This is a genomic window from Pseudomonas sp. PGPR40, assembly GCF_022014505.1.
GTDB lineage: Bacteria > Pseudomonadota > Gammaproteobacteria > Pseudomonadales > Pseudomonadaceae > Aquipseudomonas.
Map to the genome: position 1 here is coordinate 1 of NZ_JAKLSP010000039.1, position 51,209 is coordinate 51,209.

Genomic DNA, 51,209 nt, shown 5'->3' on the forward strand with positions numbered 1-51,209 from the left:
GAGCGGTGATGCGTAAATACCTGACCGGGTTATGGGCGTGCATGCGTTCTGGAGAGGAATTTGATACGGCCAAGCTTTTCAGCGAAAAACATCTCGCGAAAGCTTGACCGTGAACAGAGTATCTACAAGGTGATCTGCACCCCAAAAGTTGGACACCAATTCTGGTTTCGGGGTCAGATCAAGGGGACCGAGGCCGACTGCAGACTCTGACACAAGGACTTCACATGTTTGCTCTGCCATGGACCTATCTGGCACTTCTCTCCCTCGGCTACAGCATGGCGCTGCTCTACGGCCATCTCGGCTGGCTCGCCACCCTCTCTTTCGCATTGCTGCTGGTTGCCGGTTTCGCCGTTCGCCAACAACAGATTCCCATCGGCCGCTACCTCGGCCACGGCTTGTTCATCGTTCTGACGGTGGCGCTGGCAGTGCACTGGCTTCCCGGTTTCTACAACGGTCGCGCCATCAATCCCCAGCGTTTCACCGACGATGCTGTCTCATTTGCCATGTACCTGAATCAGGACAAACCGCTGATCGGCTTCTGGCTGTTGCTGGCCTGCCCGTGGATTGTCGGCCGGCGTTCCCTGCGACTGTCGGTTTATGCCACCGCCCTCGGCTTGACCGTGAGCACCGTGCTGGCCTTGGGTGGCGCGCTGTTGTTGGGCCTGATCAGTTGGGCACCGAAGTGGCCCGATCAGGCCTGGCTATGGGTGCTGAACAACCTATTGCTGGTGACACTGGTGGAGGAAGCGTTGTTTCGCGGCTATATCCAGGGCGGTCTGAGTCGGCACTTCAAACACTTGCCCCATGGCGAAAACCTCGCACTGTTGCTCGCCTCGTTACTGTTCGGCCTCGCTCACCTGGGGGCTGGCTGGCAATGGGTTTTGCTGGCAAGCCTGGCCGGTGTCGGCTATGGCCTGGCCTATCGTTTCGGTGGCTTGGGCGCGGCCATCGCCACCCATTTTGGCTTGAACCTGCTGCACTTCGGGTTGTTCACGTATCCGATGTTGGCCGGGTAACTCACCATCGGCTAAAAACCAGAGCCGAATCCGGTGTTCCTGCTCCGTGGCACGATTTTCGCTTTGGTAATTCAGTACTTCGATAGCCCACGTTATTTTGACACTGCCCGTGGCAACACCCCGTAAACACTTGGAAAAATCGCTTTCTTGACGCCCAATCCGTCGGCTCTAACTGTTATTTTTTGTCGGACACTGCAAGGGAACCAATCGGCTTGACTACTGTCTCCGCCACCGTTTAACCTCGCGCCCCACGAACGGAAGCCGTCTGTGCTACTTCGACAGACAGTCCTCTGAAAATGAATTCAAGCAGCGCGTTTATCGCGCTGTTGTGCTGTGCGGTAAATCATGCTGAAGCCTCGCTCCCCCCTCCAAATCAAAAAATCCGTCATTTTTGCTCTTGTACTCCGTGAAGCTCGTGCGCGTATCGGTGAGCGACGCATGGGCGCAATGTGGATTTTGCTAGAGCCTATATGCCACTTACTAATCCTGAGTGTGTTATTCAGCCTGATTCGGGGTCGGACGATAGCGGGCATCGACTTTCCAGTGTTTGTATTGGTGGGACTTGCCCCCTTCCTTCTATTTCGAAATACAGCCTTGCGCCTGATGAACAGCCCCAAGGAAAACCGCTCACTGTTTGGTTATAAACAGATTAAACCTCTCGATACATTTATCGCCCGGGTATTGGTCGAGTTCAGTATTTCGTCGAGCGTCTATGTCATTCTGGTGTTTGCCTTCGCTTGGTATGGCTTCGATATGTCGATCAAGGCACCCATCGAATGGGTGTTAACAATTCTATTAGGATTACTGTTTTCCTTTAGTCTAGGGGTCCTACTGGCGCTGATCGCTCACGCATTGCCTGACAGCAAGCTGTTTATTCAAATGATGTTCTTTCCCCTGTACTTCATTTCCGGCGTACTCATACCAGCGGCCTACCTGCCGCAAGCAATGCTACCGTTGCTTCTTCTCAACCCCTTCCTGCACCTTCTGGAACTGATACGTTCGGAGATATTCCCGTACTACGTTCCCGTCGACGGCATCTCAGTTAAATACGTAATCAGCGCCACCCTAGTTTTGCTGTTCGTCTCTCTCGGTACCTACCGGGTTCGTCGACTGCATTTGATCTCTACCAAGAACGGCTAACCACAGGCTTCCCGTGTTCGAGCTCAGAAATCTCACCAAGTCATATCTCACTCCCAAAGGCCGTCGGTATGTTTTCCGAGATCTGTCGTTGAAGATTCCGCCGGAAAAAAATATAGGCCTGATAGGTCGCAATGGAGCGGGTAAGTCGACATTAATGCGACTGTTGGGGGGGGCCGACGTACCCGACTCAGGCACCGTTGCTACCGACAAAAGTATCTCCTGGCCCGTAGGGCTGGCCGGTGGATTTCAGGGCAGCATGACCGGCCGCGAAAACATCAAGTTTGTCAGCCGGGTGTATGGTGCTGTAGGCGACGCAATGCGCCAAAAAGTTGCCTTCGTAGAAGAGTTTGCGGAAATAGGCAATTGGATCGACGAGCCGGTTAAGACCTACTCCTCAGGTATGCGTTCACGTGTGGCCTTCGGGTTGAGCATGGCATTCGACTTCGATTACTACTTAATCGACGAGGTCATGTCGGTTGGTGACGCACACTTCAAACGTAAATGCTCTGACGTTTTTGAGGAAAAACTGCAGAAATCCAAAGTGGTGCTTATCTCACACTCCATGGGTGACATCCAAAAGCTCTGCGACATCGTGCTGCTGGTGCACAATGGCGGAGTGCAGATCTATGACGATGTCGCGGAAGGCATCAAGGCCTACAACAATTAATCGCCCTTAGCTGGCGAAACTGTTTCATCTCAAGGATACGTGCGCATATGAGTAGTACGGGTAAATACAAGGGCTGGCGTCTTATTTTGCTGTTGATAGTAATTCCAATGGCGTTGGCCGTCGTCTACTACAGTTTCTTTGCTGTTGACCGTTTTGTAAGTTCCGCCCAAGTAGTAGTGCGCCAAGAGGGGAGTAATCCGGGTGCACAATTGCCCGGCTTGGGTATTCTGCTGAGTGGAAGTAATTCTGCTTCCCGGCAAGAAACCCTCTACCTACGCGAATACATTGTTTCGATGGAAATGATGCAGGCACTTGAAGAACGCCTGCATTGGGTCGAGCAATACACTCAGCAACGCAACGACCCGTTCTTCTGGTTGGTAGCAGACACACCGCGCGAAGACCTTCTTAGCTACTATCAGCGCATGGTTTCGGCTCATTACGACGAAACCACCGGTTTGCTAAAAGTTGAAGTGCAAGCTTTCAACCCTGAACTGGCCGAAAAAATGGTTAAAACAATCCTTGAGGTAAGTGAACACTTCGTGAACGAAGTCTCTCACAGCATCGCTCGCGAACAGATGCGCTTTGCACAAGGAGAACTGGAAGGCGCAAGAAATAACTACTCCAATCGCAAGGAGGAATTGCTGCGCTTCCAGAATCGAAATAAGGTGCTCGACGGCAAAAGCTCAGCCCAGGGTCGCGCTAGCATCATTGACAGCTTGGAAGGCGAACATTCTAAAGAGCGCGCAGTTCTCACCCAAATGCTCTACAAACTTCGCCCAGATTCGCCTCAAGTCAAACAGCAGCAGCAACGCGTGAACGCTATTAGCGAACAACTAAACGCAGAGAAACGCCTTCTTGTTTCAGCTCCCGACGGAGCTCAACTCAACGTTGTAGCCTCGCGCTTCCAGCAGCTGACACTCGACGCTGGTATTGCCCAAGAAACTTACAAAACCGCGGTCGCTGCGCTGGACAACGCACGCATCGAAGCTAGCAAAAAAATCCGCACGCTGGTTACCGTTATCAGTCCAAACACACCGCAAATTGCCCTTTATCCAGAGCGCCTGTACAACCTAGCGACCATTTTCTTGGCCCTGCTTCTGATGTATGGCATTTCTCGCTTCCTAATTGCATCGATCGAGGATCATCGTGATTAAATCCATTTCTGGCCTGCCCCTTCGCCCCCTGAACTTGAGCATGCGAAACAGCGCAGTTACGGGTTTGATGCTGGCGACTCTGATCCTGTCCGGCTGCAGCAACACGCTGTCGGGTGCAGGTCCGTACAAGGACGATATTGAAAGCAAGAACACCACTTATGATCTGGTGGACATCAACGCCAACACCATCGCCCCCTTCATGCGCCCGGCCACCAAGCCCCCGACTGCAACGATCACCAGCCCGGCTGCGTCGGCCGTACGCCTGATGAGCGGTGACGTGATCAACGTACTGATCACCGACAACGCACCGGAAGGCGCTGCACTGTTCGCCCCCCTGTCTGCGGGAGGCACTCAGCTGAAAGTGCGTATCGACTCTCAGGGAATGATCTCCCTGCCCTACGTTGGCCATCAGTTCGTCGCGGGCATGACCCTGATCCAGGTCGAAGACATGATTCGGCAAAAACTGAAAGGTGTCACCTCGGACGTTCAGGCGCATGTCGATCTGGTCGGTGATCTCTCAGGTTCCGTGCTGGTCGCGGGCGCGGTGAAAGCACCGGGGCGCTTCTCTACCCTGCAAGGCCCGCTGACGCTGCTCGATGCCATCAACCAGGGCGGTGGCCCGGTTATGGAGCCCCATCTGACCAATGTAACCGTGCGCAATGGTAGCGAGGTCACCACCCTCAACTATGAAGAGGTACTAGCCGGCAATAACTTCGTTCTGAAGCCGAATTCGGAAGTGATTCTGGAACGAGCCCGTCAGCGCTTCGTAGCAATGGGCGCCGTGGGTGAGCCTGGTCTGCATGACCTACCTTCGCAAAACTCAAGCCTGCTGGATGCCTTGGGCTCAGTAGGTGGGTTGAAGGAAGCCAACGCCAACCCACGCGGCGTATTCGTATTTCGCATGAGTGATGCCACCTCGTCACAACCGGCCAAGCCACTCGTCATGCGCATTGATATGCGTGACCCTGCCGCGATTTTTTATGCCCGGCAAGTTGTATTGAAGCCAGACGATACAATTTATGTGACCAATGCTGCAGTCTATGAATGGCAAAAAATCATTTCACCTATCGTGCAAACTTTGGTTCTCGGTAGAACTATAGATAGTCTTCAACGCTAAAATATTTAAACACAGGCAAAACGATGACTATCATAGTTAATCACGTAACATCAAATAACGTTCGCAGCGGGATTTTCGAGGACATTTTCTCTTATTTCTCTCGATATACCGAACAATATGCCAAGCACATCCCTAGTGAAAAGCCGATTCTAGGCGCCCATGTCAGACATTATCATCGGCCACACTTGGAAGAGCATTTAATCAACCCGTGCGTAGTCACCGTACATCACGACCTGAGTGATCCGGATGGCTGGTTATCTCTGCAAGCCTTTATTGATCGTTACAAAGAGGCGGACTTAATAATTTGCCTGAACACCCTACAACAAAAAAAACTTGCAGAGCATGAGATCCACAACACCTGTGTAATACCACATGGTTACAACCACCATTTAATCGATCACGCAAAAAATCTCGACCAAAATAAACGAAATAAGTTTACCGTAGCCATAGTATCAAAACGCTACGCTAGAAAAGTTAAGGGCGAAGCTTATCTTTATGAGCTAGCAAAACGACTTAACTCAGATAATATTGAATTCTTATTGATTGGTGAGGGCAGATCAGAGGAAGGTAGAGTACTTCGCAAACTGGGATTCGATGCAGAAGTCTATGAACGACTACCCTACCCAACGCTCATAGATGCCTATCGAGGTGTCAACGCGCTACTAATGACGAGTAACTTTGAAGGAGGGCCGGCTAACATCCCTGAAGCTGCCGCAATGGGAGTGCCGGTTTTAGCAAACCCTATTGGAATGGTCCCCGACCTTATCGAGCATGAGAAGCACGGAATCTATCTAAAGATGGATCCTAACGCAGATGCGATGATGCTTAACGATTTGGCGACCCCAAACAGCCCAAGATATAAAAAACTCGTTGAATCATGCCAATATCCAAGTTCAAACCTTATCACTTGGCAAGACTCAATCAATCTCAACATGAAACAACATTTGGATGTACTTAAGAGAAGCCAAGCCTCAATCAGTAAAATATTAGAGTCATTCGCATGAGCAAATTTTTTATTGCCGACCCCTTACATATCAATGTAAAAAATTTCGGAAGTCTTTACGAGTACCTTAACGAATCAAAAAGCACTGTAATTCTCAACGAAGAGCGCCAAGAATGGCTGAGCCTCTTTGGCGACTACTCATCCAAGAAAGACTCGTTACTTGAAGAGTACACCTATCTACAAACTCTATCTTCTAACGAGTTATATGAGCTATCTATACTTGAAGTTAATATTTTCAAGGCAGCAAGAGCAGAGACACTATCGCTACTGATAACCAAAACCGATTTCAACGACAATGCTCTACCTTCAAACACAAGAGACCTGTTTGATCTAATCTTGGAAAAGGACCGAGAAGCCCTACTATGGAATATGGCTTCCGCCATTCAATGGATTAACTATTGGTCGCCTATAATCAAACAACACAACCCTAAATTTATTTTAGTTTTTTCGGGAAGCCTGATCTACGCAAGAACACTTCTTGAACTACTAAAGAATAGGGCACCGCGCGCCTTCGTACTTGAAAGCTTCTTTACTGGAAGCGATAACTATATAGAGGAAAAATACGAACCAATTGCAAATAACTCCGATCTTAAATTTATGGCTTACTATCGCTCACTGGGCGCCGGAGAGTCACCTACCGAAAGAGATCGCAGTCGAAATAAAGCAATTAATAAAATCCTAGCAGCAAAGAACAAGAACGTTACACAACCACCGGAAAACTCAAAAAAACTTTTTACTAACAATAACCCGACACTGCTCATAGTTGGTCAAGTTTTAAATGACTTCTCGGTCCTTGAATACAAAGGCATTGGACTTAACACACTAGCCTTTTATAAAGAAGCAATAGAAAAAATAATACAAGAAACAGATTTCAACATCGTATTTAAAGCTCATCCATGGGAAAGAAAAAAGAAAAACATTCAAATCCCTTTCACTTTAAATGCGCTGAAGAATCATTTTTCGGTCAATAAACACTCTTATGGATGCGAAAATCGTCTTTTGCTTCTCGAAGACTACAATATAAAATCAGTATTTGAACAGACTGACTATGTTATGGGCCTGAACTCTCAAGCACTCCTCGAGGCTGCCTTTGAGGGATTCCAACCTATTCAGTTCGCGGATGCATTTTATGGAAGCAAAGGCTTTACTTCCGACTACACGCCAGAATCTTTACATGAATTTGTTTGCGACTTGAACAATGATGTAATCCCAAAAAAATTGGGACTTGAACAGTATCGTCTTTTTGAAGAATTCATAACAAAGGCATTGCAGTTTTCATTAGTATCCGCCTTCCCGTCTGGGAAAGTCATATTAAAAACCATTTTTCAAATTACTCCACATATAGCACTCACCAATAATCCGGTAGAAAAAGCAGTAACAGTGCCTGCCAAGCAAGTGAGCCAAACTCAAACTACTAAGCCGATTCAGCCATCAAAAAACCAATCAAACGCAATCGACCCAACACCAGAAAAACCAACTAAATCAAAAACCAAGAAAAAGTTGGCAAAATTCCTAAAGACCCCGAAGAAGTTTTTTTTAGACTCCAAAAATACAAAAATTCGTTGGCTGCATCACTTCTTTTGGGCCAACTCATAAAAGCTCAGCCAAGTCGGGCAAATAGGTGCCTCCTTGCGAGGCCTCTATTACTTAGTAGCAGCTTTTGAATTTTACGAAATACAAACAGGAAAGAACTTCGCAATAAAGCCCCTACGTCGACACAGGCCCTAAACACAGCCAGGGCCTGTGCACAAAGACAACACAAGAAAAATTACTTCACACTATCCTTAAACCAATTCAATTCCTTTATATTTCCATTAAAGTGTTGATAGACCTCCATCGGAAAGAAATCCGACAGATCCCCAATTGCCCCTCCCTTACTAACCCTATTGCTTTTATAAGCAGTCAATTGAATTTCATTTTCAAAAGTGGACACCTTGGAACTCTTACAATCAAAGCCCGCAAGGATCAAATTATATAAAAGATAGCCAGCATTCCAAAGTGAACTTGTATTTCCTGACCCTACATTATTCGAATATGCAGGACAAAAAACAATACAAACACCACCTGTCTTAAGCAAGCTTAGAGCTCGATCCAAGTAGGAGCCTACGTTCCGCTGTCTATGCAACTCAGAAAGAATTACAACATCACATGAGAGCTCTAACGCATCTGCAAGGGCAACGCCATTAAATTCCGCAAGCGAAGGTTTGTGATCCGTCGCCACGATCTGAGATTCGCCAAACGCCATTAAGTCAAAGACTTCTTTCCTGCCGGCCTTATGTTTTTTTCTTTCAAAAGGAGCACTCTCAACTGAAACATATCCGCGGTGAATATTGTTTACCAAGTTGAGTATTTTATCAGTGCTCTTTTTATTTTCAGCCAACATCATCAAGCTTTCTGACAGAGATGTCAGCGTGGAATTTAGCTGCGCAGTGCCTAACTCACTGGATTTACTACCTACAGGACTTGCCTGAACAGCTGAAGGAGTAACACCGACCTGATCTTGACGAGGATCAGCCTCGCTAAACCCCCCCCAACGCTGGCCAATGTTTCTTTGTACAGAAATATCCCGCTGAAATTCAATTTGTATATCTTTTGCTACTTGATCAAAGCTACTAACCGACCTCTCCGCATCAAATCTCGGATGGATAGCTATGATATTGGCACCCACTACATGCTTCAACCCTCGCCGCCTTAACCTTTGAACTATATCCTGATCTTCATTACCATATTTTTTGAATCGCTGATCATAACCGCCGATCTCCAATAGCACTTTTCGCTCTACTGACAACCAAGAACCATGAGGCATATCACTATTTACGCCTCTCGGACCGTCAAGTCGATTATCGAAAAGCCTATAATGAATACCTGTGACGTATACATCATCCCCATGCTTGCTCAATAGCTTATCCATCTCACCAAGCGGATCAGACAGATGAATTATATCTCCATCACAAAAGCAGACGCGCCGACCTTTCGCCGCCATGACCCCTGCGTTTCTTGCAAACCCGGGATTTCTATATTCAGAATTCAATTTATCCGTATTAATCAAGCGAATACATTCGTTCTCTTTTGAAGCGCGCTCAAAATAACTTTGGGTGTCATCAGTCGAACCATCATTGACAATAATTATTTCAAAATCGTTCTGCTTACGCGACTTAACAAGATTCAATATCGAATACACAGAACTTCTTGTTATATCACTCCGATTAAATGTAGGGATAACTATTGAGTATTTAATATTGGTCTGCGAAACATCTATAGCCGTCATAATCACTCTCACCCAAAGTTAATTTTTTGATTGTAATAGGATAATGCCAAAATCACTTAATATTCAAAAACCAGCAGCAAAGGGAAGCGAGATCGACAGCACCTCGTCGTCATCACTGGATATCCCTAGTTATCCAAACCAAAACCCTAATCAAAAATCTCCACAACCCCCACAACCTCATCCCCCTCATCCGCCGTCACCGGCAATGCCCGAATCTTGTGATCCAGCATATAAGCCTCGGCCTCCGACAACTGAGCAGACGCCTTGACCGTATGCGGATTCGGCGTCAAGAAAGTCGCCACGTGTTCATTCACAACCCCCGGGTTGTCCAGCAACGCGCGGCGCAGGTCGCCGTCGGTGACGATGCCGATCAGTTTGTCTTGTTCCATCACCAGGGCGAGGCCGAGGCGGCTGGAGGTCATGACCAGCAGGCAGTCGTGGAATGAGGTGTCGCGGGTGACTTTGGGGATGTTGGTGTGCATGACGTCGCTGACGCGGGTCAGCAGTTTGCGGCCGAGGCTGCCGCCGGGGTGGTAGCGGGCGAAGTCCATCGGTTTGAAGTCCAGCGCGGCGATCAGTGCCACGGCCAGTGCGTCGCCCATGGCCATGGTGGCGAGGGTCGAGGTGGTCGGTGCCAGGTTGTTCGGGCAGACTTCGCGGTCAACGGAGATGTCGAGCCAGATGTCGGCGTGTTTGGCCAGGGTCGATTGGCCGTTGCCGGTCATGGCGATGATTTTGTTGCCGAAGGATTTGAGGCTCGGGATCAGCTTGATGACTTCTTCGGTTTCGCCGCTGTAGGAAATCAGGATCAGTACGTCGATCGGCTTGAGCATGCCGAGGTCGCCGTGGAAGGCTTCGGCCGGATGCAGGAACAGGCTCGGGGTGCCGGTGGAGGCGAAGGTGGCGACCATTTTCTGGCCGATCAGCCCGGATTTGCCCATGCCGCAGACCGCCGCGCGGCCCTTGCAACCGAGGATGAGTTCTACGGCGCGCTGGAACTCGCCATCCAGACGTTCTGCGAGTTGGCTGATGGCTTGCGCCTGGGCGCAGAGTGCATCTTTGGCGATGGGAAGGTGATTCATGGGGAAACGATCGTTCCTTGATTTAAGTGGCGCGTATGTTAACGACTCAATAGGCTGACGAAAACTAACATTGCCATCATTCTGATGACCTCCCGGAAAAAAACGCCATTTTCCTTGGCGTCGGGCCGCGAACATGGCAATGGCCGGTCGGAATCCGTACTATCGCGCCCCTTCTGAGCGACTGTTATAAAGAGTCAGCAAGTACGCTGCGCCCTTCACGTGTGTGTGTCAGGCCAGAAACCGGATGGTTGTTTACAGTTGGAACGCATGAGCAGCGAATCGAATACCGAACTATCAGTCAGCGGCAGGCATGCGTTCTGGTTAAGCCATGCCGCCCTGGAAAAACGCTTGAGTTTTCTTTTGCCGGCCTATCGGGCGGACGGATTCAGCATTACCACGACTGATTTGGCGTCCAACGCTTCGTTCGTCAATTACGTGCGCCATCACCGTCTGACCGAACTCGGCACCGGTGAAACACTGGACGTGGTCGAAAAATCGATTCGTAAAATCGGGTTCATCACCAGCCTGGAGTCGCGTTTCTATCGTGAGCGGGATGTGCTGGCCGACAGTGTTCACTTCAAGCATCCCACGTGCCTGGGCGTTATCGAAACGCCTTGGGAAAGCCTGATTTTTACCGACTACGTTCAAGGACGGGCACCGCGAATGGCGGCGATTGCCGTGAATGTGGCCCGGGGAATAGCCGAAATCGAAACCTTGTCCAGCCGACACGTGCAATGGACTTCGCGGTGGCAGGCTCGCAGGTTCTGGACGATGGATTTTTTTCGCCCCTGGTATCTGCTGCGGTCACGCTTCAATTACCAGCGCTTTTTACCTGCCTTGGAAAACCTGGCCAAACTGGATGAGCGATTCAGCGGTCTGACTGACCAGATGCACGCCTTGAGCCCGATGCTGCGCCGAGCGGCCACAACGGCCAGGAACAGCCAGCGCTGTTTTTGCCATATGGACTATTTGCGCAAGAATCTCTTCCTCTCCCCCGAGGGGCTGCAGTTGATCGACTGGAGCGAGGTCAAGGTGGGGCGTATCGGTTTCGATGGCGGCGCGTATCTGAGCGCGATCTTTCGGCGCAATGATTTACCGGGCTTTATCAAGGTGCGAGATGAGTTTTTGCAGGCCTATGCCGAAGCGCTGGATGAACGATTCGATCGGCAGAGCGCAATGCTCAACCTCAATTATATTTTTCTGCTGAATTCGCTGTGGCACTGCTTGCGGCCGGAGACGATTGCCGAGTACCGGGAAAAAGAGAAGATGACGTCCTTGCGTGAGAAGTATGACTACCTGTTGGCGCTTCCTCTTCCTGCATAGGTGTCTACACATCTATCGAGTTACAGAGATTCACTGCCGGTGCTTGGTGCTTGGTGTTGGAGTACATATCCATTTCTGCGGTAACGGCTGCTTAGGGTTCCGCCCTGACGGCGGGTCACTTTCGAAAAGCGCGAAAGTAACCAAAGCGCTTTTGCCCCGCCATTCGGTGCCTCGCTTAGGCTCGGCATGCCCTCACTCCGGCATTGCTCCGGGGGCCCGCTGCCATCGGCCATCCATGGCCGGGGGCAGCTACCGCGGCATCCCTGCCGCGGTGCCCCCTACGCAACGCCTGCGTTCGGCCTCTGGGAAAGGGGCGACAGATCAAGATCAAAAGCCAAAGCAACGGCAACGGCAACGGCAACCGGCAACCGGCAACGGCAACGGCAACCGGCAACCGGCAACGGCAACGGCAACGGCAACGGCAACGGCAACGGCAACGGCAACGGCAACGGCAAGATCGACAGCTTCGCGGGCAAGCCTCGCTCCTACAGGGGGCGGCGCACTGCTTTCGCTTCTCACCACTCAACAGGCCGAGCGTTAGCTCGCCTGCAGCTCTTGATCTTGAGGCACCGCCCCATCGAGAGGCCGAGCGCAGGTTCTGCGTAGTGGGCAACCCGGCATGGATGCCGGGTTAGCCGCGCACGGCCATGGATGGCCGATCGCGGCGGGCCCACGGAGCAGGACCGGAGCGAGGGCATGCCGAGCCTGGGCGAGGCACCGAACGAAAGGGGCAGAAGCGCTTTGGTTACTTTCGCGCTTTTCGAAAGTGACTCGCTGTAAAAGCGAAACCGCCAGCGGCCGTTACCGCAGCAACGGATATACACACCATCAAACCCGGCACGCCCCCCCTATTTGTAGGAAACTTTCCTTCTTTTATCGTTATAAATTGTCAGCTTTGTATTATCATCCGCGCCACCTATGGAAGAGCGTTGCCTGAGGCGCTTCTGGATTTTCACGCGTCTCGCCATCGAGTGCGTCACCTACGGATACCCGCCGTTTTTTTATGGACAATAGCCTCCTGAATCGCCCGTGCCTGTTGGCTCTGTCCAAAGGTGTTCAGCAAGTCACTACCCTGCCCGCCCTGTTGCCCGACTACCGATTGTTGTCGGGTTCGACTCGTGACATCGCGCAAGCCGATGTGTTGCTGGCATGGGGACGCAAACCAAGCGCACTGCTCGCCCAACGGGAAGCCCAAAAAGCCGGTCTGCCAGTGCTGTCGGTAGAGGATGGTTTTTTGCGTTCGGTGGGCCTTGGCGCGGATGAACCGCCGCTGTCGCTGGTCGTCGATGACCTGGGCATTTATCACGATGCCGACGCGCCATCGCGCCTGGAAGTGTTGATCCCGACAACCTTGAGTGAGTCTCAGATTCTTAGAGCCCGGGCCCTGCAGGCGAGCTGGCGGCAAGAGCGCGTGTCCAAGTACAACAACGCCCGTATCGAACATTGCGAGTTACCGCAACCTTGCGTCTTGGTCGCTGACCAGACCAAGGGCGATGCCTCACTTCAGGGTGCCGGTGATGCTGATTTCGAGCGCATGCTCCAGGCTGCACTCGATGAGCATCCTCACAGCACGGTGGTGGTGAAGGTCCATCCGGATGTGGTGGCGGGTCGCAAGCAGGGCCACTTTGATCTTGCCGCGCTGGGCAAACGGCCGCGAGTCCAGGTGATCAGCCGCAATGTGCATCCCGCCGAGTTACTGAGCGAAGTCCAGGCGGTGTACGTGATGACTTCGCAACTGGGCTTCGAAGCGCTGCTGTGGGAAAAGCCGGTGCACACGTTCGGCATGCCGTTTTTTGCCGGCTGGGGTTTGACCCGGGATGCACGGCCTGCGCCGTCGCGTCGTCAGCCGGTCAGCCTTGAACAATTGCTGCATGCGGCACTGGTTGAATACCCGCGTTATGTGGACCCGGAATCTGGTCAGGCCTGCCAGCCCGAAGTGGTACTGGCCTGGCTCGGCCTGCAACGGCGGATGCGCAGTCGCTTGCCGGAAAACCTGCAGATGTTTGGTTTTTCCAAGTGGAAGCGGCCGCTGGTGGCGGATTTTTTCAACGGTTCATCCATCCGTTTCGCCGGTCGCCACGCAGAGACAACCGTCCCGGTCGTTAGCTGGGGCTGCATGCACGATTCGGCATTGGCCATCAAGAACAGCCACTGTCATATCGGCCGGGTCGAAGACGGCTTCCTGCGCTCGGTCGGCCTTGGCGCAAAGAAAGTGCGCCCGCTGTCCTGGGTCTTCGACGATCTGGGCATCTACTACGACGCCACGCGTCCTTCGCGCCTTGAACACAACTTGCAAAACGACGCCTGCAGCCCTGCCCTGGTGGATCGGGCAGCTGCCTTGCGTGAAGCGATCTGCGCGGCCGGCGTCACCAAGTACAACCTTCCCGGCACACAGTGGAAGCGGCCCGCCGGCGTGAGCAAGGTCATTCTGGTGCCGGGCCAGGTTGAGTCCGATGCCTCGATTCAGTACGGCGCTCACCGCATCCGCCGCAACCTCGATTTGTTGCGAGCGGTGCGCGAGCGCCATCCGCAGGCCTGGCTGCTCTACAAACCGCATCCGGAAGTGATGGCCGGGACACGCCAGCGCGGCGAGGACGAAGAGCAGACGGCGCACTGGTGCAATGAGGTGGTGGGTGATGTGCCCTTCCACTCATTGCTGCTGGAAGTGGATGAGGTTCATGTACTGACTTCCCAATCCGGCTTCGAAGCCTTGCTGCGAGGGATTCCGGTCACCACGTATGGCCAGCCGTTTTACGCCGGCTGGGGTTTGACCACGGATGAAGACATGCACCCGGACGTCCAGGCGCGTCGCACCAGACGCTTGAGTCTCGACGAGCTGGTGGCCGGCACCCTGATCAACTACCCGACTTATGTAAGCCGCATCACGCAAAAATTCACCACCCCTGAACGAACCCTATTGGAACTGCAGAACTGGCATGAAGTACCAGCTCAAGGAAAGAAGCCAAGATGGCAAGAAGTGATTCAACGGTTGCTCCCTATCGCCTTGAGAACATCGTAAAAGAACAGTTGGCCCCCGCTGGTATTGCAAGACGCTCCGTGTCGAGCAAACCGCGCAACTCCTTTTTGTTCCTGCAAGGTGTCAGCTCACCCTTTTTTGCGCGCTTGGTTCAAGCCTTGCGTGCCGAAGGGCAGTGGGTCAAATCCGTCAGTTTCAATATGGGCGATACCCTGTACGGCGCGGGTTCGCGGGTGTTTTATTCGGCGCGATCCGAACAGCTCGAGGACTTCTACAGCCAGACCTTCAAGGCGAACGGCATCACCGACCTGGTGCTGTTCGGCGACTGTCGCCCGGTGCATTTGCCAGCCGTTACGCTGGCGAAACGCTTGGGCGTGCGGGTGCATGTTTTCGAAGAAGGGTACTTCCGGCCTTACTGGGTCACGCTGGAACGTGACGGGGTAAATAACCATTCGTTACTGCCGAGGGATCCGGAATGGTATCGGGAAGTCGGCAAGTACATTCCGCGCTACCACAACGGTGATTCGTTCAAGCTGTCTTTCACCTCCCGGGCCTTCCACGATGTGATGTATCACGTCGGTGGCGCCCTGAACAAAATCTGCTTCCCGCACTACAAGACCCACGCGCCGTTCAACGCAGCGGTCGAATATGCCGGCTATATTCGCCAGGGCATTCGTCTGGCGAGCGCCAAGGGACGAGATTCATCGGTCATCAGTGAAGTCGCACGCAACCGTCACCCGACGTTCCTGCTGCCCCTGCAACTGGACAGTGACGCACAGATCCGCGACCACTCTCAGTTCAACACCATGAAAGACGTGTTGAAACATGTGCTGGCCTCGTTTGCCCGTCATGCGCCCAGTGATGCGCGCCTGGTCGTCAAGAACCATCCGCTGACGCCGGGCATCGTCAACTACCATCGCATCACGCTGCGCATTGCCGGCAAATTCGGCATTGCCGATCGGGTGGACTTTCTGGAAAGCGGTCACATGCCGACGCTGCTGTCGCACGTCGCCGGAGTGATCACTGTGAACAGCACCGTGGGCGGTTCTTCGTTGATGCACAACGTGCCGACCATCGCCCTGAGCAATCCGATTTATGCACTCAAGGGCTTGACCCACCAAGGCAGCCTCGACGACTTCTGGCGCATGCCAGAACCGCCTGACCCTACGCTGTTCCAGCGCTTTCGCAGCACGGTGATTCATACCACCCAGGTCAATGGCGGCTTCTATACGCGCTGTGGCATCGACATGGCCGTAAACAATTCGCTGGAAGTGCTGATGGCAAAAACCTCCAGGATTGAACGGTACTTATGAGCCGGCACAAAAACCCACGCTGCATTCTTATTACCGGCGCCACGGGTGGCATCGGCGGTGCGCTGGCGCCTGCCTATGCCGCACCGGGCGTGACCCTGATCCTGCAAGGCCGACGCACCGAGCGCCTGGAAGAATTGGCCGAGCAATGCCGCGCTGCCGGCGCCCGGGTGATCCTGCATGCGCTCGACGTCCAGGATCTGGTTGCGGTGCGCGAATGGATCAGCCAGATCAGTGAAACCGAGCAACCGGACCTGATCATCGTCGGTGCCGGGGTCAATACCGCCACGGGCCCGAACGCGGAAGATGAAGTCTGGGAACTGTCCCAGGCCTTGATCGAAGTGAACGTCATGGCGGCCATTGCGACCGTGCAAGCGGCGTTGCCGGCCATGCGTACTCGAAAGCACGGCCAGATCGCGCTGTTCAGTTCCCTTGCCGGTTGGCGCGGGCTGCCTGTCACACCCAGCTACAGCGCCAGCAAAGCGGCGATGAAAGCTTATGGCGAAGCCATGCGCGATTTGGTCGCCGCCGATGGCGTGCGGATCAACGTGATCATGCCGGGTTATGTCGAGTCGAAAATGTGCGTCGAAATGCCTGGGCCGAAACCGCTGCTTTGGAACCCGGACAAAGCCGCACAGCGGATACGTCGCGGCCTGGCAGCCGATCAGGCACGCATCAGTTTCCCCTTCCCCTTGAACCTCGGATGCTGGGCCCTGGGGGTAATTCCTCCACGGATGTCGTCTGTAATTTTGCGATGGCTGGACTACAGTGCCTGAATTTCTGAACAGTACGTTCTGCTGGGTCATCCTTGGCGGATTTTTGCTTTCCTGCGCCATCGAAACGATGCTGACTCCCAGGCCCCCCTTGCGCCGGCCGTTGCGCAGCTGGCTGCTCCACGCAGGGGCCTGGTTGTTCTCGGTGGCCCTGCTTTATGGCATCACCGGACGCCCGTATTTCAGCGCCGTGAATGTACTGGCCCTGTGGCTATTGATCGTTTTGGTGAGCAATGCCAAGTACCACTCATTGCGTGAACCCTTCGTCTGCGCAGACTTTGAATACTTCAGTGATGCCATCCGCTTTCCACGCCTGTACCTGCCCTTCTTTGGCATCGGCAAGACGATTGCGCTGGCGCTGGCCTTTGTCGCCTATCTGGCCTGCGGACTCTATTTCGAAGCCGCTGCCACTGATGCGCTAGCGGTGGGTGCAACGGTGCTTGCCAGTGCGGTGATGCTGTTGATCGCCGGTGGCTGGAAACCGCTGCAACCGAGCTACGACGCCAACCTGGATTTGACCCGCTGGGGTTTGGCCGCCAGTTTGTGGACCTACTTTTGTGCAGCCCGGCGCAAGGTACACCTCGACGAACTCGACTCGCCTTTCGCGATCGATCCGCGCCTGGCGCACACTCCGCCTGCCGCTGCCCTGCCTGACATGATCTCGGTGCAGAGCGAATCGTTTTTCGATATCCGCAGGCTGTGGCCCGGCATCCGCGAACAGGTGCTGAGCCAATACGATGTGCTGCGCGCAGAAGCGCTGGCCCATGGTCGCTTGCAAGTCGCTGCCTGGGGCGCCAATACCGTGCGTACCGAGTTCGCCTTTCTCACGGGCATTGCCGGCGACAGGCTCGGCGTGCATCGTTTCAATCCCTACCGCCATCTGGCCCGCCAAGGGCTGCCAAGCATCGCCGCCGACATGAAACGCAAGGGTTACCGCACGGTGTGCATTCACCCCTACGCGGGCAGTTTCTACGGCCGGGATCGCGTGTTGCCGGCGCTGGGTTTCGATGAGTTCATCGACATCCGAAGCTTCGACGACGGGCAAAAGGCCGGCCCTTACATTGGCGATTGTGCCGTGGCGGACAAGATCATCGAATTGCTCGGTGACAGCGCCCGCGCTCAGCCTTTGTATATCCATGCCGTGACAATGGAGAACCATGGGCCTCTGCACCTGGAGAACGTTACTGCAACAGAGTTGCCGACCTGGTTCGATCGTCCGCTGCTCGACGGCATGCGTGACCTGGTGCCCTATCTGCGACATTTGAGCAATGCCGACCGGATGCTCGGCCGGTTACGCGAGTACCTGCTGGCCCGCCCGACGCCGACCGGGCTGTGTTTCTTTGGCGACCACGTGCCGATTCTCCCGGATGTTTATGCCGCGCTGGGTACGCCGGATGGCGATACCGACTATTTCATCTGGTCCAACAAGACGCTCACTCACAATGTCGCAAAGACGATGGGTGTTGAACGGCTGGCCAAGACCTTCGCCGAGCACATGAGTCAAGGCGAGACCTGCGTCAAAAGTGCGGCCTCGATGGCAATCCATGACTGAAACCGCCACCGCCCCCCTACGGATCGTTCTCGGTTCCAGCTTGCCGGAACATGATGACTCGATCGCGCGGATGATCACCTCGGGACGCGGCTCGCTGGCGTTGATCCTCGGCGATGAAGACTGCCGTTATCGCCTGCTCGGCCAATCGATCAACTGGGACCGGATTCTGATTGCGTACCGCGATTGCGCCGCGCTGGGCTATGCCGCCTTCAAGCACCATCGGCGTGGGCCTTTCTCGCCAGGTGTCAGGCCTTTTGTGCGTGAATTCGGATGGCTGAGGGGCGGATTGCGCTATCTGCTGTTTGTCATTTCTGAATGCCGGGAATGGTATTACGGGTTCTATCTCTATGGCTTGCGCGTGACCCGGCAAGCACGCCATCAGGGCATCGCGACTTCGTTGCTGAGCGAGATTTTCAATCAGGCCCGGCAATCCGGCCATGACCGGGTGGAGCTTGAGGTCCAGGTGAAAAATCAACGTGCCCAGCGACTCTACACGCAGCAGGGATTCACCAGGGTCCGAACCACACCGGTGAATTGGCTCGGCCGCCTGCTGCCCTTTCCAGCGGTGATGAACATGCGCCGCTCACTGACATCCCTCCCATGAGCTGCGACGAGATGAATCGATCGGTACCCGCTGTTGAATCACTGGTGGACGGTCCAGGCTGGATTGGAATCATGTCCCAGTGGGTGATGTGGCGGGTTTTTCATCTCCCTGAGTTTCTTGACCCCGAAGGTGTACCCGCCTGGCTATGGCGCCGAGGCCGGAATAAACCCAAAGGGCTCAAGGCGATTTCCGGGATTGGCTACAAGCGCTCCTCTGACCATGCCCGGGTGTTGTGCAAGCGCTGGGGCATTCCTTACATCGCACTGGAGGACGGCTTTCTGCGCTCCTCCTCTCTCGGGGTCGAGGGCGATACACCGATGTCGATGGTGGTCGATCCGATCGGCATCCACTACCTGGCGGATCGTCCGTCATTGCTGGAAAACATCCTCCAGCAACCCCAACGGCTGACGACCCGGGAAATCTCCACGGCTGCGCAGTTGATTGCGCTGATACGCAGCAGCGGCATCGGCAAGTACAACAATGCACCCGACCTCAGTGACGATGATTCACTGGGGCGCAAGGTGCCGCTGATCCTGGTGGTGGATCAAACCTGGGGCGACTTCTCGATTCCGGGTGGTGGTCTGTGTGAGGCAGATTTCATTCGCATGCTCGATACGGCGCTGGCAGAAAACCCCGGTGCCGATGTTCGTGTGCGGATTCATCCAGACTGCCTGAGCGGGCACAAGAAAAGCTGTCTGCTGGAAGCGGCAACCGCGCGCGGCGTGGCTCTGGAAAGTCGTCATGTATCCTGGGCATCGTTGGCTCGACGGGCCGCGCGGGTGTACATCGCCACCAGCCAGGCCGGGCTCGAAGCCTTGATTCAGGGCGTACCGGTGACGTGTTTCGGGTTGCCGTTCTACGCCGGCTGGGGACTGACCGACGACCGCATGCCGATCCCCCGGCGCCAGGCACGGCCAACGCTGGAGCAACTGGTGGCCGCCGCCTACATTCGCTACTGCCGCTATGTCGACCCGCTGACCGATCAGCGCTGCGACGTGCTGACCGTCGCCCGGCAACTGGCCCGACAAAAGGAACAGGACAGCCTGTTCGCCGGCGCGCTGACCGTGCTGGGTGTGCCTCGGCGCCGGCAACCGGCGATCCGCACCTTGCTCGACAGCCGTTGGGGCCGGGTGACGTTCGCCCATGACAACGCCGACCTGATGACGACAGTGGCTCGCGAAAACGGCAAGCTGTTGGTGTGGAGCGCCCATGAACCTCACGACTTGCCATCACGGGCTGAAGCACACAGCGTACCGCTGTGGCGTATACGTCCGGGCAGCGCAACGGTCAGCTTGATCGTGAAGCGCAACGACGGAACCGAGCACCCACTGGTGCAAGTCCGGGGCATGCCCTGCAGCCAACAACAGGCACTCGAACACAGCGCACGACCCAATACAGGCCTGCTCGACAACTGCCCGCGCTATCGACAAATACAGCGCTACCTCAATCGCATGCTGTAGGAGCCGGCTTGCCGGCGAAGGCGTTTTCATGGGCGGTGCATGACGTGAGGCTGCCTTCGCTGGCAAGCCAGCTCCTACACAGCGGGAACGATGCCGAATTCGTGACGAAGGCACCGATCCACACACATCCGGATCTAAATCTTTACAGCATTAAATCAGCTGCGCACTAGCCTTACCCTTATTTTCTAAACAGGAGGGCAAAGGATTGCCCATTCGTTCCCACGCCAACCACCTGCGCGCCGGGCGTCACTCCCAATCCGGACAAATCTATCTGCTCACTGCCGTCACCCACCTGCGAGAACCCGTCTTCAGCGATTGGCGAGTGGGACGATTGGTGGTGGATCAATTTCGTCAGGCCCGGACGGACGGACGGGCTGATTCTCTGGCCTGGGTAGTGATGCCCGACCATTTTCACTGGCTGGTCGAACTCCAGAACAACACGCTATCGGAGTTGATGCTTGCGATAAAATCCCGCAGTGCGAGAGAGATCAATGCCCGCCTGGGTCGTTCGGGCCAGTTTTGGCAAAAAGGCTTCCACGACCGCGCCATCCGCCGCGAAGAAAGTCTATTGACGGTGGCCCGCTACATTATCGCCAACCCAATGCGCGCAGGCTTGGTCAGACGCGTACATGATTACCCGTTGTGGGACGCCGTATGGCTGTAGGCATCGGCTTGCCGGCGAAGGCGTTTTCATTTCCGCCGCATGACGTGAAGCCGTATTCGCTGGCAAGCCAGCTCCTACACCAATGTGGGTATACCGGCATTTTGTGAACACCGCCGACCCCGTAGGAGCCGGCTTGCCGGCGAAGGCGTTTTCATGGGCGGTGCATGACGTGAGGCTGCCTTCGCTGGCAAGCCAGCTCCTACACAAGCCGGCTCTTGCGCAAGCCAGTTCCTACAGCTTTTGCAGTTCCTGCGCCACTGCGTTGACCGTTTCGGTGATTTGCTCCCGGGTGTGCAGGCATGACATGAAAAATCGCACACGCGCCGATTTCTCGGGTACCGCCGGATGAAGAATCGGTTGGGCGTTGATGCCACGACGGGACAATGCGCTGGACAGCTGGGTGGCCTTGAGCGAACTGCCGGTGATGATTGGCACCACCGCCAGCCCCGTGCTGGTGCCGGTGTCCAGCCCCGCGTCCCTGGCCAACTCGAGAAATTGCCTGCCACGGGCCTGCAAGGTGGCAACGCGCTCGCCATCCTCGGGTAGACAACGCAAGGCTGCCAACGCTGCCGCAGCCACCGGTGCCGGCATGCCGACGCTGTAGAGAAAGCCCGGCGCCAGGAACTTGAGGTGTTCGACCAACGCAGACTCACCGGCGATGTAGCCACCGCAACTGGCCAGGCTTTTACTCAAGGTGCCCATCCAGATATCCACGTCACTGCCGGCCAGACCGAAATGCTCGCGAATGCCCTTGCCGGTCTGCCCCATGACGCCCAGCGAATGCGCTTCATCAACCATCAGCAACACTTGGTGTTTGTTCCTGAGTTCGACGAAACGAGGCAAATCAGGGAAATCGCCATCCATGCTGTAGATGCCTTCGATCACCACCAGCACACGCTCGAAATGCTGACGCTGATCGCTCAGCACCCGATCAACCGCTTCCCAATCGTTATGGGCAAAGCCGAGGCGCCGGGCACCGGACAACTGGATCCCCTGGAGAACGCTGTTATGGATCAGTTCGTCATGCAGGATCAAATCCCGCGGACCGAACAGATAACCGATGGTGGTCACGTTCGTCGCATGACCGCTGACGAAGGTAATAGCGTCGTCCACCTCATAGAGCCGGGCCAGTTCCTGTTCCAGTTCGCGATGGATCGGACGATCCCCCGACACCGGACGGCTGGCCGAAACCGAGGTCCCATAACGATCAATGGCCGCTTTGGCGGCTTCAGCGACAACCGGGTGACCTGAGTAGCCCAAGTAGTTGTAGCTTGCGAAGTTCACGTAGCGGCTACCGCCCATGACGGTTTCTGCCCCCGCCAGGCCTTCGTGCAACTTGAAAAACGGATTGGTCAGGCCGAAGCGCGCGGCGCCGTCGAGCATAAGGCGCAATTGCTGATAACCAGGGTGCAGATCGAATCGGCAAAATTGCGCGAAACCCTCGCCCGGAGTGCCTTTGACGTCCTTCAGCGAAGGGCTTGGGGCGCCATCGCCGATCTTGCGCATACGCCTTTCCAGGGCCTGCTGAATCAGCTTGTCCTTCATCGAAGTGGCAAGCCCGGGTGTCGTTTTAGTGGTCATGGGCCGGATCAATCAATCAAACGTGAAGGTTTCGAAGTCTGGGCGTCGAGCCCGTCACTCAACTGCGCGATGTCGTCACGGGAAAGGTCGACTCCGTGGCGAGAGAACGTATCGCTCGCCAGTGCCTGCAAGCTATTTCCATTCTCCGGTTGCACATCGCAATCCTGATTGCCGCGCAGCAGTTCGAGGATTCGAACGGTGATCTTGCCGATGCTTGAGGCTTCGCTAAGTTCCATCACCGGTAGACGCACACCGAATCGCTCCTCGACAGCCACCACCAGTTCGACACTCATCAGCGAGTCCAGCCCCAACTCTTGAAGCGGGCGCGAGGCGTCCAGCTTGCTGGTTGGCAAACGCAGAATTTCACTGATTTCCTGCTTGAGCATTTCACTGAACAGTTCGATCAGCTCGGGGTCGTCCATTTCTGCCAACAACCGCTGGATATCATCGACATCGCTTTCCTCGTCCTGCTCACCACCGTGCAACCTCGCCAGCTCATTAAACTTGGGTGAGCCGGCGGCCGGCAGGAATCGCGACAGCGCTTTCCAGTCCAGTTCAAGCACGCCGAGCCCCGAACGCCGTTGCAATAACAAGCGCTCCAGGGTCTGCAGTGCCGCTTGCGACTGCAAGGCAGCACCGCCCATGCGACTTTGCAGGGCGTCTTTGATGTCTTGGTTGCGAGCCAGGAACCCCGCATCATCGATGGCCCCCCAGAGTACGCTGGTGGCTGGCAGCCCCAGTGCCAGCCGATGACGCGCCAACGCTTCGAGCCAATGGTTGGCGGCGACGTAGTTGGCCTGCCCCGGGTTACCGAACAAGGTCGTGGCCGAGGAAAACAGCACGAAGAAGTCCAGTGGCAAATGGGCCGTCAATTCATGCAGGTATTGCGCGCCTTTGGCCTTGGGCTCGAGAACGCGCTGCAATTGCTCGCGGGTCAGGTTGCGGATCAAGCCGTCATCGAACACCGTTGCCGCATGCACCACGCCACGCAATGGCCGGGCGCTGGCTTCGATGCGTGACATGACGGACGCCAGTTGCGCGGCGTCGGTGATATCGCAGGCCAGCGCCTGGACCTCGATCCCTTGTTCGCGCCACAGCGCCAGCGCGGGTTGCGCCTCTTCAGTCGCGGCACCGCGACGGCCCAGCAGGACCAGGTGACGCGCACCTTTTTCCACCAGCCATTGTGCAGTGCGCAGGCCAAAACCGCTGAGCCCGCCGGTGACCAGGTAGGTGGCGTTCGCGGCCAACGTCAATGCCCGCGGTTGCGCGACCGGCGCGCTGACAACACCCTGGATCGGCGTGCGATACGTCACGACGATCTTGCCGATCTGTCTGGCCTGTTGCATGTAGCGGAAGGCTTCGACGACTTCATTGGCATCGAAGGCGCGATACGGCAATGGGCTCAGAATCCCGTCGCGGAACAACGCCATCATTTCGCCAAACAGCCGACGGGTCAGTTGCGGGCGCTCGCTCATCAGCTGGTCGGCATCGATGCCGAAGTAGCTGATGTTATTGCGGAACGGGCGCAGGCCGATCTTGGTGTTCTGGTAAAAGTCACGCTTGCCCAGTTCGAGGAAGCGGCCAAACGGTTTGAGTACCCGCAGGTTGCGATTGATCGCCTCGCCCGCCAGGGAGTTGAGTACCACATCCACGCCGCGGCCATCGGTGATGCTCAGGATGTCCTCGGCGAACGCCAGCGAACGCGAGTCGAAGATATGCTCGACGCCCATCAGGCGCAGGAAATCGCGCTTCTCGTCGCTGCCCGCCGTGGCGTAGATTTCAGCGCCGCACCATTTTGCAATCTGGATCGCGGCAATGCCGACGCCGCCCGCTGCACCGTGAATCAGGATTTTCTCTCCCGGCTCCAGGCGCGCCAGGTGATGCACGGCGTAATACACCGTGAAGAAAGTACTGGGGATGGTCGCCGCCGCTTCGAAGGACATGCCTTCAGGAATACGCGCCACCGCGTTGGCATTGGTGATCAGGCGATTGGCGAAGCTCGACGGACCAAAACCGACGACACGGTCGCCCGGCTGGAAATCACCCTCGACCAATGCCCCTTTACCACGCACCACACCGGCAAATTCGAAGCCCAGCGTCGGCCCGGAGAAACCATTTTCGATCGCTTCATCGGACAGCAGACCCAACGCATACATGACATCGCGGAAGTTCAAACCGGTGGCCTGCACCTCGATATCCAGTTCATCGTCGGCCGGCACTCGCGGCGCGCGTGCTTCCCAGCGCAAGTTGCGCAGTTGCCCAGGCAAATCGAAGCCGAGTTTGACCTGCGTCGGCGCATCCGGCAGCGCATGACCTGGCAACTCATCGGGCTGGACTCGCAGCCGTGCGACATAACGATCGCCCGCCGCGCTGACGGCCAGTTCGGTTTCTTCATCAACATTGAGCAGCGCTGGAACCAGGGCCTCGACGCCGGCGCCAGGCGCCAGATCGAGCAGACGGACACGACAGCTGACCGCTTCGTTGGTCAAGGTCCGACCGAAGCCCCACAAGGCAGCATCGGCGATCGCTTGCACAGTCGTTTCCCGGTGGGCGCCCTGAGGTAACAAATGCACGGCGGCGCCTGAGGTCAGCAACCAGCAATCCGCAGCGACGCCGGCTGACTCACAGGCTTGAGTGATGGCGGCGGCGAGCATGCAGCGGTCAGCCTGCGCATCCAGCCCTTCGGAGGCGAACAACCCGGCCAGCATCACAATGTGTTGAGGCGCCACTGGACATTCACGTAACTGTTGCGCAAGCACCAACGCCGAGTCAGGTGCAAGCAGCGCCACCTCTTGTCCTTGCGCACGCAACAGCGAGGCCAATGCCTGGGCAAACGGGGCTTCAGGTCCTTGCTCGTCGGCTACCAGCAACCAGCTTTGGCGCGGACATTCAGGGGCAATCGCGGGAGCCTTCGCGCCCTCTTCGGCGGCCAGCAACAGGTAGCTGCCGGACGCCGAGCCAGGAATCAACTCCAGGGGTTCGGACACCTTCAGGCCATGACGCCGCAGTTCCTGTTGCCAGAATCCCGGCGTCTGTTGTACCGATAATGCCTGTAGCTCCTGTCGGGCCAGCCACCAGGAAGGCTCGGCACCGAAGGTGAAATCAGCCCAGCGCGCGGGATGCTGCGCCAGCAGCAGCACTTCGCCATTGGCACACAGCCTTGCAGCGCCATGGCGCAAGCCTTGACTGATGGCTTCCAGCGGTGCCAGGTCGGTGGCGACGAGGATCAGATCGAAGTCGTTGGCCGGCGTCCGAGCGAGTTTTTCCGACGCTTCCAGGGTCAGGATCTGAAGATCCGGAAAGTCAGCCTGGAGCATCGATGCCGTTTCAATGTTCTGCGCCGAATACTGATAATCGACCCGGTCGAAATTCAGGCCGACACACAGGTCTGCCGCCAGCGGTGCGCCCTCGAAACCAAGCTCGAGGATACGCAGGCGCTGCCCCTCGGGCAGAACGCTCAAGCGTTGGGCGACGTGTTCTCGCAGGCTACCCAGCAACGCCTGCTGACCAGCCGCACCGAGAACCAGACGGGTCAATACGGCGGGAGTGGTTTCACGTGGCAGCAGTTGCGCAAGGCTCACCTGGCCGCTGATCAACTCCAACAGGTGCATGCCGATCCGGCCGACCGAATGAATGATCTGGAAGTGCTCGGGATAACTGCTGAACAGCGCCTGCCAGATGGCTTGCGCACTGGCTCGCTCGCCTTGATCGGCAAGCTGCCAGCCGCCATTGTCGATCGCGATCAGGCCGCCATCCTCCACCGCCTGCTCAAGCAGATGGTCAAGATAATGTCCTGCTTCCCAAGTGGAGCGCTGCTGCAGTGTCAGCTCACCGCCCAGTTTCTCGATGGCTTCCAGCAGGAAGCTGCCACACAGACCGTCGAGCAAAGGGTCGATTTCATCGGCATAACGGGCCAACCCCGGATCATCGGCGATAGCGCCAAGGTGCTCGCGCAGCGGCGTCTCCAGCCGCGAACCGACCCATGGCAATGCGCGTTCATTGGCAGGATAAGGTTTGGCCACCCCGACAAAGTCCACCAGTTTGATGTCGCCACTGCGATCCTTGTGCAGCCGGACACCACGGAAACGGGCGTCCTCGATGCAGATGACCGCGCGTCCATGGACGTCGTACAAAGTGAAGTCCGCCAGCAGGGAATGCGCCGAGCGTCGCACCAGCGTGACTTGGGCCAGGCAAGGCGGCAGGCTGCCGGCAGCGAAGCTGATACGGCCCAGTTTCACCGGGATAAAGGCCAGGCCGGTGCGGCTGTCGGCCTCCTGGCTCAACAACTGGGTAATCAGCTGGAAAGCACTGTCCAGCAATGCCGGGTGCAGATTCAGTGTGGCCAGTTCAGCCTCGATCGGCGCCGGGACCGTCAACCGCGCCACCACCTGGTTGCCATCGATCCAGCCGGCCTCGACCGCTTGATACGCCGGGCCATAATTGAGGCCGACCGCACGGGTCAGCGTCAGGTGTTCTGCCATGGTGAAGTCAGGCGCGCGTGCCGGCAAAACCGGAGCAGTACAGGCCAGCCTTGCGCCGCGTGCTTCACCGGGAATCCTTGCAACCACATGCTGCACCCACGGTTCAGCCTGGGCCGTGCTGCGCGACACGATGGAAATGGCACCGTCGGTGCTGTCGATCATCACCCGGACTTTTTTGCTGAAATCCGCATGCAGCAAGAGCGGGCTGTGAATCTCCAGCTCTTCGATTTCCACATACGCACCGGGTTGATATTGCAGTGCAGCAGCTAGCGCGAGCTCGGTGAAACCTGCGCCCGGAAACAACACCGAATCGCCCACCTTGTGGTCACCCAAGGACGGGAACAATTGCGTATCCAGGCGATTGTCCCAGGTGAACTCATGCTCGTGCAGCGGGTAGCCCAACAGCGGATGAACGCGCTCCCGGCGCAGGTTGCCGGAAGACTCGGGGGTGTCCGCGTGCCAGTGACGTTCGCGCTGCCAGGCATAATTTGGCAATTGCACGAAACGGCCGGTGTGGGGAAACAGGCACTGCAGGTCAATGTCGACGCCGGCAATCAGCACCTTCGCCAACGTTCGATCAATCAACTGCGGGGTTTCTTCGCCACGCAACAGCGTCGGGATCACAACACCTTGCAGTTCCTGGCTGGCCATTGCATCGGCCACATAGGCACGCAGGATCGGGTGCGGCCCGACCTCCACGAATACGTTATAGCCCTGCCCGGCCAGCGCCGTACTGGCGGACTCGAACAGTACCGGGTAACGAATGTTTTTCCACCAGTACCCGGCGTCCAGGTATTCGCCGGCCAACACATCGCCGGTCACGGTCGAATACATCGGTATCGCGGCGGGCCCCGGAACGATATCGCTCAACACGTCGATGACCTGATCGGCAATCACCTCCATGGCCGGCGAGTGGAACGCATAATCGAGACCCAGGCGACGAACGAACACCTGACGCTCGGCCAGCGCCTGCTCCAGAATGTCCAGCGCGGCCACGGGACCTGCGACGGTTGCGCCCTTGAAACTGTTCTCGCCGGCGACCACCAGTTCGCTGTCCAGGCCGAGCGTCTGCAACAGGCTCGCCGTGTCTGCACCAGACAAGCCTACCGCCGACATCTTGCCGCTGCCCTTGGTCAAGCCTTGCAGGCGACTGCGATGATAGATCACACGTGTGGCGTCGTTCAGCGTCAGCGCACCGCAGGCCCAGGCGGCAGCGACTTCACCCACGCTGTGGCCAATGACGGCCACCGGCACGACGCCTTTTGCGGCCAGCATGCGGGTGACACCCACTTGCAATGCAAACAGCGCCGGTTGCGCAAACTCAGTCAACTGATAACGCTCATCGCCCAACTCGCCCGCCAGTTCGGCGATCAACGAATAGCCCGATAGCGGTTGAAAAATAGCATCCAGCTCGACAAGCGCCTGATGGAAAACCGGGTCGGCCAGCAATGACTTGCCCATGCCCTGCCACTGCGATCCATTACCGGAGAAGATGAACACCGGCCCTTTGGCCTCATCCAGGGCACGACCGCTTTCCAGCACTGTCGACAATGCCGGAACGCCCGGTTCCGTGGCGAAGTCCAGTAGCGCCTGAGCACTGCGCTGTGCATCGCAGCCGAACACCACAACCCTTTGCGGGTGCAACTCGCGGCGGAACATCGACTGGTAAGCCACGTCGTAGAGGTTTGCCGCGTCCGGACTGCTAACGCATTGCGCGACCTGTTCGGACTGGGCCGCCAGGGCTGCGCTGTCTTTGGCCGAGACCATCAGCGGCACTGCCCACGCCGGTTGGCTCGAGGCCTGTGGCGCTTGTGGCGGACTTTCCAGGATGACGTGGGCGTTGGCCCCGCCGAAACCGAAAGAGTTGACCCCGACCACCAGTTTTCCACTGGGTTTGAGCGCCTGGGTTTCGGTGACCACACTCAGGTTGAGGTCGGCGAAAGGAATGTTCGGATTGAGTTTCTTGATGCCGATGGTGGCCGGCACCTTGCGTTCGATCACGCAGTACAACGCCTTCATCAAGCCCGCGACACCCGAGGCTGCCTCAAGGTGCCCGATGTTGCTTTTGATCGAACCGATCAGCAGTGGCTGATCCGCCGGGCGCTGCTGCCCCAGAGCCTCCCCGATAGCCCGGCTCTCGATCGGATCACCGACTGGCGTGCCCGTACCATGAGCCTCCAGGTAGTCAATGTCTGCCGCACTGATGCCGGCACTGTCGTAGGCCTGCTTCATCAGGGCAATCTGCGCATCCGCACTGGGGACGGTCAGACTCGACTTTCGCCCATCGGTATTGGCCGCACTGCCGGCAACCACCGCGAGGATCTGGTTACCGTCCTCGATCGCCTTGGCGTAATCCTTCAGGTAGAAAAGTCCCGCGCCTTCAGAACGGACATAACCGTCGGCAGACTCATCGAACACATGGCATTGCCCCGTGCGCGACAGCATTGAAGCCTTGGAAAAAATCAGGAAGCCGAAAGGATGAAGATGCAGACTGACACCGCCGGTAATCGCCTGGTCGATGTCGCCGTTCTGAATGGCCTGGCAAGCCTGGTGAAAGGCAATCAGGGAAGAAGAGCACGCCGTGTCGATGGCCATGCTCGGACCTTGAAGGTCATAAAAGAAAGACAGGCGGTTGGCCGCGATACTGAAGGTATTACCGGTGGCGGTTGCTGCATCGATCGTCGACATGTCATGCGCCAGGCGATAGCCATAGTCGACACTGGCAATCCCCAGGTAAACACCGCAATCGCTGCCACGCAGGCTCGACGGTTTGACCCCGGCGTTCTCGAACACTTCCCAGCCCAGCTCCAGCAACAGCCGCTGCTGAGGGTCCATGACCGCCGCTTCACGAGGAGAAATATTGAAGAACCCGGCGTCGAACGTGGAAATATCACCCAGGGAACCTGAGGCAAAGGTGTAGGACGTTGCAGGATTAGCCTTGTCCGGGTGCAGAAACTCGTCCTTGGACCAGCGAGAAAAATCCGCTTGGGTGATAAAGCTCTGCCCATCCAGCAGGTGCGGCCAAAAAGTTGCAGAAGTGGAGCCTGGAAAACGGAACGACGTCCCTATGATTGCAACTTTCTTACGCATTGCGACTAACCCTTTTCATCCCCAGCCCCTTTCCAAAGGCTGAACAACAATCCAATCCCATTAATGTAAATGCTGGAAATCCGGCAATACTTTGCGTGCTAAGTAACTTTTCAAACCCTGACCGTAGATAACATCCTACGCAAAATAGCGGCGAATCATACGCGCCGACCCGATTAAGGGGAACCTGAAAAGTTCAACTGCGAGAGGTCTATTTTTTCAATTCACGCTGTGAATTTGATACACACGTCAGGCTCTTGAAAAAAACATTCAACCAAACCGCTACGCCGCCGATAACGCCTGAAAGCCTTGCGGATTGAAAAAGCCATGCGTAACAACCAGCCCATTACACAACGCGAACGGACCTTCCCGGCTCAGCAACGGTTGATTTCCACCACCGATGCCAAGGGCGTGATCACCTACTGCAACGACGCTTTCGTCGAAATCAGCGGGTTTTCTCGTGAGGAGCTGATCCGTGCGCCGCATAACCTGGTTCGTCACCCTGACGTCCCGGCTGCGGTATTCGCGCACATGTGGGGCACTCTGAAACAAGGCTTGCCATGGATGGGCATTGTCAAGAATCGCTGCAAGAACGGTGATCACTATTGGGTTAACGCCTATGTCACACCGGTGTACGACGGCAATCAGGTGATCGGTTACGAGTCGGTGCGGGTCAAACCCACCGCCGAACAGATCCGCCGTGCCGAAGCGCTCTACCAACGCATCAACCAGGGCAAGTCAGCCGTTCCTCAAACGGATAAGTGGCTCCCGGTGCTTCAAGACTGGCTGCCGTTCATTCTGGTCAGCCAACTGAGCTTCATGATCGGCGCCTCGCTCAACTCTCAATGGGGTTTCGCCCTCGCGGCCGGCCTCTCGGTGCCGCTGGGTTTGATGGGCTTGAGCTGGCAACAGCGCGGGATCAAGCGCTTGCTGCGCCTGGCCGAGCAGACCACGTCCGACCCGTTGATCGCGCAGATGTACACCGACAGTCGCGGCGCCCAGGCACGCCTGGAGATGTCGATCCTCAGCCAGGAAGCACGCCTGAAAACCTGCCTGACCCGTCTGCAGGACACCGCCGAGCACCTGACCGAACAAGCGAAACAGTCCGACACCCTGGCCCACAACAGCTCCACCGGCCTGGAACGTCAACGCGTCGAAACCGAGCAAGTGGCGACCGCCGTGAATCAGATGGCTGCCACCACTCAGGAAGTCGCCAGCCATGTGCAGCGCACCGCTGACGCCACTCAAGAAGCCAATCGCCTGACCGGCCGCGGTCGCGACATCGCCGGGGAAACCCGCGAAGCCATCCAGCGCCTGTCGGTTGTAGTCGGTGAAACCGGCCTGACAGTCACGCAGCTGGCCAAGGACAGCGATGAAATCGGCGGTGTAGTTGACGTGATCAAGGGTATCGCCGACCAGACCAACCTGCTGGCCTTGAACGCCGCGATTGAAGCCGCGCGTGCCGGCGAGATGGGCCGTGGTTTTGCGGTGGTGGCCGACGAAGTACGCCAATTGGCGCAACGCACCAGCGAATCCACCGGACAGATTCACGCGCTGATCGCCAAGCTGCAACAAACCGCCAGCTCGGCGGTGCAGACCATGGAGACTGGCCATCGCCAGGCCGAAGAAGGTGTGGCGCGGGTATTGGAAGCGGATCAGGCGCTAGTAGGCATCAGCGAAGCGGTGGCCAACATCACCGACATGACCACCCAGATCGCTGCCGCCACCGAAGAGCAAAGTGCAGTGGCCGAAGAAATCAGCCGCAACATCAGCAACATCTCGCAACTGGCGGACCAGACCTCGGAACAGGCACAGCACTCGGCGCTGTTGAGTGAAGAACTGACCAAGACCGCGAATACCCAGTATTCGTTGGTGGAGCGATTTAATCGCTGATTGTTGGGCCCCTCCTGATCGTTCCCACGCTCCGCGTGGGAATGCCTCAATGGACGCTCTGCGTCCGCTGTTGGGACGCGGAGCGTCCCAGGCTGCATTCCCACGCGGAGCGTGGGAACGATCACTGACCTAGAAACGTAGCCACCCTGCCCGCCGCAGCCGCCAAATGCTGCTCATGCATATACCCCGAAGCCTTCAAAGGCTTCAAATCATGGTCCGCCGCCGCCAGCCAGAACACCTCGATACTCGGCGCCAACGTGTAAGCCTCGACGGCCGCCCGATTACCCAACGCATCCCGCTCCCCTTGCACAATCAACGTCCGGGTCTTCAGCGCCGCCAAATGCTCGACCCGCGGTTTCTCCGGTTTACCCACCGCATAAAACGGATACCCCAGGCACACCAGCGCATCCGCGCCCAACTCATCGGCCAACAAACTCGCCATCCGCCCGCCCATGGACTTGCCGCCAATGGCCAGCCGCCCAGCGACATGGCGTCGCACCACGGCATACACCTCGCGCCAGCATTCCTGCAGTTTGGGTGCCGGATTCGGGGGACGTTTACCGCCATCGACACGCCGCTGCGCCATGTACGGAAACTCGAAGCGCAGCACATTGACCCCATGCGCAGCAAGGCGCGCGGCCATGTCGTTCATCCAGTCACTGTCCATCGGCGCACCGGCCCCATGGGCCAGAATCAGCGTCGCCGAGGCCGGCGCTGTGGCGGCATTCCACAACCATCCATGATCCCGCACACATCGCAGCCATTGATCCCCGTCAATACTGGCCTTGTGCTCTTTGTCCATGCTTGCCTCGCTTTTAGTCTGCCTATAACTCCAGACGAAGGAAGCGTCTGCCGTGCGGCTTACTCGCAAAGACAGGCCCTCACTTCGGCTGAACCGTGGATGGGGAACCATGAACACTTCTATCAGTACCGCCTACAACTACAAGGTGGTCCGCCAATTCGCCATTATGACGGTGGTGTGGGGCATCGTCGGCATGGGGCTCGGGGTTTTTCTCGCCGCCCAGTTGGTCTGGCCCGAACTCAACTTCAATCTGCCGTGGACCAGTTTCGGCCGGTTGCGCCCGCTGCACACAAACGCGGTGATCTTCGCTTTCGGCGGCTGCGCCCTGTTCGCCAGTTCGTTCTACTCGGTACAACGCACCTGCCAGACCCGGCTGTTCGCGCCGAAAATCGCCGCGTTCTGTTTCTGGGGCTGGCAGCTGGTGATTCTCTTGGCGGCCATCAGCCTGCCACTGGGTTACACCAGTTCCAAGGAATACGCCGAACTGGAGTGGCCGATCGACATCCTGATCACCATTGTCTGGGTGGCCTATGCCGTCGTGTTCTTCGGCACGATCATGCAGCGCAAGACCAAGCACATCTATGTCGGTAACTGGTTCTTCGGTGGATTCATCATCACCGTGGCGATCCTGCACATCGTCAACAACCTGGAATTGCCGGTGAGTTTCACCAAGTCCTACTCAATGTACGCCGGTGCGACCGATGCCATGGTGCAGTGGTGGTACGGACACAACGCCGTAGGCTTTTTCCTCACCGCCGGTTTCCTCGGGATGATGTACTACTTCGTGCCGAAACAGGCCGAGCGTCCGGTGTATTCCTATCGCTTGTCGATCGTGCACTTCTGGGCGCTGATCACCCTGTACATCTGGGCCGGTCCGCACCACTTGCATTACACCGCGCTGCCGGACTGGGCACAGTCGCTGGGCATGGTGATGTCGCTGATCCTGCTGGCGCCAAGTTGGGGCGGGATGATCAACGGCATGATGACGCTCTCGGGCGCCTGGCATAAGTTGCGCAGCGACCCGATCCTGCGTTTCCTCGTGGTCTCGCTGGCGTTCTACGGCATGTCGACCTTCGAAGGGCCGATGATGGCGATCAAAACCGTCAACGCCCTCTCCCACTACACCGACTGGACCATCGGCCACGTTCACGCCGGCGCGCTCGGCTGGGTGGCGATGATTTCCATCGGTGCCATCTACCACATGGTCCCGAAAGTCTTCGGTCGCACGCAGATGCACAGCATCGGCCTGATCAACGCGCACTTCTGGCTCGCGACCATCGGCACCGTGCTGTACATCGCCTCGATGTGGGTCAACGGCATCGCCCAGGGCCTGATGTGGCGCGCGGTCAACGAGGACGGCACGCTGACCTACTCCTTCGTCGAAACCCTGGTGGCTAGCCACCCCGGCTTCGTCGTGCGACTGGTGGGCGGCGCGATCTTCCTCAGTGGCATGTTCCTGATGGCTTACAACACCTGGCGCACCGTGCAGGCCTCGCAGCCTGCCGAAGCCGCCGCTGCCGCGCAGATCGCCTGAGGAGTCCGCCATGAAACACGAAACAATCGAGAAAAACGTCGGCCTGCTGATGTTGCTGATGGTGCTCGCGGTGAGCATCGGCGGCCTGACCCAGATCGTCCCGCTGTTCTTTCAGGATGTGACCAATAAACCGGTGGAAGGCATGAAGCCCTACACCGCGCTGCAACTGGAAGGTCGCGACATCTATATCCGCGAAGGCTGCGTCGGTTGCCATTCGCAGATGATTCGCCCGTTCCGCGCCGAGACCGAACGCTATGGCCACTACTCGGTGGCCGGTGAAAGCGTCTGGGATCACCCGTTCCTTTGGGGCTCGAAACGCACCGGGCCGGACCTGGCGCGCGTGGGCGGTCGCTACTCCGAAGACTGGCACCGCGCGCATTTGTACAACCCGCGCAACGTGGTGCCGGAATCGAAGATGCCGGCCTACCCGTGGCTGGTCGACAACAAGGTCGATAGCAGCCACACCGAAACCAAGATCCGCGCCATGCGCACCCTCGGCGTGCCGTACACCGACGACGACATCGCAGGCTCAGTCGCCTCGCTCCAGGGCAAAACCGAAATGGATGCGCTGGTCGCCTACCTGCAAGTGCTCGGTACTGCCATCAAGAGCAAGAGGTGAGTCATGTCCATGCCCTTTGAAATAATCAGCGAAATGAGCAGTGGAATGATCCGCGGTCTGGGCACCGTCGTGGTGTTCGTGGCCTTCGTCGGCCTGACGCTGTGGGTGTTCAACAGCAAACGCAATCCGGAATTCGCCGAAGCGCGCCTCCTGCCGTTCGCCGACGAGCCGCCATCCGAAAACAGCACCCAACAAGAATCCGCCGCAAGGAGTACCCGGCCATGACCACCTTCTGGAGTACGTGGATCTGCGTACTGACCATCGGCAGCCTGATCGGCCTGACCTGGCTGCTGATCGGTACGCGCCGAGGGGAAACCAAGGGCAGCACCGACCAGACCATGGGCCACAGCTTCGACGGCATCGAGGAGTACGACAACCCGCTGCCGCAGTGGTGGTTCCTGCTGTTCGCCGCAACGTTGGTATTTGCCGTGGGTTATCTCGTGCTTTACCCGGGCCTGGGCAACTGGAAAGGTATCCTGCCCGGTTACGAGAACGGCTGGACCGGCGTCCACGAATGGGAAAAGGAAATGAACAAGGCTGACGCGAAGTTCGGGCCGATCTTCGCCAAATTCGCCGCCATGCCGGTGGAAGAAGTGGCCAAGGACCCGCTAGCGCTGAAAATGGGCGGCCGTCTGTTTGCCTCCAACTGCTCGGTGTGCCACGGCTCGGATGCCAAGGGTGCATTTGGCTTCCCGAACCTGGCCGACAGCAACTGGCGCTGGGGCGGCGATGCCGACATGATCAAAACGACCATCATGGGCGGACGCATGGCCGCGATGCCGGCCTGGGGTGAAATCCTCGGCGATGCGGGTGTGAAGAACGTTGCAGCCTATGTGCGTCATGAACTGGCCGGCCTTCCATTACCCGCCGGCAACACAGCCGATCTGCACGCCGGACAGCAAGCGTTCAGCGCCACCTGCGTAGCCTGTCATGGGGCAAACGGCCAGGGCACTGAAGCCATGGGAGCGCCGAAGCTGACGCAACCGGCCGGTTTTATCTACGGTACAAGCCTGGGGCAGCTTGAACAAACCATTCGTCATGGTCGCCAGGGTCATATGCCAGCGCAGAACGAACTGCTCGGCAACGACAAAGTGCAATTGCTGGCTGCTTACGTGTACAGCCTGTCTCACGGGTTGAGCACTGAGCGTTTACAGGCTGAAGGCAAAAGCGAATAAATCTCGTCCGCTCTGCTGCCGCATTCACCCGGATGCGGCAGTTCCCTGCCCCTTTGCGACGCATTGTCGCACCCTCCCCTGGTCTTCCTTTCAGTTCACCGGATTCGGGTCTAAGCTTCCTTGCGATGCGGACTGGCCAACACCGGTTCCAGGTCGATCCAAACCCTATGTGTGACGAATTTGCTCGATGACAGGCCGCAAAGGCTGGTAGATACCGGCTGTCGTGCCCATTGCCATCTATTGCCCGATCGTCGTGTTTGAACACACCCAGTTACATCCGACCTGACCCCTCGCCTTTTTCATCCGCTACGGCATTTTGTCCGAGGGCAATTTTGTCCTTACGCGGCGCATGGAAAGGCCGCAGAATCAGCTTTGGAAAGCATTGACCCAGGTCATGGCGCGTTGCAATACCCCCCCGCTTTCTCCATACTTGCGGCCGATTTTTATCCTAATAAAACACCCAAACCGTGGAACCTTAGAATGAGCACAGCAATCAGTCCGACTGCTTATAACTATAAGGTAGTCCGCCAGTTCGCCATCATGACGGTGGTCTGGGGGATCCTTGGCATGGGGCTCGGTGTCTTCATCGCCTCGCAACTGGTCTGGCCGGAGTTGAACTTCGGTCTGGCATGGACGAGCTTTGGACGCCTGCGCCCGCTGCACACCAACCTGGTGATTTTCGCCTTCGGTGGTTGTGCTCTGTTTGCCACTTCCTATTACGTCGTGCAGCGAACCTGCCAAACGCGACTGATTTCCGACAGCCTCGCGGCCTTCACCTTCTGGGGATGGCAAGCGGTGATCGTCGGCGCGATCATTACCTTGCCGATGGGTTTCACCACCACCAAGGAATACGCGGAACTGGAATGGCCCCTGGCTATTCTGCTGGCCATCGTCTGGGTTACCTACGGTCTGGTGTTCTTCGGCACCATCGTCAAGCGCAAGACCAAACACATCTATGTCGGTAACTGGTTTTACGGTGCCTTCATCGTCGTGACCGCGATGCTGCATATCGTCAACCACGCGTCCCTGCCGGTCAGTTTCTTCAAGTCCTACTCGGCTTACTCGGGTGCGACTGACGCGATGATCCAGTGGTGGTACGGCCACAACGCGGTAGGTTTCTTCCTGACCACCGGCTTCCTGGGAATGATGTACTACTTCGTTCCGAAGCAGGCCGAGCGTCCGATCTACTCCTATCGTCTGTCGATCGTGCACTTCTGGGCGTTGATCACCCTGTACATCTGGGCCGGTCCGCACCACCTGCACTACACCGCACTGCCGGACTGGGCTCAGTCCCTGGGCATGGCGATGTCGATCATCCTGCTGGCTCCCAGCTGGGGCGGCATGATCAACGGCATGATGACCCTGTCGGGCGCCTGGCATAAGCTGCGCACCGACCCGATCCTGCGTTTCCTTGTGGTATCGCTGGCGTTCTACGGCATGTCGACCTTCGAAGGCCCGATGATGGCCATCAAGACCGTCAACTCGCTGTCGCACTACACCGACTGGACCATCGGCCACGTACACGCCGGAGCCTTGGGTTGGGTAGCGATGATCTCGATCGGCGCGATCTACCACATGATCCCGAAACTGTTCGGTCGCGTGCAGATGCACAGTATCGGCCTGATCAACGCGCACTTCTGGCTCGCAACCATCGGTACCGTGCTGTACATCGCTTCGATGTGGGTCAACGGCATCACCCAGGGCCTGATGTGGCGTGCAATCAACGATGACGGCACCCTCACCTACTCGTTCGTCGAAGCGCTGCAAGCCAGCCACCCTGGTTTCATCGTTCGTGCCCTGGGCGGTGCGTTCTTTGCCAGCGGCATGCTGCTCATGGCCTACAACGTGTTCCGTACCGTTCGCGCCTCGAACCCGGTTGAAGCCGAAGCCGCTACCAAGATTGCTGTAGTTGGAGCTCACTGATGAAGCATGAAGCAGTCGAGAAGAATATTGGCCTGCTGGCCTTCTTCATGGTTATCGCCGTCAGCATCGGCGGCTTGACTCAAATCGTTCCGCTGTTTTTCCAGGACGTCACCAACAAGCCGGTCGAGGGCATGAAGCCTCGCACCGCCCTTGAACTGGAAGGCCGCGACGTGTACATCGCCAACGGTTGTGTCGGCTGCCACTCGCAGATGATCCGCCCGTTCCGTGCTGAAACCGAACGTTACGGCCACTACTCGGTCGCCGGTGAAAGCGTTTGGGACCACCCGTTCCTGTGGGGTTCCAAACGTACCGGCCCGGACCTGGCCCGTGTTGGCGGTCGTTACTCCGATGACTGGCAGCGTGCGCACTTGTACAACCCGCGCAACGTGGTGCCTGAGTCGAAAATGCCGGCCTACCCGTTCCTCGTGGAAAACAAGCTCGACGGCAAAGACACCGCCAAGAAAATGGAAGTCTTGCGCACGCTCGGCGTCCCTTACACCGACGAAGACATCGCCGGCGCCAAGGATGCCGTGAAGGGCAAAACCGAAATGGACGCGCTGGTGGCCTATCTGCAAGGCCTGGGCACCATCATCAAAAGCAAACGGTGATTTAGATGGATATCGGGATGATTCGTGGCCTGGGCACCGTTGTTGTGATGGTGGCCTTCATCGGTCTGGCGCTGTGGGTGTTCAGCCCCAAGCGCAAGTCGGAGTTTGAAGACGCGACCTTGCTGCCTTTTGCGGATGATCCCGAAGCCATCAAGCACGTCGAGCAAGCTTCTAGGAGTAACAAAGAATGACTACGTTCTGGAGTCTGTACGTCACAGTCCTCAGTCTCGGCACCATCTTCGCCCTGACCTGGCTGTTGCTGTCCACCCGCAAGGGCCAGCGCAGCGAAGCCACCGAAGAGACGGTTGGCCACTCCTTCGACGGGATCGAGGAGTACGACAACCCCCTGCCGAAATGGTGGTTCATGCTGTTCGTGGGCACCATCATCTTCGCCCTCGGCTATCTGGTGCTGTACCCGGGCCTGGGTAACTGGAAAGGCCTGTTGCCGGGTTACAACTACCTCGATAACGAGAAGCAGACCGCGTTCGCCAACGGCCAGACCGGCTGGACCGGCGTTCACGAGTGGGAAAAGGAAATGCTTAGGTCGGACGCCAAATTCGGCCCGATCTTCGCCAAATTCGCTTCCATGCCGATCGAAGAAGTCGCCAAAGACCCGCAAGCCCTGAAGATGGGTGGCCGCCTGTTCGCCTCCAACTGCTCGGTCTGCCACGGTTCCGACGCCAAAGGCGCCTACGGCTTCCCTAACCTGACCGACGCCGACTGGCGCTGGGGTGGCGAGGCAGAAACCATCAAGACCACCATCATGGGCGGTCGCCATGCCGTGATGCCGGCCTGGGCTGAAGTGATCGGTGAACAAGGCGTTGCCGACGTTGCCGCGTTCGTGGTGACCAACCTCGATGGCCGCAAGCTGCCGGAAGGCGCCAAGGCCGACCCGGTTGCCGGCCAGAAACTGTTTGCCGCCAACTGCGTGGCATGCCACGGTCCTGCCGGCAAAGGCACCCCAGCCATGGGCGCCCCTGACCTGACTCACCCGGCCGGGTTCATCTATGGTTCGAGCTTCGCTCAACTGCAGCAGACCATCCGTTACGGCCGTCAGGGCCAGATGCCTGCGCAAGAACAGCTGCAAGGCAACGACAAGGTTCACCTGCTGGCTGCTTACGTCTATAGCCTGTCTCATGGTGAAAAAGCACCGGGAGCAGACGCCCAGTAAGGCATATGCCTGACCAATATAAAGGCCCCGCCAATGAAAGTTGGCGGGGCCTTTTTATTCGCCGACCGGCACAAGCGGTGGTCACGCAGATGACGCGGACGTGGGTCGGTTAGCTGTTACTTGCGCACTTGCGCTTCGCCTGCTACTTGACGACTAGGCCAGTTATTGCCTTTGACTACGCTGACCTCAAGGGCCTGCCTGTCCTCAGTGAAGCTGGCGATCAGATACGTTTGTTGCGAAGACGATCCGCTCAGGAAAACCGGCACATCGCCAAAAAGCTCTTCGCCACGGCCATACCATCCAACGCCCCAATGGTCATGACCACCGAACACCGCGGTAACCTTGTAGGTGTTGATCATCTCCCTGAAGCGCTTGATCTGAGCCGCGCTAGCCTTTCTCCAGTCATAGACCTTGTGCATGTTCAAGATAATGATCTTTCCGTCAGCCCGTGCCCGAGCCAGATCTTTATCCAGCCAATCAAGCGCATCGGTGATTTCATAGGTGGTTGTCTTAACGATCCCTGAAGTGAAGGTAACGGTATAAGTCGGCTCCTTGTGCAACTGAACCATGTGCACATCACCGAAGGTTTTTGAATAGGCGAGGCTGCCGTAATAGGTTGTGCCTAGCCCCGAAGCTCGAGCCGCCAAGTCCATAGAATTAACTTTACCCCAATAACGGCTTTTTAAATCATTAACACTCCCAGCCGCACAGTTATTGAGAAAGCAATCGTCTACGTTATTGGCATAATCGTGATTACCCAGCCCATAGTCATAAAGACCTCCGAGTTGCTTATCCAGGATAGATTTGATGGTGGATCGCTCGCCGCCATGGCCGAAAGCCGTCATATCGCCGTTGATCATCACCGGAATGCGGCCAGGGTCCTGGCTAAAGTTACGTCTGAAATTGGCAATATCCGAATACTGGGTCTCAATCAACCCACGCGAACGTTTGTCGCGATCCGAGCTGGATTCCTCCCAGCTATAATCAGAACTTTCAGTCCACGGAAATTGCGGATCCGACGCAAAAATCATATGACTTGGCCCCCCAGTCGAGGCCGCTGCACAGATAGAAAAAAAAGCCCACAGTAACGCCACACCCAGCAACTTTTTTATTTCCTTATATAACCTCATCGAACACCCACTCCATTGGATAAATAATATTTGATCATCGTGCAACGAACAACAATCGCCACCTGCAAACAAATACCCCATCCAACAAACAACCACAAGGAAACATATCCAATCAATATTACCCAATCATTACTCGCACACCTGAACAGAACAATATAAGTTCAACACTGATCATTACTGACGGAATGGATTCCCATGAAACTATCAAATCACTCAACACTCCTCGCCTGCCTGATACTCGCCTGGAGTTTGCCTACCCTGTATGCGGTCGCCGCTGATCTGTCGCCACGATATATTGTCTTTGCCTCAGACCCGAAGTTTCCCTCAAGTGAAAAGTCCGACAATGGAGAAATCGAATCCGCCGCTAACACCGAAGAACGCTCGCGATGGTTAATCAATACGCAATACTCCAGCATTGCTGACTTCAGAACACAATCAGGGGGAGCCGCCACGGTTCCCGTTATGATTAATGGCAACCTGACCGCTTCCGGACTGGGTAGTCAACGCACTTACATCAGGACTGTACTGCAAAATAAACTCGATAACGTCTATGACTACGGCCTAGGAAATCATGACTACGATTTAAACGTCGCGAGCTGTTCCAGCTGCGCGGCTGGGAGCGTCGATGACCTCAAGGATCGGTATTGGGGAAAGCTTCAGAACATGGACCTCGCCGCCAGAGCGTCCGGATTTACGAAAATCTGGTATGGAAGCCTGGCGTACTCCAAGGACTTTGGGGATGTTCACCTGATCCAACTGCATAATGAACCGACTTATGCAGTCAATTTTTCCACGCAATCCTTTTTCAATACGACCGCCTATGAAATTACCCCATCCCTCGACTGGCTGGAACGTGATCTGCAACGAGCACGCGCCGAGGGGAAAATCATCTTGCTTAATTTGCATCAGCCATTTAGCTGGCCGGTCAAGGAAAGCGAAATCATGCGTTTCAAAAAGCTGATTGAAGACTACGGCGTGACTGCCGTGTTTTCCGCCAATGCGCATAAGCAAAGCGGGATGTACGAATCCAGCAACTACATCTACGGCGACATTCCCTTGTTCATGAGTGGCTCTGCGACCCGGCAGAGCTGGCTGTACGCCAGCTTCTCTACCGACAGAAAGCAACTGACGGTTTACGTCATCGCCGACAACGATTGGCACAATCCCGTCGCCACACACACCATCCCGGTGAAATAAGGCTCGCATCGAGGTCAGCGGATTCCGCTGGCCTCGATGCCCACCACAAGGCAGCTATACTGCGTAAGTCAATTGACCTGCATCATGCTTTGTTATATTCGCTACACCATCCATGATTGTTCCCCAACGCGACCAAAGGTCGCACCCTTGTGCTAGAGCTACAGGCGTATCATTGCGCCACTGCAACACCTCTTTTTGACCGCGGTCGGCACGTACTGACCGGGGCATTTTTCCACTGCCGTGGGATGCAACGATGAGCAATCAGATTCCGGTACACGACGTCACTCCACCTGCCAAAAACGCCAACAACAGCGTCGATCTCTACGCCTCTCGAGAAAAAATCTACACCCGCGCTTTCACCGGCCTGTTCCGTAACCTGCGAATGATCGGCGGTGCCGGGCTGTTTCTGCTGTATTTCGGCACGGTGTGGCTGAACTGGGGTGGTCATCAAGCCGTCTGGTGGAACCTGCCGGAGCGTAAATTCTTCATCTTTGGCGCCACCTTCTGGCCCCAGGATTTCATCCTGCTCTCGGGCATTCTGATCATCAGTGCGTTTGGCCTGTTCTTCATTACCGTGTATGCCGGCCGGGTCTGGTGCGGCTATACCTGCCCGCAAAGCGTCTGGACCTGGATCTTCATGTGGTGCGAAAAGGTCACCGAAGGCGATCGCAACCAGCGCATCAAACTCGACAAGGCGCCGATGAGCGCCAACAAATTCCTGCGCAAGTTCAGCAAGCACACGATGTGGCTGCTGATCGGTTTCGTGACCGGCATGACCTTCGTCGGTTACTTCTCACCGATTCGCGAATTGGTGATCGAGTTCTTCACCGGTCAAGCCGATGGCTGGTCGTATTTCTGGGTCGGTTTCTTCACCCTCGCTACCTACGGCAACGCCGGTTGGTTGCGCGAGCAGGTGTGCATTTACATGTGCCCGTATGCACGCTTCCAGAGCGTGATGTTCGACAAGGACACGCTGATCGTCTCCTATGACCCGCGCCGTGGCGAAAGCCGTGGTCCGCGCAAGAAAGGTATCGACTACAAGGCTCAGGGCCTGGGCGATTGCATCGACTGCACCATGTGTGTCCAGGTCTGCCCCACTGGTATCGACATCCGCGACGGCTTGCAAATCGAATGCATCGGCTGCGCGGCGTGCATCGACGCCTGCGACAACATCATGGACAAGATGGATTACCCGCGCGGGCTGATCAGCTACACCACCGAGCACAACCTCTCTGGGCAAAAAACCCATAAACTGCGCCCACGTCTGATCGGTTATGCCTTGGTGTTGCTGGCGATGATCGCGTTGCTGGTGACTGCATTCTTCATGCGCTCGCTGGTCGGTTTCGATGTCAGTAAAGACCGCGTGTTGTACCGTGAGAACGCCGAAGGCCGGATCGAAAACGTCTACAGCCTGAAGATCATGAACAAGGACCAGCGCGACCATACCTATGTGCTGGAAGCCACCGGCCTGCCGGACCTCAAGCTGCAAGGCAAGCGCGAAATAAAAGTCGCCGCCGGAGAGATTTTCAGCCAGCCGGTCGAACTGTCCAGCGCACCGGAACAACTGCCGTCGAGCACCAACGAGGTGAAATTCATCCTCAAGGATGCCGATGACGCCAGCGTTCATGTTGAAGCCAAGAGCCGATTCATCGGCCCACAAATTCGTTGAGAGAAGTGATCATGCCCGCAGCAACTGCCGCAAGTCCCTGGTACAAGCACCTTTGGCCGTGGATCATCATCGCCATCCTGGCCTGCTCGGTGGCCTTGACCCTGTCGATGGTGACCATCGCGGTGAACAATCCGGACAACCTGGTCAACGACAACTATTACGAGGCTGGCAAGGGCATCAACCGTTCGCTGGACCGCGAACTGCTGGCCCAGACCCTGCTGATGCGCGCCAGCGTTCATCTGGATGACGTGACCGGCGAAGTCGACCTGCGCCTGAGCGGCAACAGCCAGCCGAAAACCCTTGAGCTGAACCTTATTTCGCCGACCCAGCCGGAGAAGGATCGCAAGATCACCCTGGCCCGCAGCGAAACGGAACAGGGCCGCTACATTGGCCAGTTGAACGACAAGATTGAAGGTCGCCGCTTTATCGAATTGCTGGGTGTTCAGGATGACAAGATTTGGCGCATGTTCGAAGAAGAACTGGTCAGCCACGACAAGGATCTGCTGCTGGGCGATGAGCCGCTGCAGGGTGCGGAAGACCTGAAAAAATAAGCCTTATCCTGATCGTTCCCATGCTCTGCGTGGGAACGCAGCCAGGGACGCTCTGCGTCCCAGCCGAAGCGGACGCGGAGCGTCCGGGGAGGCATTCCCACGCAGAGCGTGGGAACGATCATCGGACAACGCCTCATGACCACTCCAACCCCCTGCTACCACTGCGCCCTGCCCGTCCCGGCCGGCAGCCGCTTCACAGCCGCCGTTCTCGGGGATACCCGCGAGTTCTGCTGCCCGGGTTGCCAGGCGGTGGCCGAGGCCATCGTGGCCGGTGGGCTGGAAAGCTATTACCAGCATCGCAGCGAAGCTTCGGCCAACCCCGAAGCCTTGCCGGTACAGTTGGTGGACGAGTTGGAACTCTACGACCGCGCCGACGTGCAACAACCCTTTGTCCGCCACGAAGGCGAACTCGCCGAAACCACTCTGTTGATGGAAGGCATCAGTTGCGCCGCCTGCGGCTGGTTGATCGAGAAGCACCTGCGGGCTTTGCCGGCGGTGGCCGAAGCACGCCTGAACCTGTCCAACCATCGTCTGCATGTGCGCTGGGCCGACGCGCAATTGCCGTTGAGCCAGCTACTCAGCGAATTGCGCCACATCGGTTACGCCGCCCATCCGTATCAGGCCGACCGCGCCAGCGAACAACTGGCCAGCGAAAACCGCCTTGCCCTGCGTCAACTCGGGGTCGCCGGACTGCTGTGGTTCCAAGCGATGATGGCGACTATGGCCACGTGGCCGGAATTCAACATTGACCTCAGCCCCGAGCTGCACACTATCCTGCGCTGGGTCGCGCTGTTTCTGACTACCCCGATCGTGTTTTACAGCTGCGCGCCGTTCTTCAAGGGCGCGATGCGCGATCTGCGCACCCGTCACCTGACCATGGACGTTTCGGTGTCGCTGGCGATCGGCAGTGCCTATATCGCCGGGATATGGACCTCGATCACCGGGGTCGGCGAGTTGTATTTCGATGCGGTGGGGATGTTTGCGCTGTTCCTGCTGGCCGGACGTTATCTGGAACGTCGCGCCCGGGAACGCACCGCCGCCGCGACCGCTCAACTGGTCAATCTGTTGCCCGCCTCCTGCCTGCGACTGAATGTCGACGGTCAGAGCGAGCGGATTTTGCTCAGCGAGTTGCGCGTGGGTGATCAGGTGCTGGTGCACCCCGGTGCGATTTTGCCGGCCGACGGCAAGATCCTCGACGGCCAGTCGAGCATCGACGAATCCCTGCTCACCGGCGAATACCTGCCACAACCTCGAACCCCGGGCGATGCCGTCACCGCCGGGACCTTGAACGTTGAAGGTGCGTTGACCGTGGAAGTCCTGGCGCTGGGTCAGGACACACGCCTGTCAGCCATCGTCCGCCTGCTGGATCGCGCCCAGGCCGAGAAGCCGCGACTGGCGGAAATCGCCGACCGCGCCGCGCAATGGTTTTTGCTGTTATCGCTGATCGCCGCCGCCGTCATCGGCCTGGTCTGGTGGGAGCTGGATTCAGCGCGAGCGTTCTGGATTGTCCTGGCGATGCTGGTTGCGACGTGCCCGTGCGCCTTGTCGCTGGCCACGCCAACCGCCCTGACGGCTGCCACCGGAACGCTGCATAAACTGGGGCTTTTGTTGACACGCGGCCATGTGCTGGAAGGCCTGAATCAAATCGACACGGTGATTTTCGACAAGACCGGCACCCTCACCGAAGGTCGCCTGGCCTTGCGTTCGATCCGACCGCTTGGGGCGCTGACCAGCGATCAATGCCTGAGCCTCGCCGCCGCCCTGGAAAACCGCTCCGAACACCCGATTGCCCGGGCTTTTGGCCGCGCGCCGCTAGCCGCCGAGGAAGTTCACAGCATGCCGGGGCTGGGCCTGGAGGGATTGGTCGGCACACAACGCCTGCGCATTGGCCAACCGGGGTTTGTCTGCGAACTCAGCGGCGCTCAAACGCCAGTAATGCCTGATGAGCCCGGCCAATGGCTACTGCTCGGCGACAGCCAAGGGCCGCTGGCGTGGTTCGTGCTCGATGACCGTTTGCGCACCGACGCGCCCGCCCTACTGGCGGCATGCAAGGCTCGCGGCTGGCGCACGCTGCTGCTGTCCGGTGACAGCTCGCCGATGGTCGCCAGCGTCGCTGCCGAATTGGGCATCGACGAGGCCCGTGGCGGTTTGCGTCCGGACGATAAATTGCAGGTGCTGCAACAACTGCACAAGGAAGGTCGCAAGGTGTTGATGCTCGGTGACGGGGTCAACGACGTGCCGGTGCTGGCCGCCGCCGACATCAGCGTGGCAATGGGTTCGGCCACCGATCTGGCGAAAACCAGTGCCGACGCGGTGCTGCTGTCGAACCGCCTCGACGCGCTGGTGCAAGCCTTCAGCCTGGCCCGACGCACCCGTCGGGTCATCATCGAGAACTTGCTGTGGGCGGCGCTGTACAATGGCCTCATGTTGCCGTTCGCCGCCCTCGGCTGGATCACCCCGGTATGGGCCGCGGTCGGCATGTCGATCAGCTCGTTGATCGTGGTGCTGAATGCCCTGCGCCTGACTCGCTTGCCGAGCGCGCCGGCTGTCGGCACCACGCCAGAAACCCGCCCGCTGCCGGCCTGAGCCGCGCGGGCATGGAGTCCAAATGCCAGCTCTCTACGTGATGATCCCGGCCGCGCTGCTGATCGTGGCCATCGCTATTTATATCTTCTTCTGGGCAGTCGACAGCGGTCAGTACGACGACCTCGACGGCCCGGCCCACAGCATCCTGTTCGACGATCAGGACCCGAACCACCAGGCAGCGGTCGACGAGGCCAGCGGCCAACAGGCCAAACCGGACGACAAGGCGCCGCCCCATGCTTGAGTTGGCGCCACTGGTGGTCTCTGCGCTGATCCTCGGCCTGCTCGGCGGTGGGCATTGCCTGGGCATGTGCGGCGGCTTGATGGGCGCATTGACCCTGGCGATTCCCAAGGAACAGCGCAGCCGACGCTTTCGATTGTTGCTGGCCTACAACCTGGGGCGAATTCTCAGCTACGCCGCGGCCGGCCTGCTGATCGGCCTGGCCGGCTGGGCCGTGGCCAATAGTCCGGCGGCGATGTTCATGCGCATCCTCGCCGGATTGCTGCTGATCGCCATGGGCCTGTACCTGGCCGGTTGGTGGAGTGGCCTGACCCGTATCGAAAGCCTCGGCCGTGGCCTGTGGCGGCATATCCAGCCAGTGGCCAACACACTATTGCCCGTCTCGAACCTGCCCCGCGCCCTGCTGCTGGGCGCACTGTGGGGCTGGCTGCCGTGCGGGCTGGTTTACAGCACATTGCTATGGTCGGCGAGCCAGGGCAATGCGCTGGACAGTGCATTACTGATGCTGGCATTCGGCCTGGGCACCTGGCCGGTGCTGCTCGCCACTGGGCTTGCCGCCGAGCGAGTCACAGCGCTATTGCGCAAACGCAGCGTACGCATGGCCGGTGGCTTGCTGGTGATGGTGTTCGGCATCTGGACCTTGCCGGGGCCGCATCAGCATTGGCTGATGGGGCATTAGATCGGCGGTGTGCGCCCTTCGCGGGCAAGCCTCGCTCCTACAAGGTTATGCGCCAATCCTGTAGGAGCGAGGCTTGCCCGCGAAGAGGCCCTCACCGACAACACAAATCCCGACCCTTGATGCAAATCAAGATGCCTTTGCGCACTTCTCCCTAGACTCGCCCACACTGCCAGCCTATCCGGGGGAATGCCCGCATGCTCGACGCCATTCGTTGGGACACAGATCTGATCCGCCGTTACGACCTGGCGGGACCGCGCTACACCTCGTATCCGACCGCCGTGCAATTCGACAGCCAGGTCGGCACCTTCGACCTGTTTCATGCCCTGCGCGACAGCCGTAAAGCCCTGCGCCCGCTGTCGCTGTACGTGCATGTGCCGTTCTGCGCGAACATCTGCTACTACTGCGCCTGCAACAAAGTCATCACCAAGGACCGTGGTCGCGCCCTGCCCTATTTGCAGCGCCTGGAACAGGAAATCCAGCTGATTGCCTGCCACCTCGACCCGACGCAGAAAGTCGAGCAACTGCATTTCGGCGGTGGCACTCCGACCTTCCTCAGCCACGACGAACTGCGCCAACTGATGGCGCAGCTGCGCAAGCATTTCACCTTGCTGGACGACGATTCCGGCGACTACGGCATCGAGATCGACCCTCGCGAGGCCGATTGGTCGACCATGGGCCTGCTCCGGGAACTGGGTTTCAACCGGGTCAGTATCGGCCTGCAAGACCTCGATCCGGTGGTACAACGGGCGGTCAATCGCCTGCAAAGCCTGGAAGAAACCCGTGCGGTGATCGATGCCGCTCGAACCCTGCAATTTCGCTCGATCAACATCGATCTGATCTACGGCTTACCGAAGCAGACGCCCGAGAACTTCGCCCGCACGGTCGATGAAGTCATCAACCTGCAACCCGACCGGCTCTCGGTGTTCAACTACGCCCATCTGCCGGAACGCTTCATGCCGCAACGGCGGATCAACAGCAACGATCTACCGGCTCCGGCGCAAAAGCTGGAAATGCTCCAGCGCACCATCGAACAGCTGACAGCCGCCGGTTACCGCTACATCGGCATGGACCACTTCGCCCTACCCGACGATGAACTGGCGATTGCTCAGGAAGAGTCGACCCTGCAACGTAACTTTCAGGGCTACACCACCCATGGTCATTGCGATTTGATCGGTCTGGGGGTATCAGCCATCAGCCAGATCGGCGATTTGTACTGCCAGAACAGCAGCGACCTGAACCAATACCAAAACGCGCTGGCGTCCGCTCAACTGGCCACCAGTCGTGGCCTGATCTGCAATGCCGATGACCGGCTGAGACGCGCGGTAATCCAGCAACTGATCTGCCATTTCAGCCTGGAATTCGCAACGATCGAACAAACCTTCAATATCGATTTTCGTGGTTATTTCGGCGAGCTTTGGCCTCAACTGCTGGGTATGGCCGAGGATGGACTGATCGAACTGGACAACCAACGGATCTGCGTACTCCCGGCAGGACGACTGCTGGTGCGCTCGGTGTGCATGGTCTTCGATGCGTACCTGGAACACAGCAATCGCCAGCGATTTTCCCGAGTGATTTAAAAGCTGAGGTTAAATTGTCGCAGGCTGGCCCGAATGTCCTCCCGTGGGTTACCCTTACGTCTTATGTGTGTTTTCCCACAAGGATTAAAGAAATGTCCGAGCCAGTAAAACTGCGCGCTCATAGCCAGGCCCATTGCAAGGATTGCAGCTTGGCCCCTCTGTGCCTGCCACTTTCTCTGAATCTGGAAGACATGGATGCGCTGGACGAAATCGTCAAACGTGGTCGCCCGCTGAAAAAAGGCGAGTTCCTCTTTCGCCAGGGCGACACGTTCGATTCCGTTTATGCAGTACGCTCCGGCGCCCTGAAGACGTTCAGCCTGAGCGATGTCGGCGAAGAACAACTCACCGGTTTCCATTTGCCGAGCGAACTGGTCGGCCTGTCGGGCATGGACACTGAAAAACACCCAGTCTCGGCGCAAGCCCTGGAAACCACTTCGGTGTGCGAAATCCCTTTCGAACGCCTTGACGAACTGGCCTTGCAACTGCCACAACTGCGCCGTCAGTTGATGCGAGTGATGAGCCGCGAGATTCGCGACGATCAGCAAATGATGTTGCTGCTGTCGAAGAAAACCGCCGACGAGCGCATCGCCACCTTCCTGGTCAACCTGTCGGCACGTTTCCGCGCACGGGGTTTCTCGGCCAACCAGTTCCGGTTGAGTATGTCGCGTAACGAAATCGGCAATTACCTGGGCCTGGCGGTGGAAACCGTGTCCCGGGTGTTCACCCGCTTCCAGCAAAACGAACTGATCGCGGCCGAGGGCAAGGAAATACACATCCTCGACCCGATCCAGCTCTGCGCCTTGGCCGGCGGCTCGCTCGACGGCTGATTCTGGCGATGGCGGCTGAGCGAAACGGTTCAGCCGCCGTTATACTGCGACGTTTGCAGCCCGCCAGGATACTTCGACGATGGTCTTCGATTCCTTCGACATCAAATCCCTGATCCGCCCCGTGATCGACTTCCCCAAGCCGGGCGTGATCTTTCGCGACATCACCCCCTTGTTCCAGTCACCCACGGCCCTGCGCCTGGTGATGGACAGCTTTGCCCATCGTTACGTCGAGGCCGACTTCACCCACATCGGCGCCATGGATGCCCGGGGCTTCCTGATCGGTTCGATCCTGGCCTATCAGTTGAACAAACCGCTGGTGCTGTTCCGCAAACAGGGCAAATTGCCGGCCGATGTGCTGGCCGAGGGTTATGCCACCGAGTACGGCGAAGCCTTTCTCGAAGTCCATGCCGACAGTCTGTGCGAGGGTGATGCGGTGGTGATGTTCGATGACCTGATCGCCACTGGCGGCACGCTGATCGCGGCGGCGAACCTGATTCGGCGCATGGGCGCGCGGGTGCATGAAGCGGCAGCGATCATTGACTTGCCGGAGCTGGGTGGTTCGCAGCGGCTGGAAGACATGGGGATTCCGACGTTTTGCCTCACGCAGTTTGCCCTTAGCGATAAATAAGCAGCGTCTGGAAGGACGCCTTCGCGGGCAAGCCTCGCTCCTTGTATGTTGTCCCTGACTCCAACGAGAGAGGTTACGCTCAAGGAGTCATACAACAGCAAGTGCGTTTCTGGGGGAGGCCGATCGCTCCTGAAGGCAGGATT

Annotated in this window: 40 protein-coding genes and 1 pseudogene; 34 read left to right on the top strand and 7 right to left on the bottom strand. The window is 57.4% G+C overall.

The genetic code is table 11. From position 1 onward, the window contains the following. The 8 genes and pseudogenes from MEB48_RS29495 to MEB48_RS26190 all read left to right on the top strand — a co-directional run. Positions 1 to 107, top strand: a pseudogene (locus MEB48_RS29495) (IS110 family transposase); the annotation flags it as partial. 117 nt (positions 108 to 224) lie between these two features. Continuing rightward, on the top strand, positions 225 to 1,016 hold the full coding sequence (locus MEB48_RS26160; protein WP_237886682.1) for a CPBP family intramembrane glutamic endopeptidase: 792 nt from the start codon (positions 225 to 227) through the stop codon (positions 1,014 to 1,016). Positions 1,017 to 1,361: 345 nt separating this feature from the next. Then, positions 1,362 to 2,156, top strand: a complete 795-nt coding sequence (locus tag MEB48_RS26165) for an ABC transporter permease (protein WP_237886683.1) — start codon at positions 1,362 to 1,364, stop codon at positions 2,154 to 2,156. Between the two features lie 88 nt (positions 2,157 to 2,244). Beyond that, a complete protein-coding gene (locus tag MEB48_RS26170; RefSeq protein ID WP_237886684.1) occupies positions 2,245 to 2,823 on the top strand; it encodes an ABC transporter ATP-binding protein in 579 nt (192 codons plus the stop codon). A gap of 47 nt (positions 2,824 to 2,870) precedes the next feature. Then, positions 2,871 to 3,977, top strand: coding sequence for an ABC transporter permease (locus MEB48_RS26175; protein WP_237886685.1), 1,107 nt, complete (start codon positions 2,871 to 2,873; stop codon positions 3,975 to 3,977). 40 nt (positions 3,978 to 4,017) lie between these two features. Further along, complete coding sequence (locus MEB48_RS26180; protein WP_237886715.1) at positions 4,018 to 5,094, top strand: polysaccharide biosynthesis/export family protein; 1,077 nt, start codon at positions 4,018 to 4,020, stop codon at positions 5,092 to 5,094. 23 nt (positions 5,095 to 5,117) lie between these two features. Beyond that, positions 5,118 to 6,098, top strand: coding sequence for a glycosyltransferase family 4 protein (locus tag MEB48_RS26185; RefSeq protein ID WP_237886686.1), 981 nt, complete (start codon positions 5,118 to 5,120; stop codon positions 6,096 to 6,098). After that, positions 6,095 to 7,693 carry a capsular biosynthesis protein gene (locus tag MEB48_RS26190; protein ID WP_237886687.1) on the top strand — a complete coding sequence of 533 codons (1,599 nt, stop codon included), beginning with the start codon at positions 6,095 to 6,097 and terminating at the stop codon, positions 7,691 to 7,693. Before MEB48_RS26185 ends, MEB48_RS26190 begins: the two co-directional genes overlap by 4 nt. Before the next feature lie 172 nt (positions 7,694 to 7,865). Here the strand turns inward: MEB48_RS26190 and MEB48_RS26195 are convergent, their stop codons facing one another. After that, entirely contained in the window at positions 7,866 to 9,365 is a 1,500-nt protein-coding gene (locus tag MEB48_RS26195; protein ID WP_237886688.1) for a glycosyltransferase family 2 protein, read from the bottom strand. A 146-nt stretch (positions 9,366 to 9,511) separates the two neighbouring features. After that, complete coding sequence (locus MEB48_RS26200; RefSeq protein WP_237886689.1) at positions 9,512 to 10,447, bottom strand: KpsF/GutQ family sugar-phosphate isomerase; 936 nt, start codon at positions 10,445 to 10,447, stop codon at positions 9,512 to 9,514. A 267-nt stretch (positions 10,448 to 10,714) separates the two neighbouring features. Here MEB48_RS26200 and MEB48_RS26205 point away from each other — a divergent pair, with 267 nt between their 5' ends. Then, a complete protein-coding gene (locus MEB48_RS26205; protein WP_237886690.1) occupies positions 10,715 to 11,770 on the top strand; it encodes a phosphotransferase family protein in 1,056 nt (351 codons plus the stop codon). A gap of 278 nt (positions 11,771 to 12,048) precedes the next feature. On the opposite strand, the gene MEB48_RS26210 is transcribed toward MEB48_RS26205, so the two are convergent. Then, on the bottom strand, positions 12,049 to 12,246 hold the full coding sequence (locus tag MEB48_RS26210; RefSeq protein WP_237886691.1) for a hypothetical protein: 198 nt from the start codon (positions 12,244 to 12,246) through the stop codon (positions 12,049 to 12,051). A 527-nt stretch (positions 12,247 to 12,773) separates the two neighbouring features. Between MEB48_RS26210 and MEB48_RS26215 the strand changes: the two genes are divergently transcribed. The 7 genes from MEB48_RS26215 to MEB48_RS26245 all read left to right on the top strand — a co-directional run bounded on the left by MEB48_RS26215 (position 12,774) and on the right by MEB48_RS26245 (position 21,110). Then, positions 12,774 to 14,789 (top strand): capsular polysaccharide biosynthesis protein, encoded by a 2,016-nt coding sequence (locus MEB48_RS26215; protein ID WP_237886692.1) that lies wholly within the window; start codon positions 12,774 to 12,776, stop codon positions 14,787 to 14,789. 38 nt (positions 14,790 to 14,827) lie between these two features. Beyond that, the gene (locus MEB48_RS26220) at positions 14,828 to 16,060 is read left to right on the top strand and encodes a capsule biosynthesis protein (RefSeq protein ID WP_237886693.1); all 1,233 of its coding nucleotides are present in this window, start codon (positions 14,828 to 14,830) and stop codon (positions 16,058 to 16,060) included. Next, entirely contained in the window at positions 16,057 to 16,833 is a 777-nt protein-coding gene (locus tag MEB48_RS26225; RefSeq protein ID WP_237886694.1) for an SDR family NAD(P)-dependent oxidoreductase, read from the top strand. Before MEB48_RS26220 ends, MEB48_RS26225 begins: the two co-directional genes overlap by 4 nt. Next, a complete protein-coding gene (locus MEB48_RS26230) occupies positions 16,826 to 18,382 on the top strand; it encodes an LTA synthase family protein (protein WP_237886695.1) in 1,557 nt (518 codons plus the stop codon). The genes MEB48_RS26225 and MEB48_RS26230 overlap by 8 nt, the downstream gene beginning before the upstream one ends. Next, positions 18,375 to 18,986: a GNAT family N-acetyltransferase gene (locus MEB48_RS26235; protein ID WP_237886696.1), complete on the top strand. Its 612-nt coding sequence runs from the start codon at positions 18,375 to 18,377 to the stop codon at positions 18,984 to 18,986. Before MEB48_RS26230 ends, MEB48_RS26235 begins: the two co-directional genes overlap by 8 nt. Before the next feature lie 71 nt (positions 18,987 to 19,057). Next, the gene (locus MEB48_RS26240) at positions 19,058 to 20,446 is read left to right on the top strand and encodes a capsular polysaccharide export protein, LipB/KpsS family (RefSeq protein ID WP_237886697.1); all 1,389 of its coding nucleotides are present in this window, start codon (positions 19,058 to 19,060) and stop codon (positions 20,444 to 20,446) included. Between the two features lie 205 nt (positions 20,447 to 20,651). Continuing rightward, positions 20,652 to 21,110, top strand: a complete 459-nt coding sequence (locus tag MEB48_RS26245) for an REP-associated tyrosine transposase (protein WP_237886698.1) — start codon at positions 20,652 to 20,654, stop codon at positions 21,108 to 21,110. Between the two features lie 231 nt (positions 21,111 to 21,341). Here the strand turns inward: MEB48_RS26245 and MEB48_RS26250 are convergent, their stop codons facing one another. Together MEB48_RS26250 and MEB48_RS26255 are read right to left on the bottom strand one after the other, a co-directional pair. Beyond that, complete coding sequence (locus MEB48_RS26250) at positions 21,342 to 22,691, bottom strand: aminotransferase class I/II-fold pyridoxal phosphate-dependent enzyme (protein WP_237886699.1); 1,350 nt, start codon at positions 22,689 to 22,691, stop codon at positions 21,342 to 21,344. Positions 22,692 to 22,699: 8 nt separating this feature from the next. Further along, on the bottom strand, positions 22,700 to 30,262 hold the full coding sequence (locus MEB48_RS26255; RefSeq protein WP_237886700.1) for a type I polyketide synthase: 7,563 nt from the start codon (positions 30,260 to 30,262) through the stop codon (positions 22,700 to 22,702). A 324-nt stretch (positions 30,263 to 30,586) separates the two neighbouring features. On the opposite strand from MEB48_RS26255, the gene MEB48_RS26260 reads away from it, so the two are divergent. Continuing rightward, complete coding sequence (locus MEB48_RS26260; protein WP_237886701.1) at positions 30,587 to 32,152, top strand: methyl-accepting chemotaxis protein; 1,566 nt, start codon at positions 30,587 to 30,589, stop codon at positions 32,150 to 32,152. Between the two features lie 121 nt (positions 32,153 to 32,273). Here the strand turns inward: MEB48_RS26260 and MEB48_RS26265 are convergent, their stop codons facing one another. Then, positions 32,274 to 32,954, bottom strand: a complete 681-nt coding sequence (locus MEB48_RS26265; protein ID WP_237886702.1) for an alpha/beta family hydrolase — start codon at positions 32,952 to 32,954, stop codon at positions 32,274 to 32,276. A 109-nt stretch (positions 32,955 to 33,063) separates the two neighbouring features. Here MEB48_RS26265 and ccoN (MEB48_RS26270) point away from each other — a divergent pair, with 109 nt between their 5' ends. From ccoN (MEB48_RS26270) to ccoP (MEB48_RS26305), 8 genes are all read left to right on the top strand, one after another. Beyond that, positions 33,064 to 34,488, top strand: a complete 1,425-nt coding sequence (gene ccoN / locus MEB48_RS26270) for a cytochrome-c oxidase, cbb3-type subunit I (protein ID WP_237886703.1) — start codon at positions 33,064 to 33,066, stop codon at positions 34,486 to 34,488. Positions 34,489 to 34,498: 10 nt separating this feature from the next. Beyond that, positions 34,499 to 35,107 carry a cytochrome-c oxidase, cbb3-type subunit II gene (gene ccoO / locus MEB48_RS26275; RefSeq protein WP_052965446.1) on the top strand — a complete coding sequence of 203 codons (609 nt, stop codon included), beginning with the start codon at positions 34,499 to 34,501 and terminating at the stop codon, positions 35,105 to 35,107. Positions 35,108 to 35,128: 21 nt separating this feature from the next. Next, the gene (locus MEB48_RS26280) at positions 35,129 to 35,332 is read left to right on the top strand and encodes a cbb3-type cytochrome oxidase subunit 3 (RefSeq protein ID WP_237886716.1); all 204 of its coding nucleotides are present in this window, start codon (positions 35,129 to 35,131) and stop codon (positions 35,330 to 35,332) included. Beyond that, positions 35,329 to 36,282, top strand: coding sequence for a cytochrome-c oxidase, cbb3-type subunit III (ccoP, locus tag MEB48_RS26285; RefSeq protein WP_237886704.1), 954 nt, complete (start codon positions 35,329 to 35,331; stop codon positions 36,280 to 36,282). Before MEB48_RS26280 ends, ccoP (MEB48_RS26285) begins: the two co-directional genes overlap by 4 nt. A gap of 480 nt (positions 36,283 to 36,762) precedes the next feature. Then, positions 36,763 to 38,205, top strand: coding sequence for a cytochrome-c oxidase, cbb3-type subunit I (gene ccoN, locus MEB48_RS26290; RefSeq protein ID WP_237886705.1), 1,443 nt, complete (start codon positions 36,763 to 36,765; stop codon positions 38,203 to 38,205). Further along, entirely contained in the window at positions 38,205 to 38,813 is a 609-nt protein-coding gene (gene ccoO / locus MEB48_RS26295; RefSeq protein WP_009042961.1) for a cytochrome-c oxidase, cbb3-type subunit II, read from the top strand. Before ccoN (MEB48_RS26290) ends, ccoO (MEB48_RS26295) begins: the two co-directional genes overlap by 1 nt. A 5-nt stretch (positions 38,814 to 38,818) precedes the next feature. Next, positions 38,819 to 39,004, top strand: a complete 186-nt coding sequence (locus MEB48_RS26300; RefSeq protein WP_003175465.1) for a CcoQ/FixQ family Cbb3-type cytochrome c oxidase assembly chaperone — start codon at positions 38,819 to 38,821, stop codon at positions 39,002 to 39,004. Next, positions 39,001 to 39,984 (top strand): cytochrome-c oxidase, cbb3-type subunit III, encoded by a 984-nt coding sequence (ccoP, locus tag MEB48_RS26305; protein WP_237886706.1) that lies wholly within the window; start codon positions 39,001 to 39,003, stop codon positions 39,982 to 39,984. The genes MEB48_RS26300 and ccoP (MEB48_RS26305) overlap by 4 nt, the downstream gene beginning before the upstream one ends. A 116-nt stretch (positions 39,985 to 40,100) precedes the next feature. On the opposite strand, the gene MEB48_RS26310 is transcribed toward ccoP (MEB48_RS26305), so the two are convergent. Next, positions 40,101 to 41,114: a metallophosphoesterase family protein gene (locus MEB48_RS26310; protein ID WP_237886707.1), complete on the bottom strand. Its 1,014-nt coding sequence runs from the start codon at positions 41,112 to 41,114 to the stop codon at positions 40,101 to 40,103. Between the two features lie 195 nt (positions 41,115 to 41,309). Between MEB48_RS26310 and MEB48_RS26315 the strand changes: the two genes are divergently transcribed. The 9 genes from MEB48_RS26315 to MEB48_RS26355 all read left to right on the top strand — a co-directional run bounded on the left by MEB48_RS26315 (position 41,310) and on the right by MEB48_RS26355 (position 51,066). Further along, entirely contained in the window at positions 41,310 to 42,311 is a 1,002-nt protein-coding gene (locus tag MEB48_RS26315) for a metallophosphoesterase family protein (RefSeq protein WP_237886708.1), read from the top strand. Between the two features lie 253 nt (positions 42,312 to 42,564). Continuing rightward, positions 42,565 to 43,980 carry a cytochrome c oxidase accessory protein CcoG gene (gene ccoG / locus MEB48_RS26320; RefSeq protein WP_237886709.1) on the top strand — a complete coding sequence of 472 codons (1,416 nt, stop codon included), beginning with the start codon at positions 42,565 to 42,567 and terminating at the stop codon, positions 43,978 to 43,980. A gap of 11 nt (positions 43,981 to 43,991) precedes the next feature. Next, positions 43,992 to 44,531, top strand: a complete 540-nt coding sequence (locus MEB48_RS26325; protein ID WP_095052000.1) for a FixH family protein — start codon at positions 43,992 to 43,994, stop codon at positions 44,529 to 44,531. A gap of 135 nt (positions 44,532 to 44,666) precedes the next feature. Further along, positions 44,667 to 47,117: a heavy metal translocating P-type ATPase gene (locus MEB48_RS26330; protein WP_237886710.1), complete on the top strand. Its 2,451-nt coding sequence runs from the start codon at positions 44,667 to 44,669 to the stop codon at positions 47,115 to 47,117. A gap of 22 nt (positions 47,118 to 47,139) precedes the next feature. Beyond that, positions 47,140 to 47,358 (top strand): cbb3-type cytochrome oxidase assembly protein CcoS, encoded by a 219-nt coding sequence (gene ccoS / locus MEB48_RS26335; RefSeq protein WP_237886711.1) that lies wholly within the window; start codon positions 47,140 to 47,142, stop codon positions 47,356 to 47,358. Then, positions 47,351 to 48,034, top strand: coding sequence for a sulfite exporter TauE/SafE family protein (locus MEB48_RS26340; RefSeq protein WP_237886712.1), 684 nt, complete (start codon positions 47,351 to 47,353; stop codon positions 48,032 to 48,034). The genes ccoS and MEB48_RS26340 overlap by 8 nt, the downstream gene beginning before the upstream one ends. A gap of 194 nt (positions 48,035 to 48,228) precedes the next feature. Continuing rightward, entirely contained in the window at positions 48,229 to 49,611 is a 1,383-nt protein-coding gene (gene hemN / locus MEB48_RS26345) for an oxygen-independent coproporphyrinogen III oxidase (protein ID WP_237886713.1), read from the top strand. A gap of 92 nt (positions 49,612 to 49,703) precedes the next feature. Continuing rightward, positions 49,704 to 50,438 carry a fumarate/nitrate reduction transcriptional regulator Fnr gene (fnr, locus tag MEB48_RS26350; RefSeq protein ID WP_095051994.1) on the top strand — a complete coding sequence of 245 codons (735 nt, stop codon included), beginning with the start codon at positions 49,704 to 49,706 and terminating at the stop codon, positions 50,436 to 50,438. A 79-nt stretch (positions 50,439 to 50,517) separates the two neighbouring features. Further along, positions 50,518 to 51,066, top strand: coding sequence for an adenine phosphoribosyltransferase (locus MEB48_RS26355; RefSeq protein ID WP_237886714.1), 549 nt, complete (start codon positions 50,518 to 50,520; stop codon positions 51,064 to 51,066). Positions 51,067 to 51,209: the final 143 nt, after the last annotated feature.

Coding starts and splice junctions, on each gene's coding strand:
- MEB48_RS26160 (WP_237886682.1), top strand. CDS start 225: ATGTTTGCTCTGCCATGGACCTATCTGGCACTTCTCTCCCTCGGCTAC.
- MEB48_RS26165 (WP_237886683.1), top strand. CDS start 1,362: ATGCTGAAGCCTCGCTCCCCCCTCCAAATCAAAAAATCCGTCATTTTT.
- MEB48_RS26175 (WP_237886685.1), top strand. CDS start 2,871: ATGAGTAGTACGGGTAAATACAAGGGCTGGCGTCTTATTTTGCTGTTG.
- MEB48_RS26180 (WP_237886715.1), top strand. CDS start 4,018: ATGCGAAACAGCGCAGTTACGGGTTTGATGCTGGCGACTCTGATCCTG.
- MEB48_RS26185 (WP_237886686.1), top strand. CDS start 5,118: ATGACTATCATAGTTAATCACGTAACATCAAATAACGTTCGCAGCGGG.
- MEB48_RS26190 (WP_237886687.1), top strand. CDS start 6,095: ATGAGCAAATTTTTTATTGCCGACCCCTTACATATCAATGTAAAAAAT.
- MEB48_RS26195 (WP_237886688.1), bottom strand. CDS start 9,365: ATGACGGCTATAGATGTTTCGCAGACCAATATTAAATACTCAATAGTT.
- MEB48_RS26200 (WP_237886689.1), bottom strand. CDS start 10,447: ATGAATCACCTTCCCATCGCCAAAGATGCACTCTGCGCCCAGGCGCAA.
- MEB48_RS26205 (WP_237886690.1), top strand. CDS start 10,715: ATGAGCAGCGAATCGAATACCGAACTATCAGTCAGCGGCAGGCATGCG.
- MEB48_RS26215 (WP_237886692.1), top strand. CDS start 12,774: ATGGACAATAGCCTCCTGAATCGCCCGTGCCTGTTGGCTCTGTCCAAA.
- MEB48_RS26225 (WP_237886694.1), top strand. CDS start 16,057: ATGAGCCGGCACAAAAACCCACGCTGCATTCTTATTACCGGCGCCACG.
- MEB48_RS26235 (WP_237886696.1), top strand. CDS start 18,375: ATGACTGAAACCGCCACCGCCCCCCTACGGATCGTTCTCGGTTCCAGC.
- MEB48_RS26240 (WP_237886697.1), top strand. CDS start 19,058: ATGTCCCAGTGGGTGATGTGGCGGGTTTTTCATCTCCCTGAGTTTCTT.
- MEB48_RS26250 (WP_237886699.1), bottom strand. CDS start 22,691: ATGACCACTAAAACGACACCCGGGCTTGCCACTTCGATGAAGGACAAG.
- MEB48_RS26255 (WP_237886700.1), bottom strand. CDS start 30,262: ATGCGTAAGAAAGTTGCAATCATAGGGACGTCGTTCCGTTTTCCAGGC.
- MEB48_RS26260 (WP_237886701.1), top strand. CDS start 30,587: ATGCGTAACAACCAGCCCATTACACAACGCGAACGGACCTTCCCGGCT.
- MEB48_RS26265 (WP_237886702.1), bottom strand. CDS start 32,954: ATGGACAAAGAGCACAAGGCCAGTATTGACGGGGATCAATGGCTGCGA.
- ccoN (WP_237886703.1), top strand. CDS start 33,064: ATGAACACTTCTATCAGTACCGCCTACAACTACAAGGTGGTCCGCCAA.
- ccoO (WP_052965446.1), top strand. CDS start 34,499: ATGAAACACGAAACAATCGAGAAAAACGTCGGCCTGCTGATGTTGCTG.
- ccoP (WP_237886704.1), top strand. CDS start 35,329: ATGACCACCTTCTGGAGTACGTGGATCTGCGTACTGACCATCGGCAGC.
- ccoN (WP_237886705.1), top strand. CDS start 36,763: ATGAGCACAGCAATCAGTCCGACTGCTTATAACTATAAGGTAGTCCGC.
- ccoO (WP_009042961.1), top strand. CDS start 38,205: ATGAAGCATGAAGCAGTCGAGAAGAATATTGGCCTGCTGGCCTTCTTC.
- MEB48_RS26300 (WP_003175465.1), top strand. CDS start 38,819: ATGGATATCGGGATGATTCGTGGCCTGGGCACCGTTGTTGTGATGGTG.
- ccoP (WP_237886706.1), top strand. CDS start 39,001: ATGACTACGTTCTGGAGTCTGTACGTCACAGTCCTCAGTCTCGGCACC.
- MEB48_RS26310 (WP_237886707.1), bottom strand. CDS start 41,114: ATGAGGTTATATAAGGAAATAAAAAAGTTGCTGGGTGTGGCGTTACTG.
- MEB48_RS26315 (WP_237886708.1), top strand. CDS start 41,310: ATGAAACTATCAAATCACTCAACACTCCTCGCCTGCCTGATACTCGCC.
- ccoG (WP_237886709.1), top strand. CDS start 42,565: ATGAGCAATCAGATTCCGGTACACGACGTCACTCCACCTGCCAAAAAC.
- MEB48_RS26325 (WP_095052000.1), top strand. CDS start 43,992: ATGCCCGCAGCAACTGCCGCAAGTCCCTGGTACAAGCACCTTTGGCCG.
- MEB48_RS26330 (WP_237886710.1), top strand. CDS start 44,667: ATGACCACTCCAACCCCCTGCTACCACTGCGCCCTGCCCGTCCCGGCC.
- ccoS (WP_237886711.1), top strand. CDS start 47,140: ATGCCAGCTCTCTACGTGATGATCCCGGCCGCGCTGCTGATCGTGGCC.
- MEB48_RS26340 (WP_237886712.1), top strand. CDS start 47,351: ATGCTTGAGTTGGCGCCACTGGTGGTCTCTGCGCTGATCCTCGGCCTG.
- hemN (WP_237886713.1), top strand. CDS start 48,229: ATGCTCGACGCCATTCGTTGGGACACAGATCTGATCCGCCGTTACGAC.
- fnr (WP_095051994.1), top strand. CDS start 49,704: ATGTCCGAGCCAGTAAAACTGCGCGCTCATAGCCAGGCCCATTGCAAG.
- MEB48_RS26355 (WP_237886714.1), top strand. CDS start 50,518: ATGGTCTTCGATTCCTTCGACATCAAATCCCTGATCCGCCCCGTGATC.